Here is a 54230-nt window from a genome sequence, read left to right as displayed (position 1 = left end):
CGGGCGGGGCCGCCTCGCGGGAGCGAATCGTCGATGCCGTGTGCCGTGGGCGGGTGGGCGGTGTCTTCCGGCGTGGGCGGGTGGTCGATGGCGCTTTCCGAGGGCCGTCCGCCGATGCCGTTTTCCGGGGGCCGACCGGCGGTGCCGCCTCGTGGGGATCCACCGGGTGTGTCGTCCCATGCGGGCCGGGCGGTGGTGGGGCGTACCAGTAGGTCCGCGATGTCCAGTACGTGGTGGCCGGCCATGGCCGGCAGGCAGGTGCCGCGGGCCGGGCCGATGGCCGAGGCCCACTCGGCGGGGATGGCGGAGACGCCCCGGCTCGCCCCGGCCAGGGCGCCGGCCACCGCCGCCGTGGTGTCGGCGTCGCGGCCCATGTTCACGGCCGTCAGCACGGCGTCCGTGAAGTCCCCGTCGGCCGCCGCGAACGCCCCGAAGGCGAGGGCGACGGCCTCGGGGGCGAGGTCCGTCCAGGGATAGCCGCCGATGACCACCGCGGAGCGGACCGCGCGTTCGCCGAGGTGGGCCGCCGTCAGCGCGCGGCGCAGACAGCGGGCCGTCCAGGAGTCCTCCGGGACCACGGCCAGGGCCGAGGCCACCACCGCGACGGGCGGCGCCCCCGTCATCGCCGCCGCGACACCCGCGGCCACCGCCTGGCCGCCGTAGATGCCCTCACCGTCGTGGCTCACCGAACCGTCGACCGCCGCCAGCCGGGCCGCCTCGGCGGGACGGCCGGCCGCGAACACGCCGTGGGGCGCGGCTCGCATGGCCAGCCCGTCGCTCCAGGCGTGGCGGTGCTGGGCGGAGACGGGGGCGGCCAGCCCGCGGCGCAGGTTCTCCAGGGTGCCGCGCTCGCTGAAGCCCGCCCCCCGGAACGGCCCCTCCTCCCGGTCCGCGATCCACTCGTGCCAGGCCGCCTCCACATGGGCCGCCGTGAGGTCGGAGCCGTGCCGGGCCAGCAGCAGCCCCGAGAAGATGGCGTACTCCGTGTCGTCCGTGCCGGACGGCCGCTCCGCCACGTATCCCGTGATGCGGCCCCAGCGGGCGCGGATCTCGGAGGGCTTCATGTTCTCGGCCGGCGCCCCGAGGGCGTCCCCGACGGCCAGACCGAGCAGCGCGCCGCGCGCCCGTTCGCGGAGCCCGGCGGCGTCCCCCGGGGCGGGGACCGAGGGAATGCAGGCGGTGGATGCCATGCGGCCTCTCCTCTCAGGCGGCGCCCGAAGAGGCGCACAGCCCTTTGCGGAACTGTCCCCGGTGCGGCTCGGCGCGCAGCCTCACGGACCCCAGCATCACCCGGTCGACATATGGGCGAGCATGATCACGGATGAGCGTCGGGGCGCAAAAGCGCAGGTAAGCCCAGCCTTCCCTTGCTGGCAGGACGGAAATTATCGACGTACATTCGGTGTTGTCGAAAAGTAGAACGCGTCCAAAATATCGCTGGGGGACCCATGGCCATCATCGAGACCGAGGCGGCGCTGCACGAGGCGCACCGCGACAACCACACCCACCGGGACGTCAACGGCGGCTGGCTGCGACCCGCCGTCTTCGGCGCCATGGACGGACTGGTCTCCAATCTCGCCCTGATGACGGGTGTCGCCGGCGGTGCGGCAGGTCAGCAGACCGTCGTGCTCAGCGGCCTCGCCGGCCTCGCCGCGGGCGCCTTCTCCATGGCCGCCGGCGAGTACACCTCCGTCGCCTCGCAGCGCGAACTCGTCGAGGCCGAGCTGGACGTGGAGCGCCGGGAGCTGAAGAAGCACCCGAAGGACGAGGAGGCCGAGCTGGCCGCCCTCTACGAGGCGCGGGGCGTCGAGCCGGAGCTCGCCCGCGAGGTCGCCCGGCAGCTGTCGCGCGACCCCGAGCAGGCCCTGGAGATACACGCCCGCGAGGAGCTGGGCATCGACCCCGGTGACCTGCCGTCGCCGCTGGTCGCGGCCGTGTCGTCGTTCGGTTCGTTCGCCCTGGGTGCCCTGCTGCCCGTCCTGCCCTTCCTGCTCGGCGCCAGTGCGCTGTGGCCCGCCGTACTGCTGGCGCTGGCCGGTCTGTTCCTGTGCGGCGCGGTGGTGGCCAAGGTGACGGCGCGCAGCTGGTGGTACAGCGGACTGCGTCAGCTCGCGCTCGGTGGTGCGGCGGCCGGTGTGACGTACGCCCTGGGCAGCCTCTTCGGAACGGCCGTAGGATAGCCCGGCTCGAACTTATGCGGTGGACCGCATAAGTAGTCGTTACTCACTGGTTTCGAGTGCGTGACCACCGGGCATGAGCCGTAAGCGCTGTGGGCAACGATGCCTGCCGTGTACGCGCGAAGTGGGCGACGGCGCCCCCTCCGCCCCCGGACCGATGGACACCGACCTGTCCGCCTCGGTCCCCACAGCCTCCGCCGCTGGGACCCGGTACCCCCGCCGAGACCCCTGCGTCGTCCGCATGGTGGAACGGATTATCCCGGTTAACGAGAACCACTCCATCATGTAACCTGCATCAAATTTTGCACTCACGCAGAGGGCCAACGTCGTCCCTCGGCACCTTGCCACATGCCACCTGACGACGACGGGAGAGCCGATGCGTACGCCGCGCCAGCCGTCCCAGCATTCCGCGAATGGCCAGAACTGGTCCTTCATGGATGCTCGCCCTGCTGCGCAGGGTATGTACGACCCCCGCAACGAACACGACGCCTGCGGTGTCGGTTTCGTCGCCACCCTCACCGGCGAGGCGTCCCACACCCTGGTCGACCAGGCCCTCACCGTGCTGCGCAACCTGGAGCACCGCGGTGCCACCGGTTCCGAGCCCGACTCGGGCGACGGCGCGGGCATCCTCTCCCAGGTGCCGGACGCCTTCTTCCGTGAGGTGGCCGAGTTCGACCTGCCCGAGGCCGGGGGGTACGCCGTCGGCATCGCCTTCCTGCCGGTCGACGGCACCGAGGACGCCGCCACGCGGATCGAGACGATCGCGGCCGAGGAGGGCCTCACCGTCCTCGGCTGGCGCGAGGTCCCGGTCGCCCCGCAGATGCTCGGCGCCACCGCCCGTTCGACCATGCCGGCCTTCCGCCAGATCTTCGTGACCGACGGCGCCTCGCAGGGCATCGCCCTCGACCGCCGCGCCTTCGCGCTGCGCAAGCGCGCCGAGCGCGAGGTGGGCGTCTACTTCCCGTCGCTGTCCGCGCGGACCATCGTCTACAAGGGCATGCTGACCACCGGCCAGCTGGAGCCCTTCTTCCCGGACCTGTCCGACCGCCGCTTCGCTTCCGCGATCGCGCTCGTGCACTCCCGGTTCTCCACGAACACCTTCCCGTCGTGGCCGCTCGCCCACCCGTACCGCTTCGTCGCGCACAACGGCGAGATCAACACGGTCAAGGGCAACCGCAACTGGATGGTCGCCCGCGAGTCCCAGCTCGTCTCCGACGTGTTCGGCTCGTCCTCGGACCTGGAGCGGCTCTTCCCGATCTGTACGCCGGACGCCTCGGACTCCGCCTCCTTCGACGAGGTCCTGGAGCTGCTGCACCTCGGCGGGCGCTCGCTGCCGCACTCCGTGCTGATGATGATCCCGGAGGCGTGGGAGAACCACGACTCCATGGACCCGGCCCGGCGCGCCTTCTACCAGTACCACTCCACGATGATGGAGCCCTGGGACGGCCCCGCCTGCGTCACCTTCACCGACGGCACCCAGGTCGGCGCGGTCCTCGACCGCAACGGCCTGCGCCCCGGCCGCTACTGGGTCACCGACGACGGCCTCGTCGTCCTCGGCTCCGAGGTCGGCGTCCTCGACATCGACCCGGCGAAGGTCGTCCGCAAGGGCCGCCTCCAGCCCGGCCGCATGTTCCTCGTGGACACCGCCGAGCACCGCATCATCGAGGACGACGAGATCAAGTCCGGGCTCGCGGCGGAGAAGCCGTACGCCGAGTGGCTCGAGGCCGGCGAGATCGAGCTGTCCGACCTGCCCGAGCGCGAGCACATCGTGCACACCCACGCCTCGGTCACCCGCCGCCAGCAGACCTTCGGGTACACCGAGGAGGAGCTGCGCGTCATCCTCGCGCCGATGGCCAAGGCCGGCGCCGAGCCGATCGGCTCCATGGGCACCGACTCGCCGATCGCCGCGCTGTCCGAGCGCCCCCGGCTGCTCTTCGACTACTTCACGCAGCTGTTCGCCCAGGTCACCAACCCGCCGCTGGACGCGATCCGCGAGGAACTGGTCACCTCCCTGCGCAGCTCGCTCGGCCCGCAGGGCAACCTGCTGGACCCGACGGCCGCCTCCTGCCGCAGCGTGTCCCTGCCCTTCCCGGTCATCGACAACGACGAGCTGGCCAAGCTCATCCACATCAACGCCGACGGCGACATGCCCGGCTTCAAGGCCGCGACCCTCTCCGGCCTGTACCGGGTGCACGGCGGCGGCGACGCGCTGGCCGCGCGCATAGAGGAGATCTGCGCCGAGGCCGACGCCGCCATCGACAACGGCGCCCGCCTGATCGTCCTGTCGGACCGCCACTCGGACGCCGAGCACGCCCCGATCCCGTCGCTGCTGCTCACCGCGGCCGTCCACCACCACCTCATCCGCACCAAGCAGCGCACCCAGGTGGGCCTGCTCGTCGAGGCCGGTGACGTCCGCGAGGTCCACCACGTCGCCCTGCTCATCGGCTACGGCGCCGCCGCCGTCAACCCGTACCTGGCGATGGAGTCCGTCGAGGACCTGGTCCGCGCCGGCACCTTCCTGCAGACCGACGACGGCGAGCCCGAGCAGGCCATCCGGAACCTGATCTACGCCCTCGGCAAGGGCGTCCTCAAGGTCATGTCCAAGATGGGCATCTCCACCGTCGCCTCCTACCGCGGCGCCCAGGTCTTCGAGGCCGTCGGTCTCGACGAGGGCTTCGTGGAAAAGTACTTCAACGGCACCGCCACCAAGATCGGCGGCGTCGGCATCGACGTCGTCGCCCAGGAGGTCGCCGCCCGCCACGCGAAGGCCTACCCGGCCAGCGGCATCGCGCCCGCGCACCGGGCGCTGGAGATCGGCGGCGAGTACCAGTGGCGCCGCGAGGGCGAGCCGCACCTGTTCGACCCGGAGACGGTCTTCCGCCTCCAGCACTCCACGCGCTCCGGCCGGTACGACATCTTCAAGAAGTACACCGACCGCGTGAACGAGCAGTCCGAGCGCCTGATGACGCTGCGCGGCCTGTTCGGCTTCACCTCCGACCGGCAGCCGATCTCGGTCGACGAGGTCGAGCCGGTCTCCGAGATCGTCAAGCGCTTCTCCACCGGCGCCATGTCGTACGGCTCCATCTCCCAGGAGGCGCACGAGACGCTCGCCATCGCCATGAACCAGCTCGGCGGCAAGTCCAACACGGGCGAGGGCGGCGAGGACCCGGAGCGCCTGTACGACCCGGCCCGCCGGTCGTCGATCAAGCAGGTGGCCTCCGGCCGCTTCGGCGTCACCTCCGAGTACCTGGTCAACGCCGACGACATCCAGATCAAGATGGCCCAGGGCGCCAAGCCCGGCGAGGGCGGCCAGCTGCCCGGCCACAAGGTGTACCCCTGGGTCGCCAAGACCCGGCACAGCACCCCCGGCGTCGGCCTGATCTCCCCGCCGCCGCACCACGACATCTACTCCATCGAAGACCTCGCCCAGCTGATCCACGACCTGAAGAACGCGAACCCGCAGGCGCGGATCCACGTCAAGCTGGTCTCCGAGGTCGGCGTCGGCACGGTCGCGGCGGGCGTGTCCAAGGCGCACGCGGACGTCGTGCTCATCTCCGGCCACGACGGCGGCACGGGCGCCTCCCCGCTCACGTCCCTCAAGCACGCGGGCGGCCCCTGGGAGCTCGGTCTCGCCGAGACCCAGCAGACCCTGCTGCTCAACGGCCTGCGCGACCGGATCGTCGTCCAGACCGACGGCCAGCTCAAGACCGGCCGCGACGTCGTCATCGCCGCGCTGCTCGGCGCCGAGGAGTTCGGTTTCGCGACCGCGCCGCTCGTCGTCTCCGGCTGCGTCATGATGCGCGTCTGCCACCTGGACACCTGCCCGGTCGGCATCGCCACCCAGAACCCGGTGCTGCGCGACCGGTTCTCCGGCAAGGCCGAGTACATCGTGAACTTCTTCAGGTTCATCGCCGAAGAGGTCCGCGAGATCCTCGCCGAGCTGGGCTTCCGCTCCATCGAGGAGGCCGTCGGCCACGCCGAGGCCCTCGACGTCACCCGCGCCGTGGACCACTGGAAGGCGCAGGGCCTGGACCTGGCCCCGCTCTTCCACGTGCCCGAGCTGCCCGAGGGCGCCGTGCGCCACCAGGCCGTCGGCCAGGACCACGGCCTGGAGAAGGCCCTCGACAACGAGCTGATCAAGCTCGCCTCGGACGCGCTGGGCGCCACGGACGCCACCGACGCCGCTCCGGTGCGCGGCCAGGTCGCCATCCGCAACATCAACCGCACGGTCGGCACCATGCTCGGCCACGAGGTCACCAAGAAGTTCGGCGGCGCGGGCCTGCCCGACGACACCGTCGACATCACCTTCACCGGCTCCGCCGGCCAGTCCTTCGGCGCCTTCGTCCCGCGCGGCATCACGCTGCGCCTGGAGGGCGACGCCAACGACTACGTCGGCAAGGGCCTCTCCGGCGGCCGCGTGATCGTCCGTCCCGACCGGGGCGCCGACCACCTCGCCGAGTACTCCACCATCGCCGGCAACACCATCGGCTACGGCGCCACCGGCGGCGAGATGTTCCTGCGCGGCAAGGTCGGCGAGCGCTTCTGCGTCCGCAACTCCGGCGCGCTCGTCGTCTCCGAGGGCGTCGGCGACCACGGCTGCGAGTACATGACCGGCGGCCACGCGGTCGTCCTCGGCGAGACCGGGCGCAACTTCGCGGCCGGCATGTCCGGCGGCGTCGCCTACGTCGTCGACCTCGACCGGGACAACGTCAACGCCGGAAACCTCGACGCGGTCGAGGCGCTGGAGGACACGGACAAGGAGTGGCTGCACGACGTGGTGCGCCGCCACGCCGAGGAGACCGGATCCACGGTCGCCCAGAAGCTGCTCGCCGACTGGCCGGCCGCCGCGGAGCGCTTCAGCAAGATCATTCCCCGTACGTACAAGGCAGTGCTCGCCGCCAAGGACGCCGCCGAGCGAGCCGGTCTCTCCGAGACCGAGATCACCGAGAAGATGATGGAGGCGGCGACCAATGGCTGATCCCAAGGGCTTCCTGAACCACGGGCGCGAGGTCGCCAAGACCCGGCCCGTCGAGGAGCGCGTCAAGGACTGGAACGAGGTCTACGTCCCCGGCTCCCTGCTGCCGATCATCAGCAAGCAGGCCAGCCGGTGCATGGACTGCGGCATCCCGTTCTGCCACAACGGCTGCCCCCTCGGGAACCTCATCCCCGAGTGGAACGACTACGCCTACCGCGAGGACTGGCAGGCCGCGCAGGAGCGCCTGCACGCCACCAACAACTTCCCGGAGTTCACGGGCCGCCTGTGCCCGGCCCCCTGCGAGTCGGCGTGCGTGCTCGGCATCAACCAGCCGCCGGTCACCATCAAGAACGTCGAGGTCTCGATCATCGACAAGGCGTGGGAGACCGGGGACGTCGCCCCGCAGATCCCGGAGCGCCTGTCCGGCAAGACCGTCGCCGTCATCGGCTCGGGCCCGGCGGGCCTGGCCGCCGCCCAGCAGCTGACCCGGGCCGGCCACACCGTCGCCGTCTACGAGCGCGCGGACCGCATCGGAGGCCTCCTCCGGTACGGCATCCCCGAGTTCAAGATGGAGAAGCGGCACATCAACCGCCGCATAGAGCAGATGCGCGCCGAGGGCACCCGCTTCCGCACCGGCGTCGAGATCGGCCGCGACCTCAAGGCGACGGACCTGAAGAAGCGCTACGACGCCGTCGTCATCGCCGCCGGTGCCACCACCGCCCGCGACCTGCCGGTCCCGGGCCGTGAGCTCAACGGCATCCACCAGGCGATGGAGTACCTGCCCCTCGCCAACAAGGTCCAGGAGGGCGACTACGTCGCCCCGCCGATCTCCGCCGAGGGCAAGCACGTCGTCGTCATCGGCGGCGGCGACACCGGCGCCGACTGCGTGGGCACCGCCCACCGCCAGGGCGCGGCCTCCGTCACCCAGCTGGAGATCATGCCCCGGCCGGGCGAGGAGCGGAACCCGGTCGCGCAGCCGTGGCCGACCTTCCCCATGCTGTACAAGGTCACCAGCGCCCACGAGGAGGGCGGCGAGCGGGTCTACGCCGTCTCCACGACCCACTTCGAGGGCGACGAGGACGGCAACGTCCAGTGGCTGCACCTGAGCGAGGTCGAGTTCGTCGAGGGCAAGCTGACCCCCAAGCCGGGCACCGAGCGCAAGATCCCGGCCCAGCTGGTCACCCTCGCCATGGGCTTCACCGGCACCGACCGGGAGAACGGCCTGGTCGACCAGTTCGGCCTGGAGCTCGACGAACGGGGTAACATCGCCCGGGACGCCGACTTCCAGACCAACGTGCCGGGTGTGTTCGTCGCCGGTGACGCCGGCCGCGGCCAGTCGCTCATCGTCTGGGCGATCGCCGAGGGCCGCTCCGCCGCACGCGGCGCGGACCGCTTCCTGACCGGAGCCAGCGACCTGCCGGCCCCGATCCGCCCGACGGACCGCGCACTGGCGGTCTGACGGCCGGAACAACCTCACAGTCGTCCCGCACAAAGGCGTGCGGAACACTGATGGCGCCTGCCCCGTCCCCGACCGGACACAGGGCAGGCGCCGTCGCATGTCAGGGCAGCTTGTAGGTGTCCCCGTACATCTCCCACACCAGCGGCGTTCTCAGCTCCATGTTCCCGGCCTTCAGGAACCGGCGCTGGGACGTGTCGACGCGGGAGGTGTCGATGTCCGGCCGCTTGGCCAGCATCGCCTCGTGCCGGACGTCCAGGAACGCGTCCAGGTACTCCTTCTCGGACCCGCCGTCCGCCGGCGTCTTCGCCTTCCTCATCGCACGCTCGCGCAGGCTGTAGAAGCCGTCCGCGTCGCTGTCCGGGCCGTGGAAGACCATCGCGTCGAAGTACACGAACTGGCCCAGCGTGCCGAGCCCGTCCAGCTTGGCCAGGCGCACCGACGGCTGGAAGTACACCCGGTCGCGCTCCTCCTCCTGGGCCTTGCGGAACGCGGGGAGCTTCGCCTCCGCCTCCCAGGCCGCCGTGAAACCGGGATCGAGGCCCTCGTGGGAGTCGGTGCCGTCGACCGCGCGCAGGGCCGGCAGGTACTTCGCCAGACCGTTGTCCGGGTGGTCCTCGGTGTAGTGCTCGACCAGGGCCAGCAGATCGTGCGTGCCGGTGCAGAAACCGATGATGCCCGCGGTGTAGCCGTCACCCTGCCCGAGGTCCTCGATGGTGCCGTAGGCGCTGCGCCAGTCCGTGGTCGAGTTCTCCGCGCTCGACACGAGCTGCTGCGCCAGCTCCTTCTTCGCCGGGGCGGCCAGCCCCGGCGGCAGGTCGGCGATCAGCTCGTCGTCCGCCTCCCGCTCCTGCTCGGCCCGGTCCTTGGCGTCCTCACGCGAGGACTGCGTGGTGGACGTGGGCGGAACCACCGGGGCGTCGGCCGAGTCGGTCGGCATGAGGAAGTACACCCCCGTGGCGACCACGGGAACGGCCGCGAGGAGCAGCACACCGGCACGTTTCACTGGGGAAAACCTCCACCTGACATATCCGACACCTTGACCGCCGCCGACACCGCCAGCAGCACCACCAGACCCGCACACGCACCCGCCTGCACCAGCACCCGCCGCCCGTCACGCGGCGCGTACGCGTACGCCACCGCCACCACCCCGCCCGCCAGCAGACCGCCCAGATGGCCCTGCCACGAGGTGAACCCGGCCGAGATCAGCAGCCACAGCAGCAGGAACGCCATGAAGCGGTTGACGGGCGCCATGTCCGCGCCCAGCCGCCGCGCCAGGACGTAGTACGCGGCCGCCAGGCCGAAGATCGCGCCGGACGCGCCGACCGAGGGCTGCGCGGGGTCGGTGAGGAGCAGCTCCAGGACGGAACCCCCGAGCGCCGCCAGCAGATACAGCACGGCGTACCGGACGCGGCCGAGGGCCGGCTCCACCACCCGCCCCAGCTGCCACAGCGCGGCCATGTTCATCACGATGTGCAGGACACCGAACGTGCCCTCGGTGGGCTCCAGGTGCAGGAAGGCGCTCGTGAGCATCCGCTCCCACTCGCCGGCGACGACGCCCTCGGCGCGGAAGTCCCCCGGGAGCACGCTCTGGTAGACGTAATGGCCCCCGTCCGGACCGACCAGACGCGCACCGACCATCGAGAAGCGGTCCACGATCCCGGGACGCACCAGCTCCCCCAGGTACGCGAGGACGTTCAGCCCGATCAGGACGAACGTCACGGCGGGCGTCGCCGAGACGCGGCCGCCGACGATCGTCCGGGCCTGCCGCACCGACCGCGCGCCCTCCTTCACGCACTCCGGGCAGTGATGGCCCACCGCCGCCTCGTGCATGCAGTCGGGGCAGATGAAGCGGTCGCAGCGGGTGCAGCGGACATGACACTCCACCGCGGGATGGCGGTAGCACGTGGTGACGGTGGACTCGGAATCCACGGCCGGCTCCTCGGGACGGGCGGACGGTGAGCCGGTGGGGACGGCGGCGAACAAAATATCGAAACACTGTGGAGCGGCTGAGAGGCGGGGTCCGCAGTGCCGTACCCACGGCAGCCACTCGCCGCCCCAGGAGGAGAAGTCCGCACGGCAGCGATCAGTCTCACCAAGGCGCGGGAGACCGCGCCCGCTCTGGCCGGCTGCACGAGAGCGCCGGCGCGTCCCTGACAAAGCGCGCTCGACGGGGCAGTCCGTCGGCTTCGGCCACCCGGACAGCCGACACTTCGCGTACCTGCGCAAGCTCGACGAGCCGGCCGTGCCGGACCAGCGGGTCGTCGACGACGCGGAGTTCTCCCACGCGGGCCGCGACCCGCGGCGGGTGTCCGACGCCGAGCCGTACGACCGGCCGGTGGGGGAGTTCCCCGCGTGGCCGGTGGCCGCACGCGCCCAGGGCGTCGTGCGGCCGCGGCACCGACCGGCCGCACGGGTCAGCGCCTCAGCGAATACCCCAGCACCACGGCCCCCGACACCTCCACCATCCCCGGCACCAGATCCCCGGCCGAGCTGCCGCCCCCGCCGCCGTGGCCGCGGTACTGCACGACGGACTCGGCGTCCACGTCCTGGATGTGCACCACCGGCCCCAGCCGCACGTCCGCCGCCTCCGCGTACACCTCGGCCTTCCGGCGGGCGGCGGCCACGGCCCTGCGCCGCGCCTCGTCGCGCATCGCCGGCTTGTCGTGCACGTCGAACTCCACCCGGTCGATGCGGTGCGCGCCCGCGTCGACCGCGTCCACGATCAGCCGCTGGAGCCCGTCCAGCGCCTCGGTCTCCACCGAGTACGACGCCGTACAGCGGTAACCGAGCAGCTTGCGCTCCTCGTTGTAACCGCTGTACTCCGAACTGAGCTTCAACCGGGAACCCGAGACCGCGGTGTCCGGTATCCCGTGCCCCCGCAACACCTCCCGCAGCCGCGTCACCGCCGCCCCCGCCTCGGCGAACGAACGGTCCGGCGACGGCGCCAGCACGTCCACCGCCAACCTCACCCGCACCAACTGCGGTTCCACCCGCACACTGCCCGCACCGAAAACACTCAGCCCCCAGGGCTCCCTGATCGTCTCCGTCATGCGGGCATTGAAGCAGCCCCCGCCCTACGTGTCGCACTCCAGCACCGTCCGGCACAACCCGCACCGCGCCCGCACCCGCCCTCGCACCGGCACCCCGATCCGCTGGTGGCACGTCGGACAGGGGAACGACACCCGCAGCGGCCCGCGCGCATCCGGCAGGAAGGCGTACGGGGCGTCCGTCACCGCGGCGGCATGCGGGTCCAGCGCGTGCCGCCGGTCCCGGGCGTACCGGCGGCGCCCCGCCCACCCGGCCGCCGTCAGCGGCGGCTGCTGCCCGTCCCGGCGGGCCCGCTCCATGCCCTTCACGTACGCCGTGTAGGCCTGCGGACTCGTGAACCACACCGCCGGGTCCTCCCCGAACAGCAGCGCCCGCTTGGCGAGCACGTACCCGAACTCCTCCGGCGTCAGGTACCCCAGCTTCTGCGACGACGCCGCGTCCTCCCGGTACGCGTCCAGCAGCAGCCACCCGGCGCCCAGATACGCCGCCGCCGTGTCCGTGAGGATCTCGTTGTCCCGCGTCCCCGGGAAGGACAGGTCCAGGCGATGCAGGTACACGTGCATCACCTCGTGCGCGAGAGCCGCGCCGATGTCCCGGCGATGCGTGCGGAAGCGGTCGTTCAGCTCCACGAAGTACTCCGGGCCCGCCGCCAGCTCCACATTCGCCGCATGCGTCATCTCACGGAAGGAGACGATCATCCGGGCGTCCGGCAGACGGTAGTGACGCACCAGCTCGCGCGCCACCCGCTGCGCCCCCAGATACAGGTCGTCCGTGTCGCAGAACGCCACGTCGGCCGGGGCCACACTGGCCGAGAACGTCTGGACGGTGTCGTACGACAGACGCCGGTACAGCGCCGTGATGGCGGCCCGCACCGTCTCCAGGTGCGGGTAGCCGTGCTCGACCGGACCGCCGTTCGCCACGCCCGTACCCCCAAGACGCCTGACCCTGCCTCCACTGTACGAGCCGCGCGGGGGCGCCGGGCCGCCCACGGCCTGAGACGGTGTGCGGCGCCCGGCCGCCCGCCCGTAGGGTGATCGCCCATGACCACCAGCAACACCGGTACCGGTGCCGCCGACCACGCCGCCCGCGAGGAGCTGGCCCGGCTGCGGGACAGCATCGACAACATCGACGCGGCCGTCGTCCACATGCTCGCCGAGCGCTTCAAGTGCACGCAGCAGGTCGGCCACCTCAAGGCCCGCCACCAGCTGCCGCCCGCCGACCCGGCCCGCGAGGCCAAGCAGATCGCCCGGCTGCGGGCCCTCGCCGAGAGCGCCAAACTGGACCCGGCGTTCGCCGAGAAGTTCCTCAACTTCATCATCGCCGAGGTCATCCACCACCACGAACGCATCGCGGAGCACACGGACAACGGGACCGACTGACGCCGGACCGCCCCCGACGCCGGGCCGCGCGCCCCACCCCCGCCCCACTCCCACCCCGGCCCCACTCCACCCCGGCCACCTCACAGACCGGCGCAGCGGCACGGGGCGCACGCAGGCGGCAGCCGCCCGCGCGGACCGGACAAACCCCGCGTACCGATCCGCCCCTGTGCCCCGCCCACCGCATCAGGCAGCATGTCCTGCATGTCCGTACTGACGCGCGACGAAGCGCAGACCCGTGCCCAGCTCCTCGACGTTCACCACTACGCGATCGACCTCGACCTGACCGGCGGCGACGAGACCTTCGAATCCCGCACCGTCGTCCGGTTCACCGTCCGCGCCGGCACGGGCACCACGGACACCTTCGTCGAGGTCAAGCCCGCCGAGCTGCGCAGCGTCACCCTCGACGGACACCCCCTCGACCCGGACGGCCTGGACGAGAACCGGCTGCCCCTGAAGAACCTCACCCCCGGCGAGCACGAACTGCGCGTCGACGCCGCCATGCGCTACTCCCGCACCGGCGAGGGCATGCACCGCTTCACCGACCCCACCGACGACGAGACCTACGTCTACACGCAGCTGTTCATGGACGACGTGCAGCGCGTCTTCGCCGCCTTCGACCAGCCCGACCTCAAGGCCGTCTTCGACCTCACCGTCACCGCCCCCCAAGGCTGGACCGTCCTCGCCAACGGCATCACCGAGCACACCGGCGACGGCCGCTGGAAGGCCGCCACCACCCCGCTGATCTCCACCTACCTCGTCGCCGTCGCCGCCGGCCCCTGGCACTCCGTGCGCACCGAACACCGCGGCCTGCCCTTCGGCCTCCACTGCCGCCGCTCCCTCGCCCCCCACCTCGACGCCGACACCGACGAACTCTTCGAGGTCACCCGGCAGTGCTTCGACCGCTACCACGAGAAGTTCGCCGAGCCCTACCCCTTCGACTCCTACGACCAGGCGTTCGTCCCCGAGTTCAACGCCGGCGCCATGGAGAACCCCGGCCTGGTCACCTTCCGCGACGAGTTCGTCTTCCGCTCCGCCGTCACCGACACCGAACGCCAGACCCGCGCCATGGTCATCGCCCACGAGATGGCCCACATGTGGTTCGGCGACCTCGTCACCCTCAGGTGGTGGGACGACATCTGGCTGAACGAGTCCTTCGCCGAGTACATGGGCTACCAGACCTGCGCCGAAGCCACCCGCTTCACCGGCACCTGGACCGACTTCGGCGTCACCCGCAAGCCCTGGGGCTACGACGCCGACCAGCGCCCCTCCACCCACCCCGTCGCCCCCGAGAACGTCGAGGACACCGCCTCCGCGCTCCTCAACTTCGACGGCATCTCCTACGCCAAGGGCGCCTCCGCCCTGCGCCAGCTCGTCGCCTGGCTCGGCGAAAAGGACTTCCTCGCCGGCATCAACACCCACTTCGACCGGCACAAGTTCGCCAACGCCACCCTCGCCGACTTCATCGACTCCCTCGCCTCCGCCACCGAACGCGACGTCCACGCCTGGGCCGACGCCTGGCTGCGCACCACCGGCGTCGACACCCTCACCCCGCACGTCACCGGCGACAACGGCACCCGCGCACTCACCGTCGACCGCACGGGCACCCGCCCCCACCGCATCGCCGTCGGCCTCTACGACCAGGACCTCACCGACGAGGGCCGCCTCACCCTGCGCGAACGCCTCGACCTCGACGTCCCCCAGAGCGAACCGCGGCCCATCGGCAAGCTCCCCGCCCTCATCGTCCTCAACGACGGCGACCTGAGCTACGCCAAGATCCGCTTCGACGCCGAGTCCTCCAAGGCCCTGCGCGAGGGCCTCTCCGGCCTCCCCGACCCCCTCACCCGCGCCGTGGTCTGGAACGCCCTGCGCGACGCCGTCCGCGACGGCGAACTCCCCGCCGGCACCTACCTCGACACCGCCCGCGCCCACCTCCCGCACGAGACCGACCTCGCCCTCGTCTCCGGCGTCCTCGCCTTCGCCGCCGCCCAGGTCACCGACCGCTACCTCACCCCCGAGCAGCGGCCCGCCGCCCTGGCCACCCTCTCCGCCCTGTGCCGCGACCTCATCCGCCGCACCGAGGACGGCGACCACCCCGGCCTGCGCCTGATCGCCGTACGCCACCGCATCGACACCGCCGCCCACCCCGACACCATCGCCGCCTGGCTCGCCGAGGGCACCGTCCCCGGCGGACCCGAACTCGACCCCGAACTGCGCTGGCGCATCCTCACCCGCCTCGCCGTCCTCGGCGCCACCGACGAGACGGCCATCGCCGCCGAACTCGAACGCGACCCCAGCGCCACCGGCCAGGAGGGCGCCGCCCGCTGCCGCGCCGCACTGCCCGACCCCGAGGCCAAGAGCCGCGCCTGGGCCGCCATGTTCGCCTCCGACGACCTGTCCAACTACCTGTTCACCGCCACCGCCCAGGGCTTCTGGCAGCCCGAACAGGCCGACCTCGTCGCCGGCTACGTCCCCCGCTACTACGCCGAAGCGGTCGCCGTCGCCGACCGCCGCGGCCCCGCCATCGCCGACGCCGCCGGCCGCTGGGCCTTCCCCGTGCACGCCGTCGACGCCGACACCCTGCGCCTCGGCCAGGAATGCCTCGCCACCGCCGACCCCATCCCCGCCCTGCGCCGCAAGCTCGTCGACCAGCTCGACGACCTCGCCCGCGCCCTGCGGGTACGCGGGACCCAGGCCGGCTGACCCCCCGGCACGCGGCCGGCCCCGCCACACCACGGAAGGCCGGCCGCGCAGCCGCCACGACACGCCACCCCCCACGGAAGTACCCCCTTTCGGGTTCTGATCGTTGGGCTTTCCGGGCGCAGGCACGCATCCGCGTACACCCTGTAATCCCGTCCCCGCGCCCGGAGGACAGCCCATGGGCATGCCGCCCCCCGCCTCGGGCCCGCACGGCTCCGACGCCCCGCGGGCCCCGCACGACACCGTGCCCGACGCACCGCACGCCGGCACCACCGCGCACGGCGGACCACCGCCCGACGGCAGCCCCGGCACCGTCACCGCCGGGGGCGCCGGACGCCCCCGGCGACACCCGTCCCGCGCGCGCCACCCACACCGCCCCCGCCGCCGTGCGCCGCCCCGCCCACCCCCGGCCGCGCCGCCCCCGGCCCCGCCCGCGCCGGCGGACGGCGGCTCCCGGCGCCCTTCCCCACCCCCCGCACCAGGCCCGACGACCCGGCCGGCCGCCTCACCCCCGTGGAAGGACCCACCCCACGATGAACACCCCCACGCACCACACCCCCGACACCCCCCGCGACCTCGTCGGCATCGGCATCGGCCCCTTCAACCTCTCCCTCGCCGCCCTCGCCGACCCGCTCACCGCACTCGACGCCGTCTTCTACGACCAGCGCCCCGCCTTCCACTGGCACCCCGGCCAGCTCGTCGACGGCACCCGCATCCAGGTCCCCTTCCTCGCCGACCTCGTCACCCTCGTCGACCCCGCCAGCCCCTGGACCTTCCTCAACCACCTACGCGCCCGCGAACGCCTCTTCCCCTTCTACTTCGCCGAACGCTTCCACATCCAGCGCGCCGAGTACGACGCCTACTGCCGCTGGGTCGCCGAGCACCTCCCCGCACTCCGCTTCCACCACCAGGTCGACGCCGTGCGCTGGAACCCGGAACGGCAGCTCTTCGAAGTCGACTACACCCAACTCGACGCCGACGGAGAAGCCGAAGCCCTAGGCCGCACCCACACCCGCAACGTCGTCCTCGGCGTCGGCACCGAACCCCACGTCCCCGACGCGCTCCGCCCCCTCGTCGACGCCCCCGGCGTCCCCGTGATCCACTCCGCCGACTACCTGGACCACCGCGACACCCTCCTCGCCGCCGACCACATCACCGTCATCGGCACCGGCCAGTCCGGCGCGGAGATCTTCCTCGACCTGCTCCGCCACCGCCCCGCCGGCCGCGAACGCCTCCACTGGCTCGGCCGCACCGAGGCCTTCGCCCCCATGGAGTACTCCAAGCTCGGCCTGGAACACTTCACCCCCGACCACACCCGCTACTTCCACACCCTGCCCGAAGCCGTCCGCGACCGCCTCGTCACCGCCCAGTGGCAGCTCCACAAAGGCATCGACGCCGACACCAGCGCCGCCATCCACGACGAGCTCTACCGCCGCACCCTCGACGGCGGCTGGCCCGACACCGTCCTCACCCCCGGCGTCCGCGTCCGCACCGCCGGCCGCATCGCCGCCACCCAGGTCGAACTCCACCTGGAACACACCCAGCAGAACACCCGCTCCCGCCTCACCACCGGCGCCGTCGTCCTCGCCACCGGCTACCGCGAACGCCCCCTCGACCGCATCCTCGCCGGCCTCGACCCGTACATGCGCCGCGACAACCGCGAACGCCCCCGCATCGACGAACGCTTCCGCCTCCTCCTCGACCCCTCCATCACCGGCTCCGTCTACGTCCAGAACGCCGAGACCCACACCCACGGCGTCGGCGCACCCGACCTCGGCCTCGCCGCCTGGCGCAGCGCCACCATCCTCAACGACCTCACGGACGAGGAGCCCTACCCACTGCCGGCCCGCACCGCCTTCACCACCTTCGGCCTGCAACGGCAACGGCCCCAGATCCCATCCGCACGCCGCTACCGGGAACTCACCCCACTGGCGGACACGATCTGAGGCCGCGAACACCGTCAGCGCATCAGAACACCGGCGTACCGTTCCGCGTCAACGACCAGTCCACCGACGCGAAGTCCTTCGGGTCCAGCACACCCTTCGCCGTCACCCACTCGGCGATCCGCGTACGGATCTCCGTCGACTCCGACCACAGCTCCTTCGCCGACGCCACGTGCGGGAACGCACCACCGCCGTTGGCCCGGTAGTTGTTCACCGCCAGCACGAACTGCTGCGCGTCGTCCAGCGGAGCACCCCCGAAGGCCAGATTCCTGATCCGCGAACCGGGCGCCTGCGCGACGTCGATCTCGTACGTCAGCCCCGACACGTAGTCGTAGTTGTAGTCCGGGCGGCCGTTCGCGTTCGTCAGCTTCTCCACGTCCACCGGCACCCCAGCCGCCGTCTGCACGTAGTACTCCGCCGAGAACTCCAGGTACGCCCGCAGCTGCGCCCCCGTCATCAGCTTCGCCACCAGCGTGTTGTCGTACACGTACAGGCTCGACAGGTCCCGGATCGTCACCTCACCGGCCGGGATCTCCGACGTCCGCGAGAACGGCGACGCCTGTGCCAGCACCGGCAACGACGCGTACTCCGTGCCCGCCAGGGCCTGGCTGACCACGTCCTCCTGCACCTTGGTGATCAGGTCGATGATCGGCGCGTCCTTGTACCGGGCCTCCACCGTCGTCAGCGTCTCGGTGGCCGTCCCGACGACCTGGTTGACGTACGCCACCACCTGCGCGTGCTCGTCCGCCAGCAGCCTGCCGATCCGCGGGTCGTCCTCCACCGTGCCGGAGTCGCGCAGCGACGCCCGCACCGACTCGACGTGCCACCGGCCGCGCTCGAAGACCAGGTCGAAGTCGAACACGGTGAGCCGCTCGGCGAAGCACAGCGGCTCCGACAGCACGACCGTCTTCCCGGTCTTCTCGTTGACGACCTTCAGCTCCGGGATCTCCACGTGCGCGTGCCCGACGAGGATCGCGTCGATGCCCGGAACCTGCCGGGCCACATTGGCCGCCGCGTTCTCCACGTACGGCACCTGGTCACCGTACGACGACGTACCCGACGACCCGGAGTGCGCCGACACCACCACCACGTCCGCGCCCATCGAACGCAGCTTCGGCACCCACTTCGCCGCCTGCTCCTCGAGCCCCGGGAACGCCAGCTTCCCCTGCACGTACGCCTTGTCCCAGATCGCGATCCCCGGGTTGGTCAGCCCCAGCACCGCCACCTTCACCGGCGGCGCCCCCTTCACCCGGAACGTCTTCATGAAGTACGGCGGGAAGGCCGGCTTCAGGGTCTTCGCGTCCACCGCGTTCGCACCGAGCAGCGGGAAGTCGCACTGCTCCTCGAACTTCCGCAGCGTCTCGATGCCGTAGTTGAACTCGTGATTGCCCAGCGCCACGGCGTCGTACCCGATCGCGTTCATCGCCTGCGCCATCGGGTGCACCGGGCCGCCCGCGGCGGTGATCGGGTCCACCTTCGCGTAGTAGTACGTCAGCGGCGTGCCCTGAATGGTGTCACCCGCGTCGAGCAGCAGCGTGTTGTGCCGGCCCCGCTCCTTGCGGATCTCGTTCACCAGTGTCGAGATCCGGGCCAGACCCTGGGCGTTGCCCGCCGCGTCCGTGTACTCCGCGTCCTTGAAGTAGTCCCAGTTGAAGACGTGTCCGTGCAGGTCGGTCGTGCCGAGCACCGTCAGCGCGTACCGCTTCGGCTTCTTGCGGTCCCGGTCCCCCTGACGCCCGGAGGCCGCCTCGGCCGCCGGAGCCGCCACCGCACCCGCCAGCGCCACCCCCGCCCCCGTCACGGCGGACCTACTCAGGAACTTCCGGCGGTTCAACGGCATGGCTGGCTCTCCTAGGTGACCTGTCACATCATCGGACAACGCGCGTAGATTCTGTCCTGAGCATGGCGCCTGTCAAGAGTGGGAACCGGAGGACACGCTCATCGGAGCGAACCGGCGCACAATTCAACACTTGTCAATGACCCTTTACTCAGAGGTTGTTGAGTCGTCATGTGTGGCCAATTCGCTACCCGGCGGTAGGTCATAGGCTCGTCCCATGCGCCGAGCAAAGATCGTCTGCACACTTGGGCCCGCCACCGACTCGTACGACCAGATCAAGAGCTTGGTCGACGCCGGAATGGACATCGCCCGCTTCAATTTCAGCCACGGCACCCACGCCGAGCACGAAGAGCGCTACCACCGGGTCCGAAAGGCGTCCGACGAGACCGGCCACAGCGTCGGCACCCTCGCCGACCTTCAGGGCCCGAAGATCAGGCTCGGCCACTTCGCCGAAGGCCCCGTACTCCTTGAACGCGGCGACACCTTCACCATCACCGTCGAGGAGGGCGTCGACGGCGACCGCCACATCTGCGGCACCACCTACGCCGGCCTCGCCACCGACGTCACCCGGGGCGAACGCATCCTCGTCGACGACGGCAAGGTCTGCCTCGAAGTCACCGACGTCGACGGCCCCCGCGTCCGCACCACGGTGATCGAGGGCGGCATGGTCTCCGACCACAAGGGCCTCAACCTCCCCGGCGTCGCCGTCTCCGTCCCCGCCCTCTCCAAGAAGGACGAGGACGACCTGCGCTGGGCCCTGCGGACCGGCTTCGACGTCATCGCCCTGTCCTTCGTGCGCAGCGGACGCGACGTCCTCGACGTCCACCGCATCATGGACGAGGAGGGCCGCCGCCTCCCCGTCATCGCCAAGGTCGAAAAACCCCAGGCCGTCGACAACATCGAGGACATCGTCGCCGCCTTCGACGGCATCATGGTCGCCCGCGGAGACCTCGGCGTCGAAATGCCCCTCGAACAGGTACCGATCGTCCAGAAGCGCGCGATCAAGCTGGCGAAGCGCAACGCCAAGCCGGTCATCGTCGCCACCCAGATGCTCGACTCCATGATCGACAACGCCCGTCCGACCCGCGCGGAGGCCTCCGACGTGGCCAACGCCGTCATCGACGGCACGGACGCCGTGATGCTCTCCGGCGAGACCAGCGTCGGCAAGCACGCCACCGACACGGTGCGCACGATGGCCCGCATCGTCGAGGCCGCCGAGGAGGACATCCTCGCCAAGGGGCTGCCCCCGCTCACCGACCGCAACAAGCCCCGCACCCAGGGCGGGGCCGTCGCCCGCGCGGCGGCGGAGATCGGCGACTTCCTCGGCGCGAAGTACCTGGTCGCCTTCACCCAGTCGGGCGACACGGCCCGCCGTCTCTCCCGCTACCGCTCACCCATCCCGCTCCTCGCTTTCACCCCGGAACCGGCGACCCGCTCCCAGCTGAACCTGACCTGGGGAGTGGAGACGTTCCTCGGCCCGCACGTGGACTCCACGGACGCGATGGTCGACCAGGTGGACGACCTCCTGACGGAGTACGGCCGCTGCCGCAAGGGCGACGTCGTGATCATCACCGCCGGCTCCCCGCCTGGAGTCTCGGGCACGACGAACCTGGTCCGCGTCCACCACATCGGCGAGGACTAGCCCGTCAGTACTTGGGGCCGACATGGGTGTCCATGAGAGCGACGGAGGCCTTGCGGGCGACGGAGATGTTGAAGGGGGCTCCGTTGCGTGTGCACTGTGTCCACTTGACGCCGAGAGTGTCGAGGGTGTCTGTGTACAAGCGGCGGATGTCGGCCGACACGTTGGTGAAGAAGTACCGGGGGTACTCGTAGCGTTTGCGCTCACCGGCCACGAGGTGCGTCGTCCAGTTGGTGATCCTGCAGCCGTCGGAGTGGATGAGCCCCCGGACGAAATCCCAAGGGTGTTCGGCGACGATCGTCTGTTGCCAAGCTGCGAGAGCGATACGGCGATCGTGCTTCTTCCCGGGGCCGTGCTGGGGGAAGAAACACGGCCAGTGCCTGCTGTAGCCGACAACGGAGGTATACCCGAGGGCTTGAATCCGGCAGGCCTTCCCGCTCGGATTGACGGCCGTGATGGCGTCAGCGCATGCGTCGATGAGTCCGGGCCAGGCATCCGAACACGCGATCCGGAGAAAGTAACCCGATCGCATGCCGGGGCTGATGCAGCCATCGCCCAGGTAGAGGCCGAGCAGGTAGGCGTATGCCTCCTTGTCCTCCGGCGGATTGGCCGTCGGGCCGCACATCGAGCAGGGTGTTTGCCGCATGCGTGGCAGCGGCTCGATGCGTGTCTGCCACGAGCGGATGGCTGCTCGGGATATGCCGGTTTCCCTGCTTACGGAGTTCAGGCTCCGTCCCTGTGCTACCAGCGCCAGCGCTCGCTCCCGTGTGCCCAAGTCGTACATACGGACACTCTGTGGGTGAGGGGTGTGCAACACGCAGCAAAAAGCGGATGTTCACGAGAACGTGAGCATCCGCTTCGAAATGTGACCTTGCATTCTGAGGAAAAGTGCCCCGGGTGGGACTCGAACCCACACTGAATACCTTTTGAGGGTATCGTCTCTGCCGATTGGACTACCGGAGCTCCTGCGAATCGAAGATTTCATCCGACCCGCTGCCCACCCACCATACCGCAGCTAGGTAGGCTCTTGTCAGCAGTATCCCTGCCCCGAACTAGGAGCCTCACGTGACCGCCCCCGAGTCGCCCCAGCCCGCTGACGTGCCCGAAGACGAGAAGTCGCACGTGCCTCCGCTGACGACCCGCGTCGTCATCGCCGAGGACGAGGCGCTCATCCGGCTGGATCTCAAAGAGATGCTGGAGGAGGAGGGGTACTCCGTCGTCGGTGAGGCCGGTGACGGGGAGCAGGCCGTGGAGCTGGCCCGGGAGCACAAGCCCGACCTCGTGATCCTCGACGTGAAGATGCCCAAGCTGGACGGTATCTCCGCGGCCGAGAAGATCGCGGAGGAGAGCATCGCGCCGGTGCTGATGCTGACCGCGTTCTCGCAGCGCGACCTCGTGGAGCGGGCGCGGGACGCCGGGGCGATGGCGTACCTGGTGAAGCCGTTCAGCAAGAGTGACGTCGTTCCGGCGATCGAGATGGCCGTCTCGCGGTTCACGGAGCTGAAGGCGCTGGAGCAGGAGGTCGCGGACCTCTCGCAGCGGCTGGAGACGCGGAAGCTGGTGGACAGGGCGAAGTCGGTGCTGCAGACGCAGTACGGGCTGACCGAGCCGGCCGCGTTCCGGTGGATCCAGAAGACGTCGATGGACCGGCGGATGTCGATGCAGCAGGTGGCCGAGGCGGTCATCCAGGACGCCGAGGAGAAGAAGGCGGCCAAGGGCTGACGCCCGCTGCTCCGAGAGGCCCGTGTTCCCTGTGCGGCAGGGGGCGCGGGCCTCGTCGTGTGGTTCACACCGTCCCTGCACAGAACCGTCCGCCGCGCGTGTCGCGTCCTGTTCTAGGGTGCCGCCAGGCGCCGGAACGGGGGAGGAGTCGTGGAGCAGGCAGGGACGGTGCTCGCCGGGCGTATCGCCGAGCGGCGGGCCGGGGTCGGGGATCCGCGTGCGCTGGTGGGTGAGATGCGCAGAGCGACGCTGCTCGTTCCGCTGGCCGACGGAGGTCTGTGGAGTGCGCGTTCGGGCGGGGTGCGGTGGGTGTGCGCCTTCACCGACGAGGCCGCGCTGGCGCGTTTCGCGCTGCTGCACGCGCCGGGTGGCCAGTCCGTGGAGTACGCGGAGCTGCTGGGTGCCCGCATCGTCGACGAGATCGTGCCGTCGCTGGGTGAGCCGGCGGGGCTCGCGGTGGACATCGCGACGGAGGACGGGTCGATGTTCTTCCCGCCGGTCGTGGGAATCGTGCCGGACGGGGCGGCCGTGGACGCGGGTGAGGGGATGCGGGCGTGAGCGGGGACGGGCCGGACCTGCAGTTCGACAAGACCGCGGTCGCGAAGTTCACCAAGGGGCTGGGCGGCACGATCGACCAGCTCGGTGAGATCGGTGACTCCACGGGCTCGGTGATGGGCAAGGGTTTCTCCGAGCTGGCGATGACCGGTATGGAGGCCGGGCACCACGGTCTGTCGACGGACTTCGAGGACTTCTGCGAGCGCTGGGAGTGGGGTGTGCGGGCCCTGGTGCACGATGCGAGCGAGATCGCGAACCGGCTGGGCCTGGCCGCGGGCACCCAGTGGGAGCACGACCAGTACGTCGAGGGTGCGCTGAAGGTCGGTGTGAACTCGGTGATGGGCGGTGATCCGCATGCGTCCGAGGAGGAGATCACCCAGCAGGGCTGGGGCGATGTGTTCACGCCGGACTATCTGGATCCGGACTGGAGTGCGCAGTCGTTCGAGCAGGCGGGGCAGGACATCTCGCAGACGTGGAAGGACACCGGCCGCACGGTCCTGACCGAGGGTGAGGGCGGGCGCCGGGCGGACCTGCTCAACCAGGCGCTCGGGATCTCGGACGAGCAGTTCGACCAGGCGCTGGACGACACGTTCGGTCCGTCGCCCGAGGAACGCGCGCAGCAGCAGGCACAGCAGGGTGACTCCGGGGGGAACTGAGCGTGGGTATCGGCGGTTTCATCAGCGACATCACTCCGGACTCGGTGGAGAACGCGGTCGAGGACGGTGTCGAGTGGGTCGGCAACCGGGTCGAGGACGCCGGTGACTGGACGGCGGACCGGCTGGACGACGTCGGCTGGGAGTCCGGTGCGGACTGGGTGCGGGAGCAGTCCCGTTCGGTGGCGAACCGGATGGGTGCCGAGGTCGACGAGATGGATCTCGGGCAGACCGAGGACAAGACGAAGCTGATCTACGGCAGCGCGTCGAAGATCCGGTCGACGGCCGAGCGGTTGCGGGGTTTCCAGTCGTCGTTCGACGGGGTCGGCGACGGTCTGAAGGGGCTGGACTCCTCGGAGTTGAAGGGTGAGGCCGCCGAGGCGCTGCGGAAGGCGGTGCGGACGCAGCCGCCGAAGTGGTTCAAGGGTGCGGACGCCTGTGAGGAGGCGGCGGGGGCGCTGGAGTCGTTCGCGGGGACCGTGGAGTGGGCGCAGGGCCAGGCGCAGACGGCGATCGACAAGTGGAAGGAGGGCGTCAAGGCGTCGGAGGACGCGGCGGACGCCCATCGCAAGAAGGTCGACGACTACAACAAGGCCGTCGACCGCTACAACGCGCAGGCGCCGGACAAGCGGGACCCGTCCACGCTGCCGCCGTGTCCGGCGCCGACGTTCGACGACCCGGGCAAGAAGCTGATGCAGGACGCGCAGGATCTGCTGACGGAGGCGCGCAAGCAGCGCAACTCCGCTGCGGAGACGGCGCGCAGTGCGGTCCGCGCGGCGCGGGACAAGGCTCCGGAGAAGCCGTCGTACGCGGATCAGCTGGGTGACGGTCTGCAGGAGATGCAGATCATGGGTGACCATGTCGGCGGTGGGATCATCAAGGGCACCGCGGGGCTGCTGAACTTCGTCCGCAGTGTCAATCCGATGGACCCGTACAACCTGACGCATCCGGCGGAGTACGCGACGTCGCTCAACAGTCTGGCGGCGGGGCTGGTGGTGGCGGCCAACGACCCGGTCGGCACGGGCAAGCAGATGGTCAGCGACTTCATGAAGGACCCGGCGGAGGGTTTCGGCCGTCTGATCCCGGACCTGGCGCTGACCGTGGCCACGGGTGGTGGCGGTGCGGCGGTGAAGGGGGTGCGGGTCGCGGAGGAGGCGGCCGACGCGGCGCGGCTGCGCCGGCTGGTGGACGACGCGCCGGACGGTACGCACAACCGTCCCGACGGTGAGCGTGTCACGGACGGTACGGACCCGGTGGACCTCGCCTCGGGGCGGATGTTCCTGCCCCAGACGGACGTCGTGATCCCGGGCATCCTGCCGTTGACGTTCACGCGGCGTACGGAGTCGGGCCTCACCTCGGGCAGGTTTCTGGGCCCGTCGTGGTCCTCCACGGTCGACGAGCGTCTCGTCGTCGATCCGGTGGGCGTCGTCCACGTCACGGCCGACGGTCTGCTGGTCACGTATCCGCATCCGGTGCCCGGGGCCCCGACCCGCCCGGAGTCGGGCACGGCACGGACGCTGCTGTCGCGTGACGCCGACGGCGATTACACGGTCACCGACCCGGACAGCGGCCTGGTGCGCCGCTTCGCCGCCCCGGTGGGCACGGAACCGGGCGGTGACGCCACCTGCTGGCTGTCGCGCATCACCGAACGCAACGGTCACAGCGTCGAAGTCGACCGGGCCGAGGACGGTCTGCCGCTGGCGCTGGTCCACTCGGCGGGGCGGGTGGTGAGGGTGACGTGTGCCGAGGGCCGGGTGACCTCGCTGTCCCTGGCGGGGGAGGGCGGAGGGGACCTGCTCCTGATGTCGTACGGCTATGAGGACGGCAACCTCACGGCCGTGACCAAGCCGTCCGGTGCGACCACCCGGTTCGTCTACGACGAGCGCCGGCGGGTGGTCGCCTGGATCGACTCCAACGGGAGCCGCTACGACTACGCGTACGACGACCGCGACCGTGTCGTCGCCGAGGGCGGCGAGGCCGGCCACGTCCAGATCACCCTGGCGTACACGGACCCGGACCCTCGGACCGGGCACCGCACCACCACCCTCACCACCGCCGAGGGACACTCCACCCGCCACCTCATCGGTACCGGCAGCCGCGTCCTGGCCACCACCGATGCCCTCGGCCACACCATCCGCTTCACCTATGACACCCACGGCAACCTCCTGACCCGTACCGACCCGCTCGGTCGCACCACCGTGTACGCCTACGAGGACGGCTGGCTCGTCGCGGTCACCCGGCCCGACGGCACCGAACAGCGCATCGTGCGCGGCCCGCTCGGACTGCCGGTGGAGTTCCACGAGCCGGACGGCACCCGCCGCACACAGCAGTTCGACGAGCGCGGCAACCGGATCAGAGTCACCGACGCGGCCGGGCACGCCACCTGCTACGCCTACGACGACGCCGGTCGCCTCGTGTCCGTCACCGACTCCGTCGGCGCCACGACCCGGGTGGTCTGCGACGCGGCGGGCCTGCCAGTGGAGGTCACCGACCCGGTCGGCGGCACCACCCGCGCGCGACGCGATGCTCTCGGCAGACTCGTCAGCACGGTCGACCCTGTGGGCGCAGTCACGAGTCTCACCTGGAACGCCGACGGGCTACTCGTCCGCCGTACGGGCCCGGAGGGCGCCTCCGAGTCCTGGACCTACGACGGTGAGGGCAACTGCCTGACCCATACTTCCTCGGCCGGGGGAGTGACTCGGTTCGAGTACACCCACTTCGACCTGCTTGCCGCCCGCACGGAGCCGGACGGCGCCCGCTACGCGTTCGACTACGACACCGCCCTGCGTCTCACCCGTGTCACCGACCCACAAGGTCTGAGCTGGAGCTACCAGTACGACGCGGTCGGCCGCCTGGTCTCGGAAACCGACTTCGACGGACGTACCATCGGCTACCGCCACGACGCGGCAGGGCAGTTGGCCGCGCGGACCGACCCGCGCGGTGGCGTCATCTCCTTCACCTATGACGAGCTGGGCCGCATCGCCTGCAAGGATGCCGCCGGGCGGGCGACCAGCTATGTCTACGACCCGGCCGGGCGTCTCCTGCGGGCCTCCGGCCCGGACGGTGAGGTGATCCGGCAGTACGACCGACGCGGCCTGATCAAGACGGAACTCGTCGACGGCCGCGCCACCACCTATCGTTACGATGCCGTGGGCCGTCGAGTGGGACGTACCACTCCCACCGGCCACGTCACCGTCTACACGCATGATGCGGCGGGCCGCCCCGGCTTCCTGACGACCGGTGGTCACCAGGTCTCCTTCACCCATGACGCGGCAGGGCGTGAACTGTCTCGCGTCTTCGGCTCCCTCACCGTCGCCTCGGCCTGGGACGAAGCGGGGCGCCGGTCCGCCGAGCACCTGACTGCCGGCGGTCGCGTCCTCGACAGCCGCACCTACACCTACCGCGCCGACGGCCGCCTAGCCGTGGTCTCCGGCCGGTTGTCGGGCACCCGAACCTTCGACCTCGACCCGGTGGGCCGCGTCACCGCCGTGACCGCTGACGACTGGAGCGAGCGGTACGCCTACGACGCGAGCGGCAATCAGGTCTCCGCCTCCTGGCCCGCCTCGCATCCCGGCAGGGAAGCCACGGGAGCCCGGACGTACCATGGCACTTGCCTCACCCGCGCCGGAGGGGTGCGCTACGAACACGACGCCGCCGGTCGCGTCACCCTGCGCCAGAAGGCCCGCCTCTCCCGCAAACCCGACACCTGGCGCTACGAGTGGGACGCCGAGGACCGCCTCACCTCCGTCATCACTCCCGACGGCACCCGCTGGCGCTATCGCTACGACCCCTTGGGTCGCCGCACCGCCAAGCAACGCCTGGCCTCCGGCGGCGAGACGCTCGTCGAGGAGGTTCGGTTCACCTGGGACGGCACCACCCTGTGCGAGCAGATCACGGCAGTGCAGGGCGTGCCCCATCCGGTGGCGCTCACTTGGGACCACCGCGGCCTGACCCCGCTGGCCCAAACGGAGCGGATCCTCACCGCGGATGCTCGCCAGGAGGAGATCGACCGGCGCTTCTTCGCCATCGTCACCGACCTGGTCGGTGCCCCCACCGAACTCGTCGACGAGTCCGGCGACATCGCCTGGCGCACCCGCAGCACCCTGTGGGGCACCACCGCCTGGACCCGTACCAGCAGCGCCTACACCCCGCTGCGCTTCCCCGGTCAGTACTACGACCCCGAGACCGGTCTCCACTACAACTACTTCCGCCACTATGACCCCGAGACCGGTCGCTACACGGCTGTGGACCCCCTCGGGCTCACGCCCGCGCCCAACCCGGTCGCCTACGTCGACAACCCCCACGTGGGCGCCGACCCACTGGGACTCTCGCCGAACTACCAAGTGGGTCAGACCCTGGGCGACACGTCGAAGCTCAGCGGGTGGATTCCCACCAAGGTTCCGGCGGAGTCGCAGGCGGTACTCCGCGACATTCGTGAGTTCGGCGTGGAGGCTCAGGGTGCGGGACCCCAACGCATGGGTCCGTCCGTCCCCAAGCCATTCGAGAACAGCGGGCATAACGGCGCCTACAAACTTCCCGAATTTGACAGCCAAGGGAATCCGATCCGGTACAGGGAATGGGGCACGGTGCAGTCGGTCGACAACCCGAGATGGGGTGGCGAGAGGATCGTGACAGGGTCGGACGGATCGGCGTACTACACTCCGACCCATTACCAGACGTACATCGTGATGGAGACCGGCCGATGAGCGACGCCACCTGGTGGGATCGGCACGAGGCGGAAGTCCGCGTCGTCCCGACCGACTCCACGTTCTCCGTTGTGCGCGCGTTGCCTCCCACCGGTCTGATCCACTCGGCCCGGATGCGAGGAAAGGAAATGCGCGACTCCGACGGGGTGTTCACTCAGTTCTACGAGGCGTTGCGCCTCCCGGACTACTTCGGTTGGAACTGGAACGCATTGCGGGACTGCCTGACGGATCTGCACTGGGTCAGTGCTGAGCATGTCCTCCTCACCATCGATGACGCCGACGCCGTGCTTTCCGAGAGTGCCGACGAGCGCGAGATCCTCTTCCGCGCCCTGAACGATGCCGTGAAGTTCTGGGCGGGCAAGCCCGAGCTTCCGGGTCGGGGGAAGTTCACCCTCCAGGCCGTCCTGCTGTGCCCGCCCGACGTTCAGGAGAAGGTGCTCCATGAGGTCAGGGTCTGTTGAGGTCTCTGCCAGACACCTCGGCGAGGCTCTGGACGAGGCCGGTGCCGAGAGCCGGGTGGTCCGGTATGCCGTCCGGGAGTTCGTCGAAGCGGTGACGTTCGCGAGCGCGGACGAGATCCGCGGGATGCTGCGGGAGGTCCTCGCCGAGGACTGGATGGCGCTGCCGCCGTGGGCCCGCAATCTCGCCTGCCGTCTCGCCCGCCTCCAGCGTCCGGACGACCCGGAGCTGCTGCGCGAGGCCGCCGCCGACCTGCTGTGCTTCGGCTCCGACTGGGACGCGGAGGCGGAAATCCTCAAGCGACGCGCGGCCGAACCGGAGCAGTAGCCCTTCGGCAGTCCCGGCTCCGATGCCGCGGGGCCAGGCGGACGCGCTGGAACGACAGCGAAGGCACCATCGGATGTATCGAGAGTTCCTGGCCCCTGACGATGAAGAAGTTCACGAAGCCCTCGGTGAATGGCCGGACTCGGATGGAGAAGGGGTGCGTACGCTCACGCTCCAGGATGCCTTCGGGCAGACTCTCGTTCTCTCCTACGACGTGTTGTCGCGGTCGGTCAGGGTCTGCTGGACGAACGAGGACGGCATACAGCTGCTGGACGTCTTCCGGGAGGGTGCGACGCGCCTGTCCGTCACCGGCGGTATCTCCGTCGACTTCCACCTGGGCGAATGCGCGGGCGTCATGGACATCCAGGTGACGCCGGCTCTGTCGGTGAGGGACCGCCTTCTGTTCCGGTAGTGAGGGGACGTGCGTGCAGCGGCGCGAGTGCGAGAAGACCGCCACCTCGATGGGGTGGCGGTCTTCTCGGGTCGTGCGGTGCCGGCTCAGTCCTCGCCGAGGTACGCCTTGCGGACCGACTCGTCGTGGAGGAGGTCCTGGCCGGTGCCGGAGAGGACGATGTTGCCGACCTCCATGACGTGGCCGTGGTCGGCGAGGGACAGGGCGGCCTGGGCGTTCTGTTCGACGAGCAGGATGGTGGTGCCCTGGGACTTCAGCTCGGCGATCGTCGACATGATCTTCTGCATCATGATCGGGGACAGGCCCATGGAGGGTTCGTCCAGCATGAGCAGCTTGGGCCGGGACATCAGGGCGCGTCCCATGGCGAGCATCTGCTGTTCACCGCCGGACAGGGTGCCCGCGGCCTGCTTGCGGCGTTCGCCGAGGATCGGGAACAGGTCGTAGGCGCGCTGGATGTCCTTCTCGATGCCCGGCTTGTCGTCGCGGAGGAACGCGCCGAGGCGGAGGTTGTCCTCGATCGTCATGCGGGGGAAGATGTGCCGGCCCTCGGGGGAGTGGGCGAGCCCCAGGGAGACGATCTGGTGGGCAGGGACCTTCTTGAGCGACTTGCCGCCGAACTTGATCTGGCCGCCGACCGGTTTGAGGAGTCCCGACAGGGTGCGCAGGGTCGTGGTCTTGCCGGCGCCGTTGGTGCCGATGAGGGTGACCACCTCGCCGGCGTCGACCGTGAACGAGATGCCCTTGACGGCCTCGATCTTGCCGTAGGCGACGCGGAGGTCCTCGACCTCGAGCAGTGCGGTCATCGGTCGTTCTCCTTGCCGGCCGAGGTGTCCGTGGTGGTGTCGGCCTGCGCGGCCTCGGCCGCCTCGACCTCGGCGGCTTCCGCCGCTCCGGGGTCGTTGTCGAGGGGTTCGCCGAGGTAGGCGGCGACTACGCGTTCGTCGCCCTGGACGGTGGCGCTGTCGCCCTCGACGAGTTTCTGGCCCTGGACGAGGACGGCGACGCGGTCGCAGAGGTTGAAGATGAAGCGCATGTCGTGCTCGATGACGAGGACGGCGATGCCCTTGTCGCGGATGGCGAAGACGAGTTCCTCGGTGGCCCGGGTCTCCTGCGGGTTCATGCCGGCCGTGGGCTCGTCCAGGAGCAGCAGCCCCGGCTCGCTGGCGAGGGCGCGGGCGATCTCCAGCTTGCGCTGTTCGCCGTAGGGGAGGTTGCGCGCGAGGTGCTCGGCCTTGTCGGCGAGGCCGACGAACTCCAGGAGTTCCATGGCGCGTGTCCGGGAGGCCGCCTCCGCCTTGTGGAAGCCGGGGCCGCGCAGGACGGCGGACCAGAAGCCTTCCTTGGTGCGGGTGTGGCGGCCGACGAGGACGTTCTCGAGGACCGTCATGTTGGCGAACAGCCGGATGTTCTGGAAGGTGCGGGCGATTCCCGCGGCGGTGACCTTGAAGGACTTGGGCGGCAGGACCTTGTCCTTGTAGCGCACCTCGCCCTCGGTGGGGATGTACAGGCCGGTCAGGCAGTTGAAGAAGGTGGTCTTGCCGGCGCCGTTGGGTCCGATGAGGCCGACGATCTCACCGCTGTTGACGGTGAGGTCGACGCCGCGGACGGCGGTGAGTCCGCCGAAGCGCATCGTGACGTCGCGTGCGTCGAGGACGGGAGTGCCGGGGGCGGGGGCGCCCGCGGTGGTGTCCTTGGTGGTGGTGTCGGTGGTCATGGTGGTCAGGCCCCTGTCTTGCTCAGGACTGCGGGCGCGTCGGCCTCTTCGTGGAACTCCAGCTGGCGGCGCCGGTTGGGGATGAGGCCCTCGGGGCGGAAGCGCATCAGCAGCACGAGTGCGAGTCCGAAGGCGAGGAGCTGGTAGTCGCCGAGGAACTGGAGCTTGTTGGGGATCAGGAAGAGCAGTGCGGCACCGATGAGCGGACCGGCGATGGTGCCCATGCCGCCGAGGACGACCGCGGCGAGCAGGAAGGCGGAGTTGGGCGGGGTGGTGCCGGCGAAGAGGTACTGCTCGGGGGTGACCGTGTAGGTGACGTGTGCCTGCACGGTGCCGGCGAGGCCGGCGAGGGTGGCGCCCACGGCGAACGCGATGAGCTTGACGCGGAAGCCGTTGATGCCCATGGCGAGCGCGGCGGTCTCGTCCTCGCGGATGGCGACCCAGGCCCGGCCGATGCGGGAGTCGCCGCTGCGCCGGAAGACGAGGACGACGACGGCTGTGATGAGCAGCATCAGGAAGAAGTAGTTGGCGAACCGGCCGATGGTGAAGCCGGCGATGTCGTGCGGGATCCCGAGGTCGAAGCCGAGGATCTTGAGGTCGGGGATGGACGAGATGCCGTTGGAGCCGTTGGTGACGTCCGGTCCCGAGGTGCCGTCGAGGTTGTTCGCGGTGATGCGGAAGATCTCACCGAAGCCGAGGGTGACGATGGCGAGGTAGTCGCCGCGCAGCCGCAGGGTGGGCGCGCCGATCAGGACACCGAAGACCAGGGAGGCGACGGCGCCGACGAGCACCGCTGCCCAGAAGGGGAAGTGCACGCCGAAGGGCGAGCTGGGGGAGCCGGAGACCATGGAGGCCGCGTAGGCGCCGACGCCGAGGAAGGCGACGTAACCGAGGTCGAGCAGGCCGGCGAGGCCGACGACGATGTTCAGACCGAGGGCGACCGTGGCGAAGATGAGGATGTAGACGCCGAGGGTGGCGTACTGGTCGTCGGTCTGGGTGAAGGGGAAGCAGGCCGCCGCCACGAAGGCGCCGCAGACGGTGATGTTCTGGTGCCGGGCGGTGATCTGCGTGATCCTGCCGATCAGTCCCGACTTGTTGAGGGCCGCGAAACCGAGGCCGGTCGTGATCAGGAATCCGACGAAGAGTTCGTCGTACTCGGTGCCGATGCCGTAGGTGAACACGAGCAGGGCGACGGCGAGGACGGCGACGATGACGAGGATCTCGGCGTAGGAGGGCAGCGCGCGTGCGGGGCGCGGGGTGCCGGACGCGAAGGCGGCCCTGACGGTCTGCCAGTTCTGCGACGCGTTGTGCTTGAACTGCTCCCAGCCGGTGTCGTCGGGGTCGATGGGGTCCGGTTCGGGACGCTCGAACGGCAGGGCCAGCGAGCCGAGCAGGGCGATCAGGGTGGCGGCCGCCACGACGTAGCCGCCGGGCTCCAGGTTCACCACGCCGCCGAGCTGGGCGCTGATGGCGACGACCGTGTACCAGGCGGTGGCGAAGGTGGCGAGCGCGGCGAGCTTGAGGCCGGCGTCGGCACCCGCGGGCGCGAGCCAGCGCAGCCCCTTGACGCCGTAGGAGGCGAGGCCGAGGAGGGTGGTGAGGGCGCCGCCGATCAGCACCAGGACCTGCAGGCCGCCCGGGTAGCCGTAGACGGTGAGGTCGCCGGGGAACTCGGCGGTCCAGGTCCAGGCGAGGAACGTGGACAGGACGCTGAGGACGCCGCCGCCGGTGGCGAGGGCACGTCCGATGTGCGCGGGTATCCCGATGAGGCCGGTGGGGGCACCCGTGGTGGGGGTGTCCGCGGTGTTCGAAGCGGTGGTCTGTGTGGTCATCGGTGTCACGCCCTGTCCGCAACGCGTTCGCCGAGCAGGCCCTGTGGCCTGAACAGCAGCACGAGGATGAGGAGGATGAACGCCCAGACGTCGGCCCAGGACTGGCTGCCGAACTTGTCCAGGCCGGGGATGTCGGCGATGTAGGCGGTGGCCAGGGTCTCGGCGACGCCGAGGACGACGCCGCCGATCATGGCGCCGTAGATGTTGCCGATGCCGCCCAGCACCGCCGCGGTGAAGGCCTTCAGGCCGAGGATGAAGCCCATCTTGAAGTCGATCTGGCCGTACTTGAGACCGTTGGCGACGGCTCCGACGGCGGCGAAGACGGCGCCGAGGGCGAAGGCGACCACGATGATGCGGTCCGTGTTGATGCCCATCAGCTTGGCCGTGTCCGGGTCCTGCGCGGTCGCCTGCATGCCCCGTCCGGTGCGGGTGCGCATCACGAAGAAGGCGAGGATGGCCATGCTGACCGGGGCGGCGACGAGCAGGAAGATGTCGCCGGTCTGGATGGTGGCGCTGCCGATGTGGAACGGGCCGCCGTCGATCTGCGGGAAGGGGAGCTTCGACTTGGCGTTCGGGTACAGCGCCCATACCGCCTGCTGGAGGGCGAGGGAGAGGCCGATGGCGGTGATGAGCGGTGCGAGACGGGGAGCGCCGCGCAGCGGGCGGTAGGCGAACCGTTCCGCCCCGATCGCGACGGCGACGGAGACCACCACGGCACCGAGCAGCATCAGAGGCAGGGCGATCCACATGGTGGTGCCGTCGGGCAGGATGTACAGGTGGACCGTGAGGGCACCGAAGGCGCCGACCATGAAGATCTCGCCGTGGGCGAAGTTGATGAGCTGGACAATGCCGTAGACCATTGTGTAGCCGATGGCGATCAGGCCGTACATGGATCCCAGTAGCAGGCCGTTGACCAGCTGCTGCGGCAGTTCGTTCACCGCATGTCCTCCGAGACTTTCGGATGTTCGACGGATGGGCCCGGATGCGAGTGCGCGCGGGGCGCCTGTGGAACAGCGCCCCGCGCGGCTCGTGGGCAGTGGTGTGGTGCGGGTGGGTCAGCCGGTGTAGGTGCCGGACTTCACGGCCTTCCACGCACCGTTCTCGACGGCGTACACGGTGAGCTGCTTGTTGGTGGCGTCACCGAACTCGTCGAAGGAGACCTTGCCGGTCACCCCGTCGAAGGAGACGTTCTGCATGGCGTCCACGACCTTGGCGCGGGCGTCGGAGGGGAGCTTTCCACCGTTGTCGGCGACGACCTTCTTGACGGCCTCGATGATCGCCCAGGCGGAGTCGTAGGAGTAACCGCCGTACGCCTCGTAGGCCTCCTTGTAGCCCTCGGCCTTGTAGTTGGCGACGAACTCCTTGGCGGAGGGGAGTTCCTCCACCGGTGCGCCGACGGAGGTCGCGAGGTCGCCGGTGCCGCTGGCGCCGGCGAGCTTGATGAAGTCGGCGCTGTAGATGCCGTCACCGCCGACCACCGGGATCTTGGCGCCGGCTTCCTTGATCTGCTTGCTGAGCGGGCCGGCCTGCGGGTACTCACCGCCGTAGTAGACGACGTCGGCGCCGGAGTTCTTGACCTTGGTGGCGACCGCGTTGAAGTCCTTGCTGTCCGGGTTGATGTGCTCGGTGCCGACCACCTGGCCGCCGAGCTTCTTGAACTCCTCGGTGAAGGTGCCGGCGAGGCCGGCGCCGTAGGTCTTCTTGTCGTCGATGACGAAGACCTTCTTCTTCTTGGAGTCGTTGTAGACGTACTGCGCGGCGAACGGGCCCTGGACGGCGTCCGTGGTCGCGGTGCGGAAGTACGACTTGTAGGTCCGGACCTTCTTGGTCTGCCAGTCCACGCCCTGGGTGAGCGACGGGTTGGTGTTGGCCGGGGAGACCTCGACCAGCTTCGCCGTGTCGAAGACCTTCTGCATCGACTCGCCGACGGAGGAGTTCAGCGGGCCGACGACGCCGAGGACGTCCTTGTCGGCGACCAGCTTGGTGGCGTTCTGCTGGCCCACGGAGGGCTGGCCCTGGTCGTCGAGGGCCTCGACCTTGAAGGTGATGCCCTCGACGGTCTTCTGCTTGTTGGCGGTCTTCGCCGCGAGGTCCACCGAGTTCTTGATGCCGAGGCCGAGCGCGGACAGGTCGCCGGTCAGCGGGGCGTCGACACCGATGACGACGGTGGTGCCGCCACCGCTGCCGCCGTTCCCGGAGTCGGAGCCGCCGTCGTCGTCGCGCGAACCGCAGGCGGTGAGGGTGAGCGCTCCCGCCGCCAGAGCGGCGGTGATGGCGATGAGCGAACGTTGACGCACGATCAGTCCTTTCCCTGGCACAGCCGTTTCCCCGTGGAGACGGCCGAGTCGAGCGCTGGGCCGAAGTGACAATCCGACGGCGCGGTGACTGGCCGTGACTCTAAGCGTGTGTGGGGAACGTGGAGGAGGGTCTGACTCAGGCTGTGACGCTCTTGTTATGACACGCGGTAATGCAGAGCGGTACTGGCTGGGAAGAAGGGCGGAATTCAGGCCGATTTGCTCTGTCCGCATGGTGAGAACCCGCAGGACCGGAGGGGCGGGTTCAGGTGCGTAAGGCGTTTTGGTGATTACCGGGAATCGTTGCCGCAGGCGACCTGCAGGGCCTCGGAGAGGTGCTGCGCATAGCGCGTCCCGAGGATGAAACTGTGATCCTCTATTGCGCGCGTATTACGCAGCGTTACATCCAGAAAAGGGAGTCCGGGGTTCCGTGGTGCTTGTCCGCATTCCGTCACCCGCAGAGTGACGATGATCTTGCGGGCGGAATGCGACTTTGTCTGGAAAGGTGCCGCGGGGGCCGAGGTGGCCGAAAGTCCGGCGTAGGGCTGGGCCACCCGCGTCACGGTGACGGGCGGCCCGGACCGGACGCTCAGCAGCACCGCGAAGCTGAAGTCGCTGGTCGGAGCGTTGCCGGGACCGGCCACCGGGTCCAGGTAGACGAGGTCGACGGCCTGCGCGGGGAAGGGCGGGGGCGGCGGCGGGGGAGCGGGCCGCTCATCCGGTCTGCCGGCGTACAGATAGCCGCCGCCCGCCAGGACGACGAGGGCCGCGACGGCCGCGTGCACCGCCCGGCGGTGACGGTCGTACCGCAGGCGCAGTCGCCCGCGAGGCCGGGCGGGGCGGCGGGGGCGCTGCGGGGCCTCCCGTGCGTGGGTGCCCTCGCCCGGCTCGACGGGACCGGTGCCGCTCATCGCCATGGACCCCCGCCCGCGCCGCCGTCGCCATGGCGACCCGTGCACCGGGCGCGGGTCCGACGGTCGATCAACTCCCCGGCGGCGCGGGCGCCCTGCTCCCGCCGCACGGGCCGCGCCGCCTCCACGACCTCCCGCAGGATGTCGTACTGCCGGTTCGACAGGCCCATGGACTGGTAGTCGCCGTAGGTGCCGCCGTCGAGCACCTCGCGCGACCAGTGGGTGACGACGCGCACGCACAACTCGGCCGCCGACGCGGGCGCCGGCGACGGCCGCGGGGAGCCGGGCTGCCCGGAACCGGCGCCGACGGCGGCGCCGGGACCGGTGCCGCCGGTCGAACGCGGTCGCTCGGGGCCGGAGTCGGCGCATGCGGCCGCCAGCGCCACCGTCAGCAGCACCAGTGGGAGCGCGCGCCGCAGCCCGCCCGTGGCGGCCGCCGGCCGAGGGACTCCTCCCCGTTCCATGACCCGACGCTAAGGCGCCGGACCGGCGGGGGCAATGACGCCGCCGGCACCGCCGAGGGCACCGCCGCCGGCGGGCGCTCAGCCCGCCGCGCCCGCCCGGGCGGCGTCACCGGGGGCCACGTCGCGCAGCAGGCAGGTCAGGCGGGCCGTGCACACCCGCCGCTCCTGCTCGTCACTGATCACGATCTCGTACGTCGCCGTCGTCCGGCCCCGGTGCACGGGCGTGGCCACCCCGGTCACCAGCCCGGAGCGGACCCCGCGGTGGTGGGTGCAGTTCAGGTCGACACCGACGGCGATCTTGGAGCTGCCGCCGTGCAGCATGGAGCCCACCGATCCCAGCGTCTCGGCCAGCACCGCGGAGGCGCCGCCGTGCAGGAGCCCGTACGGCTGGGTGTTGCCCTCCACCGGCATGGTGCCGACGACCCGCTCCGGTGCCGCCTCCAGGACCTGGACGCCCATCCGTGACCCCAGGTGGCCCGCGGAGAACAGCGCGGGAAGGTCGACGCCCATCGCGGCGTACTCGTCGATGACCTCCTGCGGGAACTGCACCTGCTGCTGCTCGCCCATGGGCCCGGCTCCGTTCGTTGCGATCCGTCGGTCTGGTCCGCCTGTCGGCTCGACTGAGCGAACGCTCAGTCGGTCGCCGATTGTTCCAGACGCACGACGACCGACTTGCTGGCCGGGGTGTTGCTGGTGTCCGCCGTGGCGTCCAGGGGCACCAGGACGTTGGTCTCCGGGTAGTACGCGGCGGCGCAGCCCCGGGCCGTCGGGTAGTGCACGACGCGGAAACCGGGTGCCCGGCGCTCCACGCCGTCCGACCACTCGCCGACCAGGTCGACGTAGGAGCCGTCCCGGACGTCCAGCTTCTCGGCGTCCTCCGGGTTGACCAGGACCACCCGGCGGCCGTTCCTGATGCCGCGGTAGCGGTCGTCCAGGCCGTAGATCGTGGTGTTGTACTGGTCGTGCGAGCGCAGCGTCTGCAGCAGCAGCCGGCCCTCGGGCAGCTCGGGGTACTCGACGGGCGCGGCGGTGAAGTTCGCCCTGCCGGTGGCCGTCGGGAAGCGCCGCTCGTCGCGGGGGGCGTGGGGCAGGGCGAAGCCGCCCGGCCGCGCCACGCGCGCGTTGAAGTCCTCGAACCCGGGAATCACCCGGGCGATGCGGTCGCGGATCGTCGCGTAGTCCTTCTCGAACTCCTCCCACGGCACCCTGCTGTCCGCGCCGAGCACCCGGCGCGCCAGCCGGCACACGATGGCCGGCTCGGACAGCAGGTGCCGGCTCGCGGGCTCGAGCCGTCCCCGCGAGGCGTGCACCATGCCCATCGAGTCCTCGACGGTGACGAACTGCTCGCCGCCGCCCTGCAGATCGCGTTCGGTACGGCCCAGCGTCGGCAGGATCAGGGCCCGCGCGCCCGTGACGGCGTGCGAGCGGTTCAGCTTCGTCGACACGTGCACGGTCAGGCGGGCACGGCGCATCGCCGCCTCGGTGACCTCCGTGTCGGGGGACGCGGAGACGAAGTTGCCGCCCATGGCGAAGAAGACCTTCGCCTCGCCGTCGCGCAGCGCGCGGATGGCCCGTACGACGTCGTAACCGTGCTCACGGGGCGGCGCGAAGCCGAACTCCTTCTCCAGGGCGTCCAGGAACGCGGGCGCGGGGCGTTCGAAGATGCCCATCGTGCGGTCGCCCTGCACGTTGGAGTGGCCGCGCACCGGGCAGACGCCGGCTCCGGGACGGCCGATGTTGCCGCGCAGGAGGAGGAAGTTCACGACCTCGCGGATGGTGGGCACCGAGTGCTTGTGCTGGGTCAGGCCCATCGCCCAGCACACGATGGTGCGCTTCGACGCGAGGACCAGGCGCAGCGTCTCCTCGATCTCCGCGCGGGTGAGACCGGTGGCCGTGAGCGTCTGCTCCCAGTCGGCGGCACGAGCGGCCTCGGCGAACTCCTCGAAGCCGTGCGTGTGCTCCCGGACGAACGTCTCGTCGACCGCGCCCTCGGTCTCCAGGATCAGCTTGTTCAGGAGGCGGAACAGCGCCTGGTCGCCGCCGAGGCGGATCTGCAGGAACAGGTCGGTGAGCGCGGCCCCGGTGGTGAGCCCCTTCGGCGTCTGCGGGTTCCTGAAGCGCTCCAGGCCCGCCTCGGGCAGCGGGTTGACGCTGACGATCTTCGCGCCGTTCGCCTTGGCCTTCTCCAGTGCGGAGAGCATGCGCGGGTGGTTGGTGCCGGGATTCTGCCCGGCCACGATGATCAGGTCGGACTTGTAGAGGTCCTCCAGCAGGACGCTTCCCTTGCCGATGCCGATGGTCTCCGACAGGGCCGAGCCGGACGACTCGTGGCACATGTTGGAGCAGTCCGGCAGGTTGTTGGTGCCCAGCTCGCGCGCGAAGAGCTGGTAGAGGAACGCCGCCTCGTTGCTGGTGCGTCCGGAGGTGTAGAAGACCGCCTCGTCGGGCGAGTCCAGGGCCGTGATCTCCTCCGCGACGATGTCGAAGGCGCGCTCCCAGGTGACCGGCTCGTAGTGCTCGCCGCCCTCCGGGAGGTACACGGGGTGCGTGAGCCGGCCCTGCTGGCCCAGCCAGTAGCCGCTGCGGGTCGCGAGGTCGGCCACGGAGTGCGCGGCGAAGAACTCCGGGGTGACCCGGCGCAGGGTGGCCTCCTCGGCCACGGCCTTCGCGCCGTTCTCGCAGAACTCCGCCTTGTGCCGGTGGTCCGGCTCCGGCCAGGCGCAGCCCGGGCAGTCGAAACCGTTCTTCTGGTTGACGCTCAGCAGCGTCAGCGCGGTCCTCCTCACACCCATCTGCCGCTGCGCGATGCGCAGGGTGTGACCGATGGCCGGAATGCCCGCCGCCGCATGCTGGGGCCCGGTGACCTGCGGCGCGTCCTGAACCGGATCACCCTTGGGCGGCTTCGTGGCCATCGCGCGCTCCTTCGCATGCACGTGTGAGGTACGTCTCCGATCCTCGCATGCGCCACCGACACCGACGGAGGCCGGGCGGGAACGGCGGCGGGAGCAATGGTTGCGGCCGGGCGCGGTTCCGCCACCGCCCCCGCTGCCGGGCGACGACGGAAGGCGAGTGGCGTGGGGTCGTGTCCGGTCGCGGCTCCGCCGCGTGGGCGCGACCAGCCGGGACGTGCCCGCGGCGACGGCCGGCCGCGCCCCCGGCCGAGAGGCGCCGCAACCGTGCCACCGGCGACGGCGGGGCCGACTGTCGGTGGCACGTGGCAGGATCGGGGACGTGGCAGAGACAGCATCGAAGAAGACCGAGACCCCCACCGGCGGCAGCCGCCCGCGCCTGATGCTCATGGACGGGCACTCGCTGGCGTACCGCGCGTTCTTCGCGCTGCCCGCGGAGAACTTCACGACCGCGACGGGCCAGCCGACCAACGCGATCTACGGTTTCGCGTCGATGCTGGCCAACACCCTGCGTGACGAGGCGCCCACGCACTTCGCGGTGGCGTTCGACGTCTCCCGCAAGACCTGGCGCTCCCAGGAGTTCACGGAGTACAAGGCGAACCGCTCCAAGACACCGGACGAGTTCAAGGGCCAGGTCGAGCTGATCGGCGAGCTGCTCGACGCCATGCACGTGACCCGCTTCGCCGTCGAGGGCTTCGAGGCGGACGACGTCATCGCCACGCTCGCCACGCAGGCCGAGGCCGAGGGCTTCGAGGTGCTGATCGTCACCGGCGACCGGGACTCGTTCCAGCTGGTCAGCGAGCACACCACGGTGCTGTATCCCACCAAGGGCGTCTCCGAGCTGACCCGGTTCACCCCGGAGAAGGTCGTCGAGAAGTACGGACTGACGCCCGCCCAGTACCCCGACTTCGCCGCCCTGCGCGGCGACCCGTCGGACAACCTGCCGGGCATCCCCGGCGTCGGCGAGAAGACGGCCGCGAAGTGGATCAACCAGTTCGGGTCCTTCGCGGAGCTGGTCGAGCGCGTCGACGAGGTCAAGGGCAAGGCCGGGCAGAATCTGCGCGACCACCTGGAGTCCGTGAAGCTCAACCGCAGGCTCACCGAGCTGGAGCGGCAGGTCGGGCTGCCGAAGACGGTCACCGACCTGGAGCGTCCGGCGTACGACCGCAAGGGCGTCGCGATGATCCTGGACACCCTGGAGATCCGCAATCCCTCGCTGCGCGAACGCCTGTTCGCCGTCGATCCGGGCGCCGAGGAGGCCGAGGCCACGCCGGTCGTCGCGGACGGCGTGGAGCTGGACGGCACGGTGCTGGGCACGGGCGAGGTGGCCGGCTGGCTCGCCGAGCACGGTGACCAGCCGCTCGGCGTCGCCACGGTCGACACGTGGGCGCTGGGCACCGGCTCGGTCGCCGAGGTCGCGCTCGCCGCCTCCGACGGGAAGGCCGCCTGGTTCGACCCGACGGAGATCGACGAGGCCGACGAGGCGGCGTTCACCGCCTGGCTCTCCGACCCGGACCGGCCGAAGGTCTTCCACAACGCCAAGGGCGCTATGCGCGTCTTCGCCGAGCACGGCTGGAGCATCGCCGGCGTGGGCATGGACACCGCGCTCGCCGCCTACCTGGTCAAGCCCGGCCGCCGCTCCTTCGACCTGGACGCGCTGTCCCTGGAGTACCTGCACCGCGAGCTGGCCCCCGCCGCCGCGGCCGACGGGCAGCTGGCCTTCGGCGCGGACGACGCCGCCGAGGCCGAGGCGCTCATGGTGCAGGCCCGCGCGGTCCTCGACCTGGGCGAGGCCTTCACGGGCCGCCTGGCCGAGGTCGGCGCCGCGGACCTGCTGCGCGACGTGGAGCTGCCGACCTCCGCCCTGCTGGCCCGCATGGAGCGGCACGGCATCGCGGCCGACCGGGAGCACCTGGGGGCCATGGAGCAGATGTTCGCCGGCGCCGTCCAGCAGGCCGTGAAGGAGGCCCACGCGGCGGCCGGACGCGAGTTCAACCTGGGCTCGCCCAAGCAGCTCCAGGAAGTCCTCTTCGGCGAGCTGAACCTGCCCAAGACGAAGAAGACCAAGACCGGTTACACGACGGACGCCGACGCCCTGGCGTGGCTGGCGACGCAGACGGACAACGAACTGCCGGTGATCATGCTCCGGCACCGTGAGCAGGCCAAGCTGCGCGTCACCGTCGAGGGCCTGATCAAGACGATCGCCGCGGACGGCCGCATCCACACCACGTTCAACCAGACGGTCGCCGCGACGGGCCGCCTCTCCTCGACCGACCCGAACCTGCAGAACATCCCGGTCCGCACCGACGAGGGCCGGGCGATCCGCCGCGGCTTCGTCGTCGGAGAGGGCTTCGAGTCCCTGATGACGGCGGACTACAGCCAGATCGAGCTCCGTGTGATGGCCCACCTGTCGGAGGACGCGGGCCTGATCGAGGCGTTCACCTCCGGCGAGGACCTGCACACCACGGCCGCCGCGCAGGTGTTCTCCGTCGAGCGGTCCGCGGTGGACGCGGAGATGCGCCGCAAGATCAAGGCGATGTCCTACGGCCTGGCGTACGGTCTGTCGGCCTTCGGCCTCTCCCAGCAGCTGAACATCGAGGCGGCCGAGGCCCGGGGCCTGATGGACGCCTACTTCGAGCGGTTCGGCGGGGTCCGCGACTATCTGCGGCGGGTCGTCGACGAGGCCAGGGCCACCGGCTACACGGCGACGCTGTTCGGCCGCCGCCGCTACCTGCCCGACCTCAACAGCGACAACCGGCAGCGCCGCGAGGCGGCCGAGCGGATGGCCCTGAACGCCCCGATCCAGGGCACGGCGGCCGACATCGTCAAGATCGCCATGCTCAACGTGGACAAGGCGCTGCGCGAGGCCGGTCTGGCTTCCCGCATGCTGCTCCAGGTCCACGACGAGATCGTCCTGGAGGTCGCCCCCGGCGAGCAGGCGGCGGCGGAGGAACTGGTCCGCCGCGAAATGGCGAACGCCGTCGACCTCCGGGTCCCCCTGGGCGTCTCGGTGGGCTCGGGCCCGGACTGGGAATCGGCAGCGCACTAGCCTCCGGCGGTGGTGCCGCCGGGGCCGGGAAGCGGGCGTGGGCCCGCTTCCCGGCCCTCGCGGTGCCCCTTTGCGGTGCCTGGCCCTTGCGATTTCCAGGACGTGCGGTGCCTCGCCGTATCCGGCCCCTGCGGTGCCTGGTCCGCGTGGTGTGCGGGACGCGTGCGGTGCCTTGTCGTTGCCGTGCCTGGCCCTTGTGGTGCCCGGATCTCGTGGGGGTCCAGGACGTGCGGTGCCTCGTCCTTGCCGTGCCTGGCCCTTGTGATGCCCGGCCCTTGCGGTTTCCAGGGCGTGCGGTGCCTCGCCGTGCCGTGCCCGGCCCTTGCGATGCCCGGCGCCTTGGTGTGCGGCCCCCGTGGTGTGCGGCCCGCGTGGTGTGCGGTTGCTGTGAGGCAGCGGCTTTCGTGGCGCCGCACCCCGTGGCGGCCGTCCCGCCGGTCCCGGGAGGGCCCTTCACTCAGGTGGCCCTCGCGGAAAAGCCCCCGCCCCCTGTCTCCCCTGAGGATGCGGGCATGGGTATACGCATGCTCCACCACCGGACGTCACCGGCACGGGCAAGCACAGACCGACCCGCCCGCGTGCCACTCCTCCCGGTCCCGGTCTTCGCGCCGGGCGCAAGTACCGGCCGCACCCCCACCACGCTCGCGACGGCCCTGCGCCGCACCGCGGCAGACCTCCGCCGCAGCCTCGCCCACCCGGACCCGACCGCCCCGTCGTCCCCACGCGAAACGCCCGCCCTGCGCCTGTGGGCCGACCTGGCGCGCGGCTACCTGACGCTCGCCCTCACCTTGCTGCCGCAGTCACGCCCCGCGCACACCGTCACCGTGTTCGTCGCGGCCGACGACACCCTCAGCGCGCGACGCGGCGGCCGCCCGGCTCCGCACCGACGCCTCCCGGGCCTGCGGAAACCGGGACCGGACGCCACACCCTGATCCCCACGGCACACAGCAACAGCCCCGGGACGAGCCCCGCGCCCGCCCCGAAACACACCGTCGGGACGACTTCCCAGGGCTTCGCCACCGACCCCCGGTAGTCCCACCAGCGGGTCGTCCGCTGCACCACCCCGGCCAGCGCACAGCCGCCGAGCACCGCCCCGGCCCACCACCGGTCCCGCACCGAGAGCACGGGGACGCCCAGCGGCTCGGCCGGGGACCGGCGGCGCAGCGCCCGCGCCGTGAACACGGCGATCACCACCGCGGCCACCGCGGAACCTCCGTACTGCAGGTACCAGTACAGCGGCGACCCCGCGACCTCCCGCCCCAGCACGGGGAACACCCGCATCCCCCACCGGTCGAGATGCGTGAACGCGTCCCACACCACATGCGTCAGCGCACCCACCGCCGCCGACACGTACCACCGCACCACCAGGGACGGCCGCACGCGGGCCCGTGGCGCCCCGCAGCGCAGCAGGGCGGCGGCGCGTCCCTGCCGGGCCCGCGGCAGCAGCGCGACCACCGGCTCGCGGGCCAGCAGCCACAGCCCCACCAGCGCCCAGGCGATGAGCACATCGACCGTGACGACCCCACCGGGGGAGTGCGTCACGTCCCCGAACTCCATCGCCCCGGACACCAGACTCGCCGCGTAATAGGTCATGTCGGGCGAGAACGACCCCGCGATCAGTACGGCCGGCACCAGGTGCCCCCGTCCGGTTCCGTCGCCGCGCACGGCCGGCAGCACGGCCGCCGCATGGCTGAGGGTGAAAGGCAACGCCGCTCCTCATATGGCCAACTGGTGAATATCGGGCACGAACGGGTGCCCGCGCAAAGCAAGTTGTCGTAGGGTCGCCTGCGGCGCCGTACTGGTCGAACAGACGACCGTCGTGCTCGGACAGTTGCGGTGCAACCCTCGGCTCGGGCCGATCGTCACAACAGGCGGTACCGCGCGAGCACCACAGCCGAAGACAGACGGACGACGGAGAAGGACGCACGGGCGTCCACGGGAGGGGTCACTCTATGGCGGCGCAGTTCGACAGGAGACTCCGCAAGGCGGCGGTCACCACCACCGTCGCGGCGGTCGCGGTCGCGGCCCTGTCCGCGTCCCAGGCTCCCGACGTGACGGCGGACGGCAACGGCAGACGGACCACCGCCGACAGCGCGCCGTCGCCCTCCGCGCCCGCCGAGGACACCGCCACCGGCAACTCGCGGTACTACACGGACCTGCCGCCGCTCAACAGCCCGAGCCCCGCACCCACCGTCGGCACTCCCGTGTCCCGGGGCCCCGCCGAGGCGGGCGTCCCCGCGACCGTCCTCGACGCCTACAAGAAGGCCGAGTCGGAACTGCGCCGGACCAAGCCCGGCTGCAACATCCCGTGGCAACTCCTCGCCGCCATCGGCAAGGTGGAGTCCGGTCAGGCCCGCGGCGGCCGTGTCGACGCGAACGGCACCACCACCAGCCGCATCATCGGCCCGCAGCTCGACGGCAACGGCTTCGCCCTCATCAAGGACACCGACGACGGCGTCTACGACGGCAACAGCAGCTACGACAACGCCGTCGGCCCCATGCAGTTCATCCCGTCCACCTGGGCCTGGGCGGGCCGCGACGGCAACGGCGACGGCAAGAAGGACCCCAACAACGTCTACGACGCCGCCCTCGCCGCCGGCCACTACCTGTGCCGCAACGGCTGGGACCTGTCCGTCCAGGCCGACCTGAACCGCGCGATCCTCAGCTACAACAACTCGCAGGAGTACCTGCACACGGTCCTGTCCTGGCTGGAGTACTACCGCAAGGGCACCCACGAGATCCCGGACGGCACCGGCGCCCTCCCGGTGGGCCGCAGCGACGACCCCGCCGTGACCGGGCCGAGCCCGTCGCCCGGGATCACCGGCACGCCCGGCCTTCCCACCGCCCCCCAGACCCCCGGCACGTCGACGCCGGCTCCGGGTGACGGTGCCACCGGCCCCGCCAAGCCCTCGCCCCCCAGCACCGGTTCACCGAGCCCCACCCCTCCGACCGGACCGGAGACCCCGCCTCAGACGCAGACCCCCACCGACACGGTCGACCACCTGGAGAACGCCGGCACCGCCGGCCTCACCGCCACCGCGGGCGACACCTTCGCCAAGAGGATCAGCGCCCGGGCCGAGACGAAGAGCGGCGAGGCCGTCGCCAAGGTCCGGATCCGCTTCACGATCGTCGGGGACACGGACGCCACCTTCACCGGCGGCGAGAACGTCGCCACCGTCGTCACCGGCAGCACGGGCGTGGCCGTGGCACCCGCACTCCAGGCCGGCGAGAAGACCGGCGCGTTCACGGTCCGGGCCACCGTCGTCGGCCGCACCGTCGCCGGCGTCGCCTACCGGGCCACCGTCACCGAGCGCGTCGCCGACAGCCTCACGCGTACCGGCGACGCGGCGCTCACCTGCACGGCGGGCGGCGAATTCGCCGACCGGGTCGAGGTGAAGGCGACGTACAAGGGCGCCGTCGCGGACAAGGTCGCCGTCACCGCCACCCTCACGTCGGCGGCCGGCTCGGCCGAGAGCGGCAAGGGCCCCTACTTCAAGGACGCCGACGGCAAGGCCGTCCGCACCCTCAGCGGCCTGACGACCGACGCCAAGGGCCTGTTGACGCTGCCGAAGCTGTACGCGGACGACACCGCCGGCACGTTCGTGCTGCGTCTGTCCACCGCGGGCGGCGCCACCCTCGACGTCCAGCTGACGGTGGCGAAGGCCGAGGCGGAGCCGTCACCGGAGCCGTCGCCGGACCCGTCCACCGGGTCGTCGCCCGAGGCCTCGCCGAGCCCCTCCGCCGAACCGTCGACCGAGCCCAGCGCCTGACCACCCGCCGTACCGGGCACCGAGGGCGCCCCACCGCTGCCGTGGCGGGGCGCCCTCGGGCTGTCCGCCGCACGACCGCGGCCGTCACGCACCGGACGCGGACTCCCGCCCGAGCCGCGCCTTCGTGTGCCGCGTCGGCTCCGCCGTGGCCGGGTCCTCGGGCCACGGGTGCTTCGGGTACCGGCCGCGCAGCTCCGCCCGTACGCCCTTGTAGCCCTCCCGCCAGAAGGAGGCCAGGTCGGCCGTGACCGCGGCGGGCCGGCCGGCGGGGGAGAGGAGGTGGACGAGGAGCGGCACCCCGGCGATCTCGGGCGAGCGTTCCAGCCCGAACATCTCCTGCAGCTTCACCGCCAGGACGGGCTGCCCGGGGTCGTCGTAGTCGATCCGGATCCGGGAGCCACTGGGCACGGCGATCCGCTCCGGGGCCAGTTCGTCCAGCCGTGCCGCCTCGCCCGACGCCCAGGGCAGCAGCCGCGCCAGCGCCTGCCCGGCCTCGATCCGGGCCAGGTCGGCCCGCCGCCGGGCCCGGCCGAGCTCCGGCTCCAGCCACTCGTCCACGCGCGCGTGCAGCGCGTCGTCCGTCACGTCCGGCCAGGGCGCCCCCAGGTGCAGCCGCAGGAACGCGAGCCGCTGCCGCAGCACCCGCGCCTCGGCCGACCAGCGCAGCAGCCCGAACCCTTCCTGCCGCAGCCCCGCCAGCAGCGCGTCCCGTACGAGGCCGGGGGCGGCGTCGGCCGGGGGCCCCACCGACAGTTCGACGGCCCCGAGCCGCTCGACCCGCCGGGCCACCACGTCACCGCCGGCCCAGTGGACCTCGTCCCGCTCCGTCAGCAGCGCGCCGGCCGCGAGCCGCGCCGTCGCCTCGTCGACGACCGCACCGAGCCGCACGCGCGCGTGCCCCTTGCCCACCGGCCGGTCGGCCACGGCGACGGCGATCCAGGGCGCCCCGCGCAGCCCGGACCCCTCCGCCAGCTCCGCACGCGTGCCGGACGCCATCAGATAGGAGCCACCGTCCTTCCGGGCCACCCGCTCGGGAAACGCCAGCGCGGCCACGAGCCCGACGATCCCGTCCTCACCGCCGATGGCGACCGCTCCCTCGGTGCGACCCGCCCGACGGCCGGCCCCGCCCGGCCCCGCGGCACCGTTCCCCCGCCGGCCGTCCGCCCCGCCCCGGGCCACGGCACCGCCCGCGCCGCCGTCAGGCACGCCGGGCGCCGCCACGCCGCCGCCCGCTCCGCCGGCAGGCACGTCCGGCTGTGCCGCGGCGCCCCGCAGGCGGCGTACCTCCGCGCGCCATCGCGCGCCGTAGGCGTCGTCCCCGCGCCGGGCCGTCCGCAGCGCGGATGCCAGGTCGTCCCCGTACTCCCGCGGCGGCTCCTCGCCGATCAACGCCACCACGTCCGCCACCGCACCGGAGGGGCCCGCGTCGAGCAGTGCCCGCCCCAGGCGGGGATGCACCCCCAGCCGCGACAGCCGTACACCCCGTTCCGTGGCCCGCCCGGCCGCGTCCACGGCGCCCACGGCCGTCAGCACCGACCGCGCCGCCGCCATCGCCCCGCCCGGCGGCGGATCCAGCAGCGCCAGCCCGGAGGCGTCCGGATCGCCCCAGCACGCCGCCTGCAGGGCGAACGCCGTCAGGTCGGCCACCTTGATCTCCGGCGACGGGTAGCCCGGCAGGCGGGCGTCCTCCGCCTCCGCCCAGCAGCGGTACACCGCGCCCGCCGCCTCACGCCCCGCCCGCCCGGCCCGCTGCCGTGCCGCGGCCCGCGAGGCCCGTACCGTCGTCAGCGCGCTCAGCCCGCGCCCGTGGTCGACCCGCGGCTCCCGGGCCAGCCCCGCGTCCACCACCACCCGCACACCCGGCACCGTCAGGGACGACTCCGCCACCGAGGTCGCCAGCACCACCCGGCGCCGCGTCCCGGGGGACAGCACCGCGTCCTGCACGGCGGCCGGCGCCCGCCCGTGGACCTGCAGCACCTCGACGTCCCCGAGCCCGGACAGCTGCCCCGCGACCCGGGCGATCTCCCCGACGCCCGGCAGGAAGCACAGCACGTCCCCGTCCCGCTCGGCCAGCGCGCGCCGCACCACCGACGCCACGTGGGCCAGCAGCGCCGGGTCGACCCGCATCCCGTGCGGCGGCCGGACCGGGCGGGCCGGCGGCGCCCACACCACCTCCACCGGGTACGACACGCCCCGCGCCTCGACGACCGGCGCCCCGCCCAGCAGTCGGGACCAGCCCTGCGCGTCGGTCGTCGCCGACGCGGCCACCAGCCGCAGCTCGGGCCGCAGCGCCTGCCGCACGTCCCACAGGAACGCGGCCGTCGTGTCCGCGTCCAGGTGACGTTCGTGGCACTCGTCGAGCACGACCGCGTCGACACCGGTCAGCTCCTGGTCCCGCTGGAGCCGCTGCAACAGCACACCGGTCGTGACGACCTCCACGCGCGTGTGCCGCCCGCCCACCCGCTCGCCGCGCACGGCGTACCCGACGCTCGCCCCCGGCTTCTCGCCCAGCAGCCAGGCCATCCGCCGGGCCGCCGCACGCGCCGCGATCCGCCGGGGCTCGGCCACGACCACGCGCCGCGCGGGCCCCTGGCCGACCAGGCCGGCCAGCACGAGCGGCACCAGCGTCGTCTTGCCGGTGCCGGGCGGCGCGACCAGCACCGCCGTGCCGTGTCCCTCCAGGGCGTCGTGCAGAGCGGGCAGGGCACCGCGTACGGGCAGCGCCTCCAGGGCGTCGTAACGGATCACGCCCCCAGTGTCGTACGCCCGCGGAAGAGCCCTCCACGCGCGCGTACCCGGTGCGAGCCGGTCAGTCGCGCTCGCACACGAAGATCGCCGTGCCGGGGATCAGGTGTCCGCGCAGCGGCGACCAGCCGCCCCACTCCGAGGTGTTCCAGTCCGGCCACTCCGGCTCCACCAGGTCCACCAGCCGGAAACCCGACGTCACGACGTCCCGGACACGGTCGCCGAGCGTCCTGTGGTGCTCGACGTACACCGCGCGGCCCTCGTCGTCCTGCTCGACGTACGGCGTGCGGTCGAAGTAGGAGGCCGACACCGACAGGCCCTCGGGGCCCGGCTCGTCCGGGAACGCCCAGCGCAGCGGGTGCGTGACGGAGAAGACGAAGCGGCCCCCCGGCCGCAGCACCCGGCGCACCTCACGCAGCACCAGCCGGGGGTCGGCGACGAACGGCAGCGCCCCGTACGCCGAGCACGCCAGGTCGAAGGAGCCGTCCGCGAAGGGCAGCACGGCCGCGTCGGCACAGACCAGCGGGAACGAGCCGCCGATGCGCAGCGCGTGCTGGAGCTGCCGGTGGGAGAGGTCGAGAGCCACCGGACGCGCGCCCTGGCCGGCCAGCCAGCGCGCGCACTGGGCGGCACCGGCGCCGATCTCCAGGACGTCCTTGCCCTTCAGCTCCTCCGTCGGGCCGAGCAGCTCGGCCTCCACCTCGTCCAGGCCCTCGGGGCACCACACGAAGCGGTCGTCGCCGAGGAAGGTGCCGTGCTCGATCTGGTACTCGTCCGCGTTCCGGTCCCACCAGCCGCGGTTGGCGCGGGCGCTCTCCGTGACACCGGCGGCACGCCGGGTGGCCTCGGGTTCCGTCTCCGCGGCTTCGGACGTTACGGGCTCTTGGATGACCGGCTCCCTCGTACTAGTCTGCGGCTCTTCCGGCCGGGCCGCCCCGGGCGTCGGGCACGGGTCGCGATGGTTCCCGTGCGCCCTCGGGAGACGGCTCTTGTGCCGGGTATGCGGCGATCCGCCCCGGGTGGGCGGCTTCGCGCATTGACCATGCCCGGCCGCCCCCGTATGCTACAAGTTGCGCTGCGGGCCTGCGCACCTCAGACGTAGCAGGTCGCGCTCGCATCTGTTGTATGTCCCCTCGGTTCTCGAGGCGTCACCAGTGGATTTCGGTGACGCTTACTTGGCTGTCCGGCTTCTGCAGAGCGAAACGGGCTCCCGGCGTAAGCAGTACCTACGACTTCAATGTCCGTACCGGAGCCCTTTCCCACATGACGAGCAGCACCGAGACCACCGCCACCACCCCGCAGGTTGCGGTCAACGACATCGGTAACGAGGAAGCCTTCCTCGCCGCGATCGACGAGACGATCAAGTACTTCAACGACGGCGACATCGTCGACGGCGTCATCGTGAAGGTCGACCGGGACGAGGTCCTGCTCGACATCGGTTACAAGACCGAAGGTGTCATCCCGAGCCGCGAGCTCTCGATCAAGCACGACGTCGACCCCAACGAGGTCGTCGCCGTCGGTGACGAGATCGAGGCCCTTGTTCTCCAGAAGGAGGACAAGGAAGGCCGCCTGATCCTCTCGAAGAAGCGCGCCCAGTACGAGCGTGCCTGGGGTACCATCGAGAAGATCAAGGAAGAGGACGGCATCGTTACCGGTACCGTCATCGAGGTCGTCAAGGGTGGTCTCATCCTCGACATCGGCCTCCGTGGCTTCCTCCCGGCCTCCCTGGTCGAGATGCGCCGCGTCCGCGACCTCCAGCCCTACGTGGGCAAGGAGCTCGAGGCGAAGATCATCGAGCTGGACAAGAACCGCAACAACGTGGTCCTGTCCCGCCGTGCCTGGCTGGAGCAGACCCAGTCCGAGGTGCGCCAGACGTTCCTCACCACCCTCCAGAAGGGTCAGGTCCGTTCCGGCGTCGTCTCCTCGATCGTCAACTTCGGTGCCTTCGTGGACCTGGGTGGCGTCGACGGTCTGGTCCACGTCTCCGAGCTGTCCTGGAAGCACATCGACCACCCGTCCGAGGTTGTCGAGGTCGGCCAGGAAGTCACCGTCGAGGTCCTCGACGTCGACATGGACCGCGAGCGTGTCTCCCTGTCGCTGAAGGCGACCCAGGAAGACCCGTGGCAGCAGTTCGCCCGCACCCACCAGATCGGCCAGGTCGTCCCCGGCAAGGTCACGAAGCTGGTTCCGTTCGGTGCGTTCGTCCGCGTCGACGAGGGCATCGAGGGTCTGGTCCACATCTCCGAGCTGGCCGAGCGCCACGTGGAGATCCCGGAGCAGGTCGTCCAGGTCAACGACGAGATCTTCGTCAAGGTCATCGACATCGACCTCGAGCGTCGCCGCATCAGCCTCTCGCTGAAGCAGGCCAACGAGGCCTTCGGTGCCGACCCGTCGGCGGTCGAGTTCGACCCGACCCTGTACGGCATGGCCGCGTCCTACGACGACCAGGGCAACTACATCTACCCCGAGGGCTTCGACCCCGAGACCAACGACTGGCTCGAGGGCTACGAGACCCAGCGCGAGGCCTGGGAGACCCAGTACGCCGAGGCGCAGCAGCGCTTCGAGCAGCACCAGGCGCAGGTCATCAAGTCCCGCGAGGCGGACGAGAAGGCCGCTGCCGAGGGTGGCGACACCGCGGGTGCGGCTCCGGCCGCGTCCGGTGGCGGCTCGTACTCCTCCGAGGGCGGCGACAACTCCGGCGCCCTGGCGTCGGACGAGGCGCTTGCCGCGCTCCGCGAGAAGCTGGCCGGCGGCCAGAGCTGATCGCGGGCCGCTGAGGCCTGACCGTTGACACTGAGGGGCCGCACCTTTCGAGGTGCGGCCCCTCGGCGTTGCCGGACTCCGCCCGTCGCCGCCGCTCCCGACGTCAAGATCACAGCCGTCCCGCTGCGGGAATGCCCGCCCCCGCGGCGGCGTTATGACCTACGGACACCAGGAGGGGAGCGGTCACTGTGCTTGATCCGCAGGGTTTGTACACGTGGGAGCCGAAGGGCCTGGCCGTGGTCGACACGGCACTCGCCCAGGAGTCGGCCGGGCTGGTCATGCTCTACCACTTCGACGGATACATCGACGCCGGCGAGACCGGCGACCAGATCGTCGACCAGGTGCTCGACTCGCTGCCCCACCAGGTCGTCGCCCGCTTCGACCACGACCGGCTCGTGGACTACCGGGCCCGCCGCCCGCTGCTGACCTTCAAGCGCGACACCTGGACCGGCTACGAGGAACCCACCATCGAGGTGAGGCTCGTCCAGGACGCCACCGGAGCCCCCTTCCTCCTGCTGTCGGGCCCCGAACCGGACGTGGAGTGGGAGCGCTTCGCCGCCGCCGTGGCACAGATCGTCGAGCGGCTCGGTGTCCGCCTCTCCGTCAACTTCCACGGCATCCCCATGGGCGTGCCGCACACCCGCCCCGTCGGCATCACCCCGCACGGCAACCGCACCGACCTCGTCCCGGGCCACCGCAGCCCCTTCGAGGAGGCACAGGTCCCCGGCAGCGCCGAGGCGCTCGTCGAGTACCGGCTCATGCAGGCCGGCCACGAGGTGCTGGGCGTCGCCGCGCACGTGCCGCACTACATCGCCCGGTCCGCCTACCCGGACGCGGCGCTGACCGTTCTGGAGGCCATCACCGCGGCGACCGGACTGGTCCTGCCCGGCGTCGCGCACTCCCTGCGCACGGAGGCCCACCGCACCCAGACCGAGATCGACCGGCAGATCCAGGAGGGCGACGAGGAACTCACCGCGCTCGTCCAGGGCCTGGAGCACCAGTACGACGCCGCCGCCGGCGCCCAGACGCGGGGCAACATGCTCGCCGAGCCGGTCGAGATCCCGTCGGCGGACGAGATCGGCCGCGAGTTCGAGCGGTTCCTGGCGGAGCGGGAGGGCGACGGCTGACAGGCGCCGGTGCCCCGTCCGAGGCGCCGTCACCGGCAGGCCCTAAGCTTCCGCTCATGCTGACAGTGGGCCTGACCGGCGGGATCGGCGCCGGCAAGAGCGAGGTGTCGCGGCTGTTCGTCGAGTGCGGGGCCGTACTGATCGACGCGGACCGGATCGCGCGCGAGGTCGTCGCACCCGGGACCCCGGGGCTGGAGGCGGTCGTGAAGGCCTTCGGCGAGGAGGTGCTCGCCGGCGACGGCAGCCTGGACCGGCCCAGGCTGGGCTCCCTCGTCTTCGCCGATCCGGAGAAGCTGGCCGCGCTCAACGCGATCGTGCACCCCCTGGTCGGCGCCCGCTCCCGCGAACTCGAGCGGTCCGCCGCCGAGGACGCCGTCGTCGTCCACGACGTCCCCCTGCTCACCGAGAACGGCCTGGCACCGCTGTACGACGTCGTGGTCGTCGTCGACGCCGACCCGGCCACCCAGCTCGACCGGCTGGTGCGGCTGCGCGGCATGACCGAGCAGGACGCACGCGCGCGCATGGCGGCCCAGGCGACCCGGGAACAGCGCCGGGCCATCGCCGACGTCGTCATCGACAACGACGTACCCCTGGAGGAGCTCCGGCACCGCGTGCACGAGGTCTGGGACCAGCTGGCCCGGAGGGCGCACGCGGAGTAGCCCGGGGCCCC

At 71.2% G+C, this 54230-nt stretch carries 38 protein-coding genes, 1 tRNA gene and 1 pseudogene; 20 read left to right on the top strand and 20 right to left on the bottom strand.

What is annotated here, in order from left to right; all coding sequences use genetic code 11:
• The coding region (locus ACGF3H_RS01280; protein WP_393816444.1) for an ADP-ribosylglycohydrolase family protein at positions 1-1190 on the bottom strand (1190 nt) is incomplete at its 3' end.
• Between the two features lie 255 nt (positions 1191-1445).
• Here ACGF3H_RS01280 and ACGF3H_RS01275 point away from each other — a divergent pair.
• The 3 genes from ACGF3H_RS01275 to ACGF3H_RS01265 all read left to right on the top strand — a co-directional run bounded on the left by ACGF3H_RS01275 (position 1446) and on the right by ACGF3H_RS01265 (position 8608).
• Positions 1446-2177 carry a VIT1/CCC1 transporter family protein gene (locus ACGF3H_RS01275; protein WP_362494795.1) on the top strand — a complete coding sequence of 244 codons (732 nt, stop codon included), beginning with the start codon at positions 1446-1448 and terminating at the stop codon, positions 2175-2177.
• Between the two features lie 373 nt (positions 2178-2550).
• The gene (gene gltB, locus ACGF3H_RS01270; protein ID WP_362494798.1) at positions 2551-7152 is read left to right on the top strand and encodes a glutamate synthase large subunit; all 4602 of its coding nucleotides are present in this window, start codon (positions 2551-2553) and stop codon (positions 7150-7152) included.
• A complete protein-coding gene (locus tag ACGF3H_RS01265) occupies positions 7145-8608 on the top strand; it encodes a glutamate synthase subunit beta (RefSeq protein WP_362494800.1) in 1464 nt (487 codons plus the stop codon). Before gltB ends, ACGF3H_RS01265 begins: the two co-directional genes overlap by 8 nt.
• A gap of 100 nt (positions 8609-8708) precedes the next feature.
• Here ACGF3H_RS01265 and ACGF3H_RS01260 read toward each other — a convergent pair whose 3' ends face one another.
• Positions 8709-9611, bottom strand: coding sequence for a chitosanase (locus ACGF3H_RS01260; protein WP_362494803.1), 903 nt, complete (start codon positions 9609-9611; stop codon positions 8709-8711).
• On the bottom strand, positions 9608-10537 hold the full coding sequence (locus ACGF3H_RS01255) for a rhomboid family intramembrane serine protease (protein ID WP_362494805.1): 930 nt from the start codon (positions 10535-10537) through the stop codon (positions 9608-9610). Before ACGF3H_RS01255 ends, ACGF3H_RS01260 begins: the two co-directional genes overlap by 4 nt.
• Before the next feature lie 244 nt (positions 10538-10781).
• On the opposite strand from ACGF3H_RS01255, the pseudogene ACGF3H_RS01250 reads away from it, so the two are divergent.
• Positions 10782-11000, top strand: a pseudogene (locus tag ACGF3H_RS01250) (VWA domain-containing protein); the annotation flags it as partial.
• A 22-nt stretch (positions 11001-11022) separates the two neighbouring features.
• Here the strand turns inward: ACGF3H_RS01250 and ACGF3H_RS01245 are convergent.
• Both ACGF3H_RS01245 and ACGF3H_RS01240 read right to left on the bottom strand, forming a co-directional pair.
• Positions 11023-11658: an SIMPL domain-containing protein gene (locus ACGF3H_RS01245; RefSeq protein ID WP_362500646.1), complete on the bottom strand. Its 636-nt coding sequence runs from the start codon at positions 11656-11658 to the stop codon at positions 11023-11025.
• Between the two features lie 24 nt (positions 11659-11682).
• Positions 11683-12576 (bottom strand): hypothetical protein, encoded by an 894-nt coding sequence (locus tag ACGF3H_RS01240; protein ID WP_362500648.1) that lies wholly within the window; start codon positions 12574-12576, stop codon positions 11683-11685.
• 120 nt (positions 12577-12696) lie between these two features.
• On the opposite strand from ACGF3H_RS01240, the gene ACGF3H_RS01235 reads away from it, so the two are divergent.
• From ACGF3H_RS01235 to ACGF3H_RS01225, 3 genes are all read left to right on the top strand, one after another.
• Positions 12697-13035, top strand: coding sequence for a chorismate mutase (locus ACGF3H_RS01235; RefSeq protein WP_362500650.1), 339 nt, complete (start codon positions 12697-12699; stop codon positions 13033-13035).
• A gap of 201 nt (positions 13036-13236) precedes the next feature.
• Complete coding sequence (gene pepN, locus ACGF3H_RS01230) at positions 13237-15735, top strand: aminopeptidase N (protein ID WP_362500652.1); 2499 nt, start codon at positions 13237-13239, stop codon at positions 15733-15735.
• Between the two features lie 530 nt (positions 15736-16265).
• Positions 16266-17678 (top strand): SidA/IucD/PvdA family monooxygenase, encoded by a 1413-nt coding sequence (locus ACGF3H_RS01225; protein ID WP_362495231.1) that lies wholly within the window; start codon positions 16266-16268, stop codon positions 17676-17678.
• Positions 17679-17700: 22 nt separating this feature from the next.
• Here ACGF3H_RS01225 and ACGF3H_RS01220 read toward each other — a convergent pair whose 3' ends face one another.
• Positions 17701-19515 (bottom strand): 5'-nucleotidase C-terminal domain-containing protein, encoded by a 1815-nt coding sequence (locus ACGF3H_RS01220; protein WP_362495234.1) that lies wholly within the window; start codon positions 19513-19515, stop codon positions 17701-17703.
• Between the two features lie 214 nt (positions 19516-19729).
• Here ACGF3H_RS01220 and pyk point away from each other — a divergent pair, with 214 nt between their 5' ends.
• Positions 19730-21154, top strand: a complete 1425-nt coding sequence (gene pyk, locus ACGF3H_RS01215) for a pyruvate kinase (RefSeq protein WP_362495235.1) — start codon at positions 19730-19732, stop codon at positions 21152-21154.
• Positions 21155-21158: 4 nt separating this feature from the next.
• Here pyk and ACGF3H_RS01210 read toward each other — a convergent pair whose 3' ends face one another.
• Together ACGF3H_RS01210 and ACGF3H_RS01205 are read right to left on the bottom strand one after the other, a co-directional pair.
• Positions 21159-21935, bottom strand: a complete 777-nt coding sequence (locus ACGF3H_RS01210; protein WP_362495237.1) for a helix-turn-helix domain-containing protein — start codon at positions 21933-21935, stop codon at positions 21159-21161.
• A 105-nt stretch (positions 21936-22040) separates the two neighbouring features.
• Positions 22041-22114 (bottom strand) — tRNA-Leu (locus ACGF3H_RS01205).
• 102 nt (positions 22115-22216) lie between these two features.
• Here ACGF3H_RS01205 and ACGF3H_RS01200 point away from each other — a divergent pair.
• The 7 genes from ACGF3H_RS01200 to ACGF3H_RS01170 all read left to right on the top strand — a co-directional run bounded on the left by ACGF3H_RS01200 (position 22217) and on the right by ACGF3H_RS01170 (position 29982).
• The gene (locus ACGF3H_RS01200; protein ID WP_362495240.1) at positions 22217-22873 is read left to right on the top strand and encodes a response regulator; all 657 of its coding nucleotides are present in this window, start codon (positions 22217-22219) and stop codon (positions 22871-22873) included.
• A 150-nt stretch (positions 22874-23023) separates the two neighbouring features.
• Positions 23024-23431 carry a hypothetical protein gene (locus ACGF3H_RS01195; RefSeq protein WP_362495242.1) on the top strand — a complete coding sequence of 136 codons (408 nt, stop codon included), beginning with the start codon at positions 23024-23026 and terminating at the stop codon, positions 23429-23431.
• The gene (locus ACGF3H_RS01190; RefSeq protein ID WP_362495244.1) at positions 23428-24084 is read left to right on the top strand and encodes a hypothetical protein; all 657 of its coding nucleotides are present in this window, start codon (positions 23428-23430) and stop codon (positions 24082-24084) included. The genes ACGF3H_RS01195 and ACGF3H_RS01190 overlap by 4 nt, the downstream gene beginning before the upstream one ends.
• Before the next feature lie 2 nt (positions 24085-24086).
• Positions 24087-28787: a putative T7SS-secreted protein gene (locus ACGF3H_RS01185; RefSeq protein WP_362495246.1), complete on the top strand. Its 4701-nt coding sequence runs from the start codon at positions 24087-24089 to the stop codon at positions 28785-28787.
• Positions 28784-29248 carry a barstar family protein gene (locus ACGF3H_RS01180; protein ID WP_362495247.1) on the top strand — a complete coding sequence of 155 codons (465 nt, stop codon included), beginning with the start codon at positions 28784-28786 and terminating at the stop codon, positions 29246-29248. Before ACGF3H_RS01185 ends, ACGF3H_RS01180 begins: the two co-directional genes overlap by 4 nt.
• Positions 29229-29573, top strand: coding sequence for a hypothetical protein (locus ACGF3H_RS01175; protein ID WP_362495249.1), 345 nt, complete (start codon positions 29229-29231; stop codon positions 29571-29573). Before ACGF3H_RS01180 ends, ACGF3H_RS01175 begins: the two co-directional genes overlap by 20 nt.
• Before the next feature lie 154 nt (positions 29574-29727).
• Positions 29728-29982: a hypothetical protein gene (locus tag ACGF3H_RS01170; RefSeq protein ID WP_362495252.1), complete on the top strand. Its 255-nt coding sequence runs from the start codon at positions 29728-29730 to the stop codon at positions 29980-29982.
• 86 nt (positions 29983-30068) lie between these two features.
• Here ACGF3H_RS01170 and ACGF3H_RS01165 read toward each other — a convergent pair whose 3' ends face one another.
• The 9 genes from ACGF3H_RS01165 to ACGF3H_RS01125 all read right to left on the bottom strand — a co-directional run bounded on the left by ACGF3H_RS01165 (position 30069) and on the right by ACGF3H_RS01125 (position 40109).
• Positions 30069-30785, bottom strand: coding sequence for an ABC transporter ATP-binding protein (locus ACGF3H_RS01165; RefSeq protein WP_362495255.1), 717 nt, complete (start codon positions 30783-30785; stop codon positions 30069-30071).
• Positions 30782-31696 carry an ABC transporter ATP-binding protein gene (locus tag ACGF3H_RS01160; protein ID WP_362495258.1) on the bottom strand — a complete coding sequence of 305 codons (915 nt, stop codon included), beginning with the start codon at positions 31694-31696 and terminating at the stop codon, positions 30782-30784. The genes ACGF3H_RS01165 and ACGF3H_RS01160 overlap by 4 nt, the downstream gene beginning before the upstream one ends.
• Before the next feature lie 5 nt (positions 31697-31701).
• The gene (locus ACGF3H_RS01155) at positions 31702-33528 is read right to left on the bottom strand and encodes a branched-chain amino acid ABC transporter permease (RefSeq protein WP_362495261.1); all 1827 of its coding nucleotides are present in this window, start codon (positions 33526-33528) and stop codon (positions 31702-31704) included.
• 5 nt (positions 33529-33533) lie between these two features.
• Positions 33534-34466, bottom strand: coding sequence for a branched-chain amino acid ABC transporter permease (locus tag ACGF3H_RS01150; protein ID WP_362495264.1), 933 nt, complete (start codon positions 34464-34466; stop codon positions 33534-33536).
• 117 nt (positions 34467-34583) lie between these two features.
• Entirely contained in the window at positions 34584-35825 is a 1242-nt protein-coding gene (locus ACGF3H_RS01145; RefSeq protein ID WP_362495267.1) for a branched-chain amino acid ABC transporter substrate-binding protein, read from the bottom strand.
• A gap of 287 nt (positions 35826-36112) precedes the next feature.
• Positions 36113-36733, bottom strand: coding sequence for a Tat pathway signal sequence domain protein (locus tag ACGF3H_RS01140; RefSeq protein ID WP_362495477.1), 621 nt, complete (start codon positions 36731-36733; stop codon positions 36113-36115).
• Positions 36730-37197, bottom strand: coding sequence for a hypothetical protein (locus ACGF3H_RS01135; protein WP_362495270.1), 468 nt, complete (start codon positions 37195-37197; stop codon positions 36730-36732). Before ACGF3H_RS01135 ends, ACGF3H_RS01140 begins: the two co-directional genes overlap by 4 nt.
• A 78-nt stretch (positions 37198-37275) precedes the next feature.
• Positions 37276-37764, bottom strand: coding sequence for a hotdog fold thioesterase (locus tag ACGF3H_RS01130; protein ID WP_362495273.1), 489 nt, complete (start codon positions 37762-37764; stop codon positions 37276-37278).
• 65 nt (positions 37765-37829) lie between these two features.
• On the bottom strand, positions 37830-40109 hold the full coding sequence (locus tag ACGF3H_RS01125; protein ID WP_362495276.1) for an FdhF/YdeP family oxidoreductase: 2280 nt from the start codon (positions 40107-40109) through the stop codon (positions 37830-37832).
• A 319-nt stretch (positions 40110-40428) separates the two neighbouring features.
• Between ACGF3H_RS01125 and polA the strand changes: the two genes are divergently transcribed.
• Positions 40429-43155 carry a DNA polymerase I gene (gene polA, locus ACGF3H_RS01120; RefSeq protein WP_362495279.1) on the top strand — a complete coding sequence of 909 codons (2727 nt, stop codon included), beginning with the start codon at positions 40429-40431 and terminating at the stop codon, positions 43153-43155.
• Positions 43156-44004: 849 nt separating this feature from the next.
• Here polA and ACGF3H_RS01115 read toward each other — a convergent pair.
• The gene (locus ACGF3H_RS01115; RefSeq protein ID WP_362495282.1) at positions 44005-44862 is read right to left on the bottom strand and encodes a DUF4184 family protein; all 858 of its coding nucleotides are present in this window, start codon (positions 44860-44862) and stop codon (positions 44005-44007) included.
• A 245-nt stretch (positions 44863-45107) separates the two neighbouring features.
• Here ACGF3H_RS01115 and ACGF3H_RS01110 point away from each other — a divergent pair, with 245 nt between their 5' ends.
• Positions 45108-46925 carry a lytic transglycosylase domain-containing protein gene (locus ACGF3H_RS01110; RefSeq protein ID WP_362495285.1) on the top strand — a complete coding sequence of 606 codons (1818 nt, stop codon included), beginning with the start codon at positions 45108-45110 and terminating at the stop codon, positions 46923-46925.
• A gap of 84 nt (positions 46926-47009) precedes the next feature.
• On the opposite strand, the gene ACGF3H_RS01105 is transcribed toward ACGF3H_RS01110, so the two are convergent.
• Together ACGF3H_RS01105 and ACGF3H_RS01100 are read right to left on the bottom strand one after the other, a co-directional pair.
• On the bottom strand, positions 47010-49673 hold the full coding sequence (locus ACGF3H_RS01105) for an ATP-dependent helicase C-terminal domain-containing protein (RefSeq protein WP_362495288.1): 2664 nt from the start codon (positions 49671-49673) through the stop codon (positions 47010-47012).
• Positions 49674-49734: 61 nt separating this feature from the next.
• Entirely contained in the window at positions 49735-50559 is an 825-nt protein-coding gene (locus ACGF3H_RS01100) for a class I SAM-dependent methyltransferase (RefSeq protein WP_362495479.1), read from the bottom strand.
• 374 nt (positions 50560-50933) lie between these two features.
• Between ACGF3H_RS01100 and rpsA the strand changes: the two genes are divergently transcribed.
• The 3 genes from rpsA to coaE all read left to right on the top strand — a co-directional run bounded on the left by rpsA (position 50934) and on the right by coaE (position 54219).
• Complete coding sequence (gene rpsA, locus ACGF3H_RS01095; RefSeq protein ID WP_225634200.1) at positions 50934-52433, top strand: 30S ribosomal protein S1; 1500 nt, start codon at positions 50934-50936, stop codon at positions 52431-52433.
• Between the two features lie 188 nt (positions 52434-52621).
• Positions 52622-53560 carry a PAC2 family protein gene (locus ACGF3H_RS01090; RefSeq protein ID WP_362495291.1) on the top strand — a complete coding sequence of 313 codons (939 nt, stop codon included), beginning with the start codon at positions 52622-52624 and terminating at the stop codon, positions 53558-53560.
• Positions 53561-53616: 56 nt separating this feature from the next.
• Positions 53617-54219 carry a dephospho-CoA kinase gene (gene coaE / locus ACGF3H_RS01085; protein WP_362495294.1) on the top strand — a complete coding sequence of 201 codons (603 nt, stop codon included), beginning with the start codon at positions 53617-53619 and terminating at the stop codon, positions 54217-54219.
• Positions 54220-54230: the final 11 nt, after the last annotated feature.

This window comes from Streptomyces sp. NPDC048185 (assembly GCF_043202495.1).
Classification (GTDB): Bacteria; Actinomycetota; Actinomycetes; order Streptomycetales; family Streptomycetaceae; genus Streptomyces.
Note: the sequence above shows the minus strand (reverse complement) of the source record. Positions and strands in the feature narration are given on the sequence as shown.

Bases quoted from the DNA above. Each gene is read 5' to 3' on its own strand.
- ACGF3H_RS01110 (WP_362495285.1), top strand. From the start codon at position 45,108: ATGGCGGCGCAGTTCGACAGGAGACTCCGCAAGGCGGCGGTCACCACC.
- ACGF3H_RS01245 (WP_362500646.1), bottom strand. From the start codon at position 11,658: ATGACGGAGACGATCAGGGAGCCCTGGGGGCTGAGTGTTTTCGGTGCG.
- ACGF3H_RS01180 (WP_362495247.1), top strand. From the start codon at position 28,784: ATGAGCGACGCCACCTGGTGGGATCGGCACGAGGCGGAAGTCCGCGTC.
- ACGF3H_RS01275 (WP_362494795.1), top strand. From the start codon at position 1,446: ATGGCCATCATCGAGACCGAGGCGGCGCTGCACGAGGCGCACCGCGAC.
- ACGF3H_RS01265 (WP_362494800.1), top strand. From the start codon at position 7,145: ATGGCTGATCCCAAGGGCTTCCTGAACCACGGGCGCGAGGTCGCCAAG.
- ACGF3H_RS01165 (WP_362495255.1), bottom strand. From the start codon at position 30,785: ATGACCGCACTGCTCGAGGTCGAGGACCTCCGCGTCGCCTACGGCAAG.
- ACGF3H_RS01135 (WP_362495270.1), bottom strand. From the start codon at position 37,197: ATGGAACGGGGAGGAGTCCCTCGGCCGGCGGCCGCCACGGGCGGGCTG.
- ACGF3H_RS01155 (WP_362495261.1), bottom strand. From the start codon at position 33,528: ATGACCACACAGACCACCGCTTCGAACACCGCGGACACCCCCACCACG.
- ACGF3H_RS01160 (WP_362495258.1), bottom strand. From the start codon at position 31,696: ATGACCACCGACACCACCACCAAGGACACCACCGCGGGCGCCCCCGCC.
- pyk (WP_362495235.1), top strand. From the start codon at position 19,730: ATGCGCCGAGCAAAGATCGTCTGCACACTTGGGCCCGCCACCGACTCG.
- ACGF3H_RS01210 (WP_362495237.1), bottom strand. From the start codon at position 21,935: ATGTACGACTTGGGCACACGGGAGCGAGCGCTGGCGCTGGTAGCACAG.
- ACGF3H_RS01225 (WP_362495231.1), top strand. From the start codon at position 16,266: ATGAACACCCCCACGCACCACACCCCCGACACCCCCCGCGACCTCGTC.
- pepN (WP_362500652.1), top strand. From the start codon at position 13,237: ATGTCCGTACTGACGCGCGACGAAGCGCAGACCCGTGCCCAGCTCCTC.
- ACGF3H_RS01140 (WP_362495477.1), bottom strand. From the start codon at position 36,733: ATGAGCGGCACCGGTCCCGTCGAGCCGGGCGAGGGCACCCACGCACGG.
- ACGF3H_RS01130 (WP_362495273.1), bottom strand. From the start codon at position 37,764: ATGGGCGAGCAGCAGCAGGTGCAGTTCCCGCAGGAGGTCATCGACGAG.
- gltB (WP_362494798.1), top strand. From the start codon at position 2,551: ATGCGTACGCCGCGCCAGCCGTCCCAGCATTCCGCGAATGGCCAGAAC.
- ACGF3H_RS01235 (WP_362500650.1), top strand. From the start codon at position 12,697: ATGACCACCAGCAACACCGGTACCGGTGCCGCCGACCACGCCGCCCGC.
- ACGF3H_RS01220 (WP_362495234.1), bottom strand. From the start codon at position 19,515: ATGCCGTTGAACCGCCGGAAGTTCCTGAGTAGGTCCGCCGTGACGGGG.
- ACGF3H_RS01175 (WP_362495249.1), top strand. From the start codon at position 29,229: ATGAGGTCAGGGTCTGTTGAGGTCTCTGCCAGACACCTCGGCGAGGCT.
- coaE (WP_362495294.1), top strand. From the start codon at position 53,617: ATGCTGACAGTGGGCCTGACCGGCGGGATCGGCGCCGGCAAGAGCGAG.
- ACGF3H_RS01125 (WP_362495276.1), bottom strand. From the start codon at position 40,109: ATGGCCACGAAGCCGCCCAAGGGTGATCCGGTTCAGGACGCGCCGCAG.
- rpsA (WP_225634200.1), top strand. From the start codon at position 50,934: ATGACGAGCAGCACCGAGACCACCGCCACCACCCCGCAGGTTGCGGTC.